This window comes from Isoptericola chiayiensis (genome assembly GCF_013149805.1).
GTDB lineage: Bacteria > Actinomycetota > Actinomycetes > Actinomycetales > Cellulomonadaceae > Isoptericola > Isoptericola chiayiensis.
In genome coordinates this window covers 24,420-81,831 of record NZ_JABEZT010000005.1, presented here as the reverse complement: position 1 = coordinate 81,831, position 57,412 = coordinate 24,420, and the positions used below count along the sequence as shown (strand labels likewise).

The window sequence follows — 57,412 nt, the reverse complement described above, 5'->3', positions numbered from 1 at the left end:
TCAGGGCTCGGCGAGGTCGGCTCGGGTGCGGGCTGCGACGGCGCCGTGGTCTCCGGTGCGGGCTCGGGCTCGGGTTCCGGCTCGGAGGTGGCGGTGGGTTCGGCCGGAGCCGACGTGGAGGGTGCGGGTGCCGACGACGTCGGTGCGGGCGCCGGCGTGCAGCGGCTGCCGCCGGACTCCTCGTCCCAGTCCCCGACGCCCGGCACGCGGACGTAGACCACGCAGTAGCCGTCCGGCATGGTCGACCATGCCGCGCTGAACCGCACGTTCCCGGACCGGCCGCGGGGCAGGGGCTCCTGGAGCCACTCGTAGTCCCAGCCCTCGAGGCTGCGGATCGAGTAGCCGACCGTGTCCCAGTCGCCGCGGTCGCGGTCCCGGTCGTGGTAGGAGACGCCGTCGACGGTGACGGTCAGGTCGTCGTCGTCCGCGGCGGCCGGCACCGCGGCCAGGGCGAGCCCCGTGCCCAGGGCACCGGCGAGCACGGCTCGGACGGCACGGGGTGCGGGCACGGGTGGGGCCTTCCGTCGTCGGGCGGCGCGCTCGGCAGGTCGGTGCACATGGTAGGCGAACCGGGCACGACGGCGGTGCGTGGTCCAGGAGTTCACCCGCGGTCGGGGCGGGGCCGGTTCAGAGGCCGTCGATCCAGGTGGCGACGGCGTCGGAGATCGCGTCGAGGTCCTTGACGTCGTGGGTCCCGGGCAGGGTGATGCGCGTGACCGGTCCGGGGATCGCCGCGGTGTGCGCGGCGAGCTCGTCGGGGCTGCCGAACGGGTCGCGGTCGCCGCTGACGAACAGCACGGGGACGTCCAGGGCCCCGAAGTGGTCGACGCGCAGCCTCTCGGGCTTGCCGGGCGGGTGCAGCGGGTAGCTGAGCAGGACGAGCCCGGCGGCGGGCAGTCCGTCGGCCACCGCCATCGAGCACATGCGTCCGCCGTAGGACCGGCCGCCGAGCAGGAGGCGGTCGGTCGTGACGCCGACGCGTCCGGCGAACGTCTCGGCCTCGGCGCGCACGTGGGGGACGGCGACGTTCGGGCGGTCGGGGGCGCGCTTGCCGGCGATGCGGTAGGGGAAGTCGACGCGGGTGACGGGCAGCGGCGGGTCGTGCCGGGCCAGGCGGTCCTCGACGGAGCGCAGCGTCGGGTGGTCGCGGTCGGCGCCGGCCCCGGGGGTCAGGAGGAGGCCTGCGGGCGCGGAGGTGATGGCCATGGTGCCAGTGTGGAGGGGTGTCGACGTCGCGCGCGAGAGCGGCGGCGCTGCCGGTGAGTTTCGTCACCGCGTGCATCGCTGCTGGTCAGTGATCTTTGTCTGTGGAAAGGATTGTTTTCAACGATGTATTACATCGTTTACCCTGTGGTGACGGGAGCGACCGACGGAGGGCCGCACCCGGCAGCCACCCCGAGGAGCACCGATGACGGACCACGCTCAGGTCGCGCCCAACCCGATCGTTCTGCAACGCGCCGACCCCCACGTCCTGCGCCACGACGGCCAGTACTACTTCACCGGCTCGTATCCCGCCTACGACCGCATCGTCCTGCGCCGCGCCGAGCGCCTCGAGGACCTCCAGGCCGCCGAGGAGGTCACGGTCTGGACCCGGCACGCCAGCGGTCCGCAGTCGCACCTGATCTGGGCCCCCGAGATCCACCGGGTCGACGACGCCTGGTACATCTACTACGCGGCCGCCCCGAACGACCACGGCACCGTCGACGCCCCGAGCGAGAACGAGACGTTCAACCACCGTGTGTTCGTCCTGGAGTGCACGGCCGCCGACCCGCTGACGGGCGAGTGGGTCGAGCGCGGTCAGGTCGACACCGGCTGGGAGTCCTTCGCGCTCGACGCCACGACGTTCGTCCACGGCGGCCACCAGTACCTGGTCTGGGCGCAGGAGGACCTCGAGGTCTACGGGCACTCCAACCTCTACATCGCGCGGATGGCGAACCCCTGGACGCTCGCCACTCCGGCCGTGGAGCTCACCCGACCGGAGTTCGACTGGGAGACCAAGGGCTTCTGGGTCAATGAGGGCCCGTCCGTCCTGATCCGCGGCGGCCGCGTCTTCCTCACCTACTCCGGCGCCGCCACCGGCATCGACTACGCCATGGGCGTGCTCACCGCCGACGCCGACACCGACCTGCTCGACCCGGCCTCCTGGACCAAGTCCGTCGAGCCGGTGTTCGTCTCCGACCCGTCCGTCGGCCAGTACGGCCCCGGCCACAACTCGTTCACCGAGACGCCCGACGGCGAGACCGTGCTGGTCTACCACGCCCGCACGTACACCGAGATCGTCGGCGACCCGCTGTGGGACCCGAACCGCCAGGCACGCGCCCAGCGCCTGCCGTTCGACGCCGACGGCAACCCCGTGTGGGGCACCCCGGTGCCCGACACCCGACCCACCCCCACGACGACCGAGGTCCTGCCGCCCTCCGGTCTCGCGCACGACCTCGAGGAGGCGGCACTGTGAGCACCACGACCCGGTCGGCGCCCGCCAAGCACGGCGCCCTGCAGTCCCTGAAGAAGCCGACGTTCTGGAACGTCGGCGGCCTGTTCTTCTTCTACTTCGCCATCTGGCAGCTCACGATGACGTTCCTCAGCCCCTGGCTCGAGGAGCACGCGGGGATGTCCAGCGGGAACATCGGCCTCATCTTCTCGGTGATCGCCGGCGTGTCGTTCTGCCTGCAGCCCTTCTACGGCTACATCCAGGACCGGCTCGGGTTCCGCAAGCACCTGTTCGCCTGGGTGGTGCTCTGCGCGGCCATGATCGGGCCGTTCTTCACCTTCGTGTTCCTGCCGGTGGTGGAGTCGAACCAGGTCCTCGCCGCGGTCCTCGCGGGCGTCTATCTCTCGCTGGTGCTCAACGGCGGCGTGGGCGTCGTCGAGGCCTTCAACGAGCGCAACGCGCGGGCCAACGGCTTCGAGTACGGGCACGTGCGCCTCTTCGGCTCGCTGGCGGGTGCCACGGCGTCGTTCGTGGGCGGCATCGTCTGGGCCGCCAACCCCGACAACATCTGGTGGGCCGGTACCTTCTCCGCCGTCGTCCTGGGCGTGCTGCTGTTCGTCATGCGGACCCCGAAGCCCGGTGAGCCCGGCTACGCCGCCATCGGCGGCGAGCAGGCGGGGCCGGCCGAGCCTCAGGTGGACAAGCAGGCGATCCGTGGACTGCTCCGGAACCGCTCGTTCCTCGGGTTCATGCTCCTGATGTTCGGTACGGCCGCGCTGTACGACGTGTTCGACCAGCAGTTCGCGATCTACTTCGCCCAGCACGCCACCGAGGTCGCCGACCCGCAGGTGCTGTTCTCGCAGGTTGTCACCGTGCAGATCCTGCTCGAGGCGGCCGTGATGGTGGCCATGCCGTTCCTCATCAACAAGATCGGCGCCAAGTGGGGTCTCATCGCGTTCGCCGGCGTGCTGGTGATTCGTGTGCTCGGCTCGGCATTCATCGTCGACACCGAGATGCTCATCCTGTGGCGGCTGCTCGCGGCCATCGAGATGCCGCTGATGCTCGTGTCGGTGATGAAGTACATCACCCGCATGTTCGACGTACGGATCTCGGCGACCGCCTACATGGTCGGCTTCAACATGGCCAAGTCCGCCGGCGTCTTCATCTTCTCGTGGGTGTTCGGCCTGTCGTACGACGCCATCGGCTTCAGCGCCTCGTACGTGATCATGGGCGTCGTGGTCGCCGCGGTCACCCTTGCCGCTGCCGTGCTCATGGGCAATGACCGTGGGCGTCGCGACCCGGGCAAGACCGAGGTCGAGGAGGCCGAGGAGACCGGCGCCGTCACGCCCTGACGACCGTGACCGGGCAGCCGGCGTGGTCCAGGACCTGCCGGCTGGTCGACCCCAGCACCAGTCGATCGAAACCGCCCAGGCCGCGGGTGCCGACCACCAACCGGTCGGCACCCACGGCCCGCGTGATGAGGACGCGGGCCGCCTGGCCGTGCACCACGTGGGCGAACACGCGGTCGGGACCCAACCCGGTGCCGGCCTCCTCGACGGCGGCGTCCAGGCGCTCGCGCGCGAAGCTCTCGTAGTCGTCGATGGGCGGCGCCCAGCCCCACGAGCCGGGTAGCGGGGCGAGCGTGGTGATCTGCCAGGCGAACACCGGCTCCAGCACGGCGCCCGTGCCCGCCGCGACCTGGGCGGCGTGGCGAAGCGCCGCCACCGAGTGCGGCGAGGTGTCGACGCCGACCACGATGCGCGGACGGTCCGCCGGCAGCCCGTCCGGGGTGCCGACGTCGTCCGACGGCGCTTCCCCCGTCCCGTCGTGGGCCCGCCGCACCACCGTGACGGGGACTCCCGCGTTCTCCACGACCGTGGTCGAGACCGAACCGAGGACGCGCCGCCCGAGCCGGGCCCGCCGTCGTCGGCCGAGGACCAGCATCTCCGCGCCCACGGACACCCGCAGCAGCGCCTCCGCCGCGGGACCGGGCACCACCACCTGGTCCAGGTCGAGCGGGCCGAGCCGCTGCTCGGCGTCGGTGACGAGCTCGGCCAGGGCTGCACGCCGCTCGCCCAGCACGGGGGCCAGTGCCGCGCCGTCCCGTTCGGGGGCGACCTGCACCACCGTCAGCGGCAGGGACCTCGCCCGCGCCTCGGCGACCGCCCAGTCCAGGGCCTCGGAGGCCTCCGCGCTGTCGTTGACCCCGACCACGATGCCGCTCATGACGGCAGGATAGGAGCGTGGGGACGCACCGGCAGCGCGAGCGGCTCAGCGGCGACCCTGCTGGTGCAGCAGCGACCTGATCGGCCGGGTGATCACCTCGACGCGCTCCACCAGGTCCGCCGGACCGGTGACCACGAGGGCCCGTCCGCCGGCGACGACGTGCACGGCGCACACGTCGCGGATCCGCACCCGCAGCGCGTCGCGCTCGGTGCCGTCCACGGCCAGGCGCGACTCCTCGAGGTCCACGGCGTCCACCTCGGTCACGATGGCGCGCATCGCGCTGCGGTAGTCGGCGTAGTCGTCGGCGAAGTCCCCGCGCGGCGGCGCCGGGTCGACGTCGGGCTCCACCGGCGAGGCGATGTCCGCGTGCAGCGGCGCGGCCAGGGCGCCGCTCGCCGCGGCCCGCACCACGTCCTCGACCGTGTCGTCCGTGACGGGGTGACGGAACGTCTCGACCTCGAACGCCTCGCCGGCGAACGTGCGGTACGAGCGCACGAACCGGTCCGACGTCGGGTCGGCGTCGTCCGTGCAGCCCGTCAGGGCCTCGTCCTCCAGGTCCAGGCCCCAGGTGAGCGGGTCGTGCACCTCGCCGACCACCCCCGAGAACTGCGCCAGACGCGGGTCCAGGTCGGCGGGCCGACCGGGGTCCGGGTCGGGGGCCGGCAGCCCGTGCCGCTCGGCCGGTCTAGGCAGGTGGTCCGCCGGTTCCGGCTCGCGTCCGGGCTCGCCCCGACCGGCGTTGCGTCCGACGTCGTCCATGGAGTCCTCCGGCGATCGAGCGGCGACCTCTTGGCACGACAATGCCCCCGACCGGGCGGGTGCGGCAACGGGGCGCGCCGTCACGCCCCTGGCGAACACGGGCATTCCGAGGCCGTTCGACGAGTTGGGAGCGAATAGAGTCGTAGCGGTCAGGCTGTAGCCGTCAATTCCGACGGGGTGCAGGAAACGCCGCTCGTGAGGGAGCAGCACATGTTCGAGAGATTTACGGACCGAGCCCGTCGGGTGGTCGTCCTCGCTCAGGAAGAGGCGAGGATGCTCAACCACAACTACATCGGCACGGAGCACATCCTCCTCGGCCTCATCCACGAGGGCGAGGGCGTGGCCGCGAAGGCGCTGGAGTCGTTGGGCATCTCGCTCGACGGCGTGCGCGCGCAGGTCACCGAGATCATCGGCGAGGGCCAGCAGGCGCCCAGCGGGCACATCCCGTTCACGCCCCGCGCCAAGAAGGTCCTGGAGCTGTCGCTGCGCGAGGCGCTGCAGCTCGGCCACAACTACATCGGCACCGAGCACATCCTCCTCGGCCTCATCCGCGAGGGTGAGGGCGTGGCGGCCCAGGTGCTGACCAAGATGGGCGCCGACCTGAACAAGGTCCGCCAGCAGGTCATCCAGCTGCTGTCCGGCTACCAGGGCAAGGAGCCCGTCTCCGCCGGCGGCCCCCAGGAGGGCCAGCCCTCCGGGTCGGCCGTGCTCGACCAGTTCGGGCGCAACCTGACGCAGGCGGCCCGCGAGGGCAAGCTCGACCCGGTCATCGGCCGCAAGCAGGAGGTCGAGCGGGTCATGCAGGTGCTGAGCCGCCGCACCAAGAACAACCCCGTGCTGATCGGCGAGCCCGGCGTCGGCAAGACCGCCGTCGTCGAGGGGCTCGCGCAGGACATCGTCCTCGGCGACGTCCCCGAGACGCTCAAGGACAAGCAGCTCTACACGCTCGACCTCGGCGCCCTGGTCGCCGGGTCGCGCTACCGCGGTGACTTCGAGGAGCGCCTCAAGAAGGTGCTCAAGGAGATCCGCACCCGCGGCGACATCGTCCTGTTCATCGACGAGATCCACACGCTCGTCGGGGCCGGTGCCGCCGAGGGCGCGATCGACGCCGCCAGCATCCTCAAGCCGATGCTGGCCCGCGGCGAGCTGCAGACCATCGGTGCCACCACGCTCGACGAGTACCGCAAGCACGTCGAGAAGGACCCGGCCCTGGAGCGCCGCTTCCAGCCGATCCAGGTCAACGAGCCCTCGATGGAGCACGCCATCGAGATCCTCAAGGGTCTGCGCGACCGCTACGAGGCCCACCACCGGGTGTCCATCACGGACTCCGCGCTGGTCTCGGCCGCGCAGCTCGCCGACCGGTACATCAACGACCGGTACCTGCCGGACAAGGCGATCGACCTCATCGACGAGGCGGGCGCGCGCCTGCGCATCCGCCGCATGACGGCCCCGCCGGAGCTCAAGGAGCTCGACGAGCAGATCGCCGAGGCGCGCCGCGAGAAGGAGTCGGCGATCGACGAGCAGGACTTCGAGAAGGCCGCCGGCCTGCGCGACACGGAGAAGCAGCTCACGCAGACCCGTGCCGACAAGGAGAAGGCCTGGAAGTCCGGCGACCTCGACACGGTCGCGGAGGTCGACGACGAGCTGATCGCCGAGGTCCTCGCGATGTCGACCGGCATCCCGGTCGTCAAGCTCACCGAGGAGGAGTCCAGCAAGCTCCTGCACATGGAGGACGAGCTGCACAAGCGCGTCGTCGGCCAGGAGGCCGCGATCAAGGCGCTGTCGCAGGCGATCCGCCGTACCCGTGCCGGGCTGAAGGACCCCAAGCGTCCCGGTGGCTCGTTCATCTTCGCCGGCCCCACCGGCGTCGGGAAGACGGAGCTGGCCAAGGCGCTCGCCGAGTTCCTGTTCGGGGACGAGGAAGCCCTCATCCAGCTCGACATGTCCGAGTTCTCGGAGAAGCACACCGTCTCGCGGCTGTTCGGCTCGCCCCCCGGCTACGTCGGGTACGACGAGGGCGGCCAGCTCACCGAGAAGGTCCGGCGCAAGCCGTTCTCCGTGGTCCTGTTCGACGAGGTGGAGAAGGCGCACGCCGACATCTTCAACTCGCTGCTGCAGGTGCTCGAGGACGGTCGCCTCACCGACTCCCAGGGTCGCGTGGTCGACTTCAAGAACACCGTGATCATCATGACCACGAACCTCGGTACGCGGGACATCGCCAAGGGCGTCCAGACCGGCTTCAACGCCGGCGGCGACCTGGTGACCGACTACCAGCGGATGAAGGCCAAGGTCAACGAGGAGCTCAAGCAGCACTTCCGGCCCGAGTTCCTCAACCGCGTCGACGACACCGTCGTGTTCCCGCAGCTCTCGCAGGACGAGATCATCGAGATCGTCGACCTGGAGATCGCCAAGCTGGACAAGCGTCTGCGCGACAAGGACATGGGCATCGAGCTCACGCCGACCGCCAAGTCGCTGCTCGCCGAGAAGGGTTACGACCCGGTGCTCGGCGCCCGGCCGCTCAAGCGGGCCATCCAGCGGGAGATCGAGGACCAGCTGTCCGAGAAGATCCTGTTCGGCGAGCTGTCGCAGGGCGAGATGGTGCTGGTCGACGGCCAGGGCGAGGGCATCCTCGGGGAGTTCACCTTCCGCGGGGTGCCGAAGTCCGAGCACGAGCGTGGCCCCGTCTCCGTGGGCGCCAACGCGGCGCTCGACGCCCCGACCGGCGTGTCGGTCAAGGACCTGCCGCCAACCGGGCAGATGCAGGCCGGCGCGGAGTGATCCGCGTGTGACGCGCTGAACGGGCTGCCGCGGCGGCCCGGGTCTCGAAGGCCCCGGAACCCTCCTCACAAGGGTTCCGGGGCCTTCGTCGTGCCCGGACCCGATCAGATTCGCGCGAGGACCGCCGCCCCGAGCGCGGCGACGTCGTCGACCGTCCCGACGGCACCTGCGGCCTCGAGCTCGCCCGGCCGCGCATACCCCCAGGCGACGCCCAGGCAGTCGATGCCGTGCGCTGCGGCGCCGTGCACGTCGTGCTCCCGGTCGCCGACCATCACCACGGGCCCGTCGTCCGCGGCGACCGGGGAGCGGCGACCGAGCGCGTCGAGGGCCGCGGCGATGACGTCGGCCTTGGTGGACCGTGCCTCGTCCGGCGGGGCGCCGTGCACGGCGTCGACCAGCCCGGTCAGGCCGAAGCGGTCGCAGATGGGCTTGGCGAACATCTCGGGCTTGGACGTCGCCACGACGAGCGCGCACCCGGCGTCGCGCAGCTCGGTCAGCACCTCCGGGACGCCGTCGAACACGGCGTTGTCGTACATGCCGCCGGCCGTGAACGCGGCCCGGTACGCGGTCACCGCCTCCATCACCCGCTCGGGCGGGACCCCGTGGGCGGGGAAGGAGTCCGTGATCGGCGGCCCGACGAACGACCGCAGGGTCCCGGCGTCGGGCACCGGGAGTCCCAGCGCGCGGAAGGCGTGGGCGGCCGACGCCGTGATGCCTGGCGCGGAGTCCATGAGGGTGCCGTCGAGGTCGAGCAGGACGAGGGGTGCGGTCACCGTGACAGCGTACGTGGCAGGGAGGTTTCGGCGTCCGACGGGCGCGACATGACGTGTTTCGAGTGCGTTTAAGTTTCATGACGTTGTGAAACTTCTGAGGGCAAACCCTTGTGGTGGGCACTTCCACCCCGTTGACTCCTCGGCACGGAGACGCGGCAGCCCGTCCGTCCACCACCGAGGAGGCTCGATGAGAACCCGGCGTACCAGACTCGCGACCATCACGATCGCCACCGCCCTCACCCTGTCCGCCTGCGGGTCCACGGACTCCGGCGAGACCGGCTCCGCCGAGACCGCGGCGCCCGAGGACGGCGGCGGGTCGTTCTCCATGGCCGTCACGGACCCCGACCTGCTGATCCCCGGCCGGCAGAGCGTGGCGTTCGACTTCGCGATGACCGTCTGGGCACCCCTGACCTTCCTCGAGCTGGACGGTGAGCTCACCTACGTGCAGGCCGAGTCGGTCGAGAGCGAGGACCAGCAGACCTGGACCGTCACGCTGCGGGACGGGTGGACGTTCCACGACGGCTCACCGGTCACGGCGCAGGACTACGTCGACACGTGGAACACCGTCGCCTACGGTCCCCACGCCTTCGAGAACTCCGGCCAGCTGGCCGCGATCCAGGGATACGACGACCTCAACCCCGCCGACGGAGAGCCCACCACCGAGGAGATGTCGGGGCTCACGGTCGTCGACGACCTGACCTTCGAGGTCGAGCTGGAGGGTCCGGACAGCCAGTTCCCGCTCCAGCTCAGCCAGGCGCAGACGGCGCTCTACCCGATGCCGTCGGAGTCGCTGGAGGATCTGGACGCCTACAACACCCACCCGATCGGCAACGGCCCGTTCGAGCTGGTCGACGACTACGTCGAGGACGAGCCGTTCGTCGTCACGGCCTACGGCGACTACGCCGGCGAGGCGCCGACGACGGACCAGATCACGTTCGTGCCGTACACGGACAACGTGACGGCCTACACCGACGCGCTCGCGGGCAACGTCGACGTCGCCTCGCTGCCCACCAGCCGCATGACCCAGGCCGCCGACGACTTCGGCGACCAGGTGTACGCGTTCGAGGCGCCGGGGATCTCGTTCCTCGGCCTGCCCCTGTGGGACGAGCGCTACGACGACGTGCGGGTGCGGCAGGCCATCTCGATGGCGATCGACCGCGAGACCATCAACGACGTCATCTACGGCGGCCAGTACGAGCCGGCGACGGCGTTCACCCCGGCGATCGAGCCGGGGACGCCCGAGGGCATCTGCGGCCAGTACTGCGAGTACCGCCCGGACGAGGCGGCGGCCCTGCTCGAGGAGGCCGGCGGCTTCGAGGGCACGATGGAGATCACCTACCCCGGCGGCGGCGGGCTCGACGAGTTCTACAACGCCATCGCCAACAACCTGCGCCAGAACCTCGGCGTGGACGCCGTCGCGACCCCCACCGCCGACTGGGCCGAGTTCCTCGAGGCGCGCACCGACGAGGGCATCGACGGCCCGTTCTTCTCCCGCTGGGGTGCGCTCTACCCGAGTCAGCAGGCCACGATGCGCGAGCTGTTCCTCGCCACGGGCGGCTGCACCAACTGCGTGCCCTCCTACCCGGAGGACGTCGCCGAGGCCATCGCCGCGGCCGACGCCGCGCCGGACGACGGCGGGGAGTCCTACGCCGCGGTCCAGGAGCTCATCGTCGAGGACTTCCCGTCCCCGCCCCTGTTCTTCGAGACCTACGGCTACGTCACCAGCGACAAGGTCGACGAGCTGGTCACCTCGCCGATCGGCAACCCGAGGCTGACGCACATCGTCCTCGCCGACTGACGACCCGCACCCACGGGGCCCGCGTCCGCACCGGGCGCGGGCCCCGCCGACAGGAAGAGCGCACGTGGCACCGATCGACACCACGAAGGACCGTCCCGCCGTCCCGGCCGCGGGGCCCGGCCGGGACCTGCACGACGTCCTGGACCACGTCCGAGGCTTCGCACCGCTGGACGGCTTCCCGGGCGTCGACGAGATCGTCGACCGCGCGGACCGGATCGCCGCCGCGTACCCGGGCGTCGTCGCACGACGCCGGATCGGCACGAGCCGGCTCGGCGAGCCGCTCCACGAGTATGTCGTCGGTGACGGGCCCGACGTGCTCGTCATCGGCGGCGTGCACCCCAACGAGCCCATCGGCTTCCACACCGCGCTGCAGCTCCTCGACGACCTGGCGGCGGGCGTCGGGCCCGCGGCCGCCGCCGGTGCCCGGTGGCACGTGGTGCCCTGCATCGACCCGGACGGCGCCCGGCTCAACGAGTCCTGGTTCGCCGACCCCGGCGACCGGGTCGACTACGCGCGCGGCTTCTACCGTCCCGCACCTGACGAGCAGGTGGAGTGGTCGTTCCCCCTCGACCACGGCACCGCCTACTTCGACCGGTCGATCCCCGAGGCCGTCGCCGTGGCCCGGCTGGTGGACCGGCTGCGACCGGCCATGGTCGTCGGGCTGCACAACGGCGAGCTCGGCGGCGTCTACTACTACCTGGACCGCGACGTCGACGGTGTCGTGCCCGCGTTGCAGGAGCTGCCCGCGCGGCTCGGCCTCCCCCTGGACCGCGGTGAGCCCGAGACCCCCGAGTCCGTCCCGCACGCACCCGGGGTGTTCCGGACGCTGAGCAGCGCCGGCACCCACGACTGGCTCGTCGAGCAGGGGATCGACCCGTCCGGCCACGTCAGCGGTGGAGGGCTCGCCGACTACGTGGCCCCGTACGGCAGCGTGACCTTCGTCGCCGAGCTGCCGTACTGGTCGCACGCCGACTCCGACGACGTCAGCGACGCCGGCGTGCCGTACGCCGACGTCCTGCGACGCAAGGCCGACGGCCTCACCGAGCTCGGCGCCGTGCTGACCGAGGCGCTGGACCGGGCCCGCCCGCACCTGCGGATCGACTCACCGCTGCGGAGGGCCAGCGAGGTCTTCGTGCCTCACATGGCCCTCGCCGGGCGGGCGGAGCGGGAACGCGCCGCCACGGTCGGGCCGGGGCGCTCCGCCACCGTCGCGGAGGTGTTCTCCAACGGCGACCTCGTGCGCTGCTTCCGGCTCCGCTACGGGTCGATGCTCCACCGGGCGCTCACCGCGGAGGTCGTGGCGGGGATCGCGGCCCCGCAGGTGCGCGCCGCGCGCGACGAGCTCGGCCGCCACCTCGAGGCCTGGTACGCCGAGGCGCGCTCGGTCACGGGCCTGACGACCTGGCCCGTCGAGCGGCTGGTGGCCGTGCAGTACGCGAGCACGGTTCTCGTGGCCGCGGCCACCGTGCGCGAGCGGGGCCGGGCATGACCCGGTTCCTGTCGCGACGGCTCGTCGAGCTGGTCGTCGTCTTCCTGGGCGTCACCTTCATCGTGTACGCGATGGTGTTCACCCTGCCCGGCGACCCGATCGCCGCGCTCGGCGGCGACCGGCCGCTGCCCGAGAACGTCGTGGCGCAGCTGCGGGCCGAGTACCACCTGGACCTGCCGCTGTGGCAGCAGTACCTGCACTACCTCGGCGGCGTGCTCACCGGCGACCTCGGCACCACGTTCACCGGCCGGCCCGTGTCCGAGGCGATGGCGTCCCGCTGGCCGGTGACGATCACCCTGGCGCTCAGCGCGTGGGCGCTCGAGATGATCGTCGGCGTCCTGCTCGGGCTGGCCGCGGGCCTGCGGCGCGGGAGCATCCTCGACCGCGGCGTCCTCCTGGGCACGGTGCTGGCGACCTCGATCCCGGTGTTCGTGCTCGGGGTCTCCGCCCAGCTCGTGTTCGGCCTCGAGCTCGGGTGGTTCCCGATCGCGGGTACCTCCGAGGGATGGCCGGCCTCCTACGTGCTGCCCGCGGCGATCGTCGCCCTGTACGGGCTGTCGAGCGTGTCGCGGCTCATGCGGGGCAGCGTCGCCGACACGATGCGCAGCGACTTCGTGCGGACGCTCGTCGCCAAGGGCATGCCCCGGCACGACATCGTCGGCGTGCACGTCATGCGCAACTCGGCCGCGCCCGTGCTGACGTTCCTCGCGATCGAGCTCGGCTACCTCCTCGGCGGCACCGTGGTGATCGAGGGCATCTTCAACCTGCCCGGGATCGGCCAGCTGCTCTTCGAGTCCATCCGTACCCACGAGGGCCCCACCGTCGTCGGCGTCACCACCGCGCTGATCGTCGTCTTCCTCGTCACCAGCGTGCTGGTCGACGTGCTGTCCTCCCTGATCGACCCGAGGATCCGTCATGAGTGAGCACATCGTCGCCACCGAAGCCCCCGCCGTCGCCGCCCGAGGCGTCTGGGCGACCGTCCGCCGTCGTCCGCTGTTCTGGACCTCGCTGGCCGCGCTCGGGGTGCTGCTCGTCGTCGCCGCGTTCCCCGGCCCGATCGCCGCGTTGCTCGGCCAGCCGGACCCCCGGGCCTGCGACCTGTCCCTGTCCGGGCAGCCACCCGGGGACGGCCACCCGTTCGGCACCGACATCCAGGGCTGCGACGTCCTGGCCAACGTGCTCTTCGGCACACGGACGTCCCTGTTCATCGGGCTGACGACGACGGCGCTCTGCCTCCTCGTCGCCCTGGTGCTCGGCACCGTGGCCGGCTACTTCGGCGGCCCGGCGGACCGGGTGATCGCCCGCCTGACCGACGTGTTCCTCGGCTTCCCGTTCCTGCTCGGCGCCATCGTGGTGCTGAACAGCGCCCCCGAGCGCACCCCGCTGCTGGTCGCCGTCGTCCTCGCCTTCTTCTCCTGGCCCACGCTCGCACGGCTCGTGCGCGGGTCCGTCCGGTCGGTGCGGGAGGCGGAGTTCGTCCAGGCCGCGCACGCGCTGGGCTTCTCCCACGGCCGCATCGTGCTGGGGCACGTGCTGCCGAACTCGCTCGGCCCGGTCCTGGCGATCGCCACCACCATGGTCGGCGGCGTGATCGTCGCCGAGTCGACCCTGACCTTCCTGGGGGTCGGGCTGGTCCAGCCGACCATCTCCTGGGGTCTGCAGCTGTCCACGGCGCAGACGTACTTCCAGACCGCCCCCCACACGCTGATCTTCCCCAGCCTGTTCCTCACCGTCACGGTCGTCAGCCTCATCATGCTCGGCGACATCCTGCGTGACGCCCTCGACCCGAAGGGACGTTCATGAGTGCCGCACCCGACGCCGTCCTGCGCAGCATCGCGCCCTACCTCGCCGAGTGGGCGACCTTCCACGCCGACTACCGCGGAGCGCCGGGCCTCCAGCTCGCGGTGGCGTACCGCGGCGAGGTCCTGCTCGACGTCGCGTGGGGGCGGGCGAGCACGGAGACCGACGAACCGCTGACCACCGAGCACCTGTTCCGCGTCGCCTCGCACTCCAAGACGTTCACCGCGGTGATGGTCATGCGGCTCGTGGAGGCGGACCTGCTGCGCCTCGACGACCGGCTCGGCGAGCTCGTCGCCGACCTCGCCGGCACGGAGACCGCCGAGCTCACCGTCCGCGAGCTGCTCGGCCACCAGGGTGGCGTGATCCGCGACTCGTCCGACGGCGACTTCTGGCAGCGGCACCGGCCGTTCCTCGACCGTGACGAGCTGATCGAGGTGGTGGGCCGCGAGGGGATCGTCTACGCGCCGAACCACACGTTCAAATACTCGAACGTGGCCTACGGGCTCCTCGGACTCGTCGTCGAGCGCGTGACCGGCCTGTCGTACGCCAAGGTCGCGGACGAGATGATCGTCGGCCCGCTCGGCCTGCGCCGCAGCGGCCCCGAGTACGCCGCCGACCGCGCCGCCGAGTACGCCGCCGGGCACACCGGACGTACGGCGCACGACGACGGACGGCGGGTCGTCCCGCACGTCGACACCCGGGCGCTCGCGGCGGCCACCGGCTGGTACTCCACGGCGCGGGAGATGGTGGTCTTCGGCTCGGCGCACGTGCTCGGCGACGAGACCCTGCTGGCCGACTCCAGCAAGCGGCTGATGCAGCGCGCGGAGTCCGTCGTCGAGGTGCGGGGCCGGGAGATCGGCCGCTACGGGCTCGGGCTGGACCGCCGTCGGATCGGCGAGCGTGAGCTGGTCGGGCACTCCGGCGGCTACCCGGGCCACATCACGCGGACTTGGATCGACCCCGTCGACGGGCTGGTGGTCAGCGCCCTGACCAACGCCATCGACGGGCCCGCCGACCCGATCGCCACCGGCGTCGTCCAGATCGTCGACCTGGCGCTGCGGGCCATGGCCGAGGACGCGGACCCGGTGCCGCCGGACGCACCGGTCGGCCGGTACGCCAACCTGTGGGGGGTGAACGACGTCGTCGACCTCGGCGGGATCCTGCACGTGATCGAACCGCGCCTGCCCGAGCCGGCCACGGCCCACCAGCGCCTGGTGGCCGGGCAGGACGGGCTCCGGCTCGAGCCGGTGCCCGGGTTCGGCGCCACCGGCGAGGCCGTGTCCGTCGAGCGGGACGACGACGGCGCGGTCACGGCCGTGCGGCTCGGCGCCATGACGGCGTGGCCCGTGGAGACCTACCGTGCGGCGATGGCTTCCGAGGATCCCGGCGCGCGGCTCGGGAGAATGTCGCTATGACGACCGACGACGTGCGTTCCCCCGACCAGCCCGACGACGGCGCGGTGCCGCCTGCGCCGGAGGCCCTCGACGCCGAGCGGCTCGAGTTCATCGAGAACTTCGCCTCCGCCTGGGAGGCGCAGAACGGCGCCCGGATGGACGGGCGGGTCCTGGGCCTGCTGCTGATCTCCGACGAGCCGTTCATGTCGTCGACCCGGATCGCCCGGCTGCTGCACGCCAGCGCGGGCGCCATCTCGATGTCGACGCGCGCCCTGGTGACGGTCGGCTTCATCGTCCGTCACACCGTGCCGGGGGAGCGGCGCCACTACTTCCGGGTGGAGGACGACGTCTGGGGTGCGTTCCTGGCCGGCGAGCGCGAGTACCTGCGCCGCATGGCGGCCGTGATCCGCTCGGGGCTGCAGATGGAGGTGGGCCGCCGCGAGGGGCCGCACACCCGACTGACCAACGCGAACCGCTACATGACCTGGCTGGAGGGGTACCACCGCAAGATGCTGGAGGACTGGTACGCCTACCGCGACCAGGTCGAGGCGGGGACCGACACCGAGGAGCTGCCATGACCCCGCCCGTGCTCTCGATCGACGGGCTGACCGTCGACTTCCGCACGTCCGACGGCACCGTGGTGCCTGCGGTGCGCGACGTCTCGCTGGACGTGGGTGCAGGGGAGATCGTCGCCGTCGTCGGCGAGTCCGGGTCCGGCAAGTCCGTGACCGCGATGAGCGTGCTCGGTCTGCTGCCGCCGAACGCCCGCACGGCGGGCAGCATCCGGCTCGCGGGCACCGAGCTGGTCGGCGCCGACGCGGCGCGGCTGGCCTCGGTGCGGGGACGCCGGGTGGCCATGGTCTTCCAGGACCCCTTCGGGTCGCTGGACCCCGTCTTCACGGTCGGTTTCCAGATCCGCGAGGTGCTGCGCCGGCACCGGCCCGAGATGTCGGCCGCGCAGCGGCGGTCCCGGGCCGTGGACCTGCTGCGCCTGGTCGACGTCCCCGAACCGGAGTCCCGCGTGCGTGCCTACCCGCACCAGCTGTCCGGCGGCCAGGCCCAGCGGGTGGTGATCGCCATGGCGCTGGCCTGCGACCCCGAGGTCCTCATCGCCGACGAGCCCACCACCGCGCTCGACGTCACCGTGCAGCGCGAGATCCTCGACGTGCTGCTGCGCCTGCGCGACACGGCCGGCGTCGCGGTCCTGCTCATCACGCACGACATGGGCGTCGTCGCCGACGTCGCCGACCGCGTCGTGGTCATGCGGCACGGTGCCGTCGTCGAGACCCAGGACGTCGGCCCCCTGTTCGCCACGCCGCGAGCCACCTACACGCGTGAGCTCCTCGCCGCGGTCCCGCGGCTGGAGGCCGCCCACCGCCCCGACCCGGAGGCCGCGGAGGCCGTGCTGACCGTGGAGGGGCTGGTCGTGGAGTACCAGCGCCGACGGCGGACCACCCGCGCCGTGGACGGGGTCGACCTGCACATCGCCTCCGGCAGCGTGCTCGCGCTGGTCGGGGAGTCGGGGTCCGGCAAGTCGACGATCGGCAAGGCCGTCACAGGACTGGCCCCGGTGCACTCCGGGTCCGTCGTCGTCGACGGCGTGGACGCGGTCGACTCGCCCCGCCGGACGCTGCGTGCGTTGCGCCGGCGCATCGGCGTGGTGTTCCAGAACCCGCTCGGCGCGCTCGACCCCCGGCACACGATCGGCGAGGCCGTCGGCGAGCCGCTGCGCGTGCACCGACGGATGCGCGGCACGGCGCTGGACCGTCGGGTCGGCGAGCTGCTCGATGCCGTCGAGCTGCCGGGCCCCTGGGCGGGACGGTTCCCGCACGAGCTCTCGGGAGGTCAGCGCCAGCGCGTCGCGATCGCCCGGGCCATCGCCCTGGACCCCGTGCTGCTCGTCGCCGACGAACCCACCAGCGCGCTCGACGTGTCGGTCCAGGCGACCGTGCTCGACCTGTTCCGCCACATCCAGCGCGAGCTGCGCTTCGCCTGCCTGTTCATCAGCCACGACCTCGCCGTGGTCGACGAGCTCGCCGACCGGGTCGCCGTCCTGCACCGGGGGCGACTGGTCGAGACCGGACCCCGGGTCGACGTGCTGACCCGACCGGCCGAGGACTACACGCGGCGTCTGCTGGAGGCCGCCCCGGTGCCCGACCCCGCCCGCTCCCGCCGCGCCGCCGCGCGGCTGGCGGGCTGACCGCGAAGGAAGAGCATGCGACACACCCCGCACTACGTCCTGGACGACGTCGAGGAGGTCCGCCGCCTGGTCCGCGACAACCCGTGGGCGACCTTCGTGTCGGCGACCTCGCAGGGCCTGGTGGCCTCGCACTACCCGATCCTGCTGGACGAGCAGGCCGACGAGCTCACCGTCCTCAGCCACGTGGGCCGGCCCGACGACGAGCTGCTCGAGCTCGGCTCGCACGAGATGCTGATCGTCGTCCAGGGGCCCCACGGATACGTCTCGCCGAGCTGGTACGGCGACGCGTCGCTGATCCCGACGTGGAACCACGTCACCGCCCACCTGTACGGCGTGCCGGAGATCCTCGACGCCGAGGAGAACTACGCCACGCTGTCGCGGCTGGTCGACACGTTCGAGCAGCACGTGGCCCACCCGCGCAGCCTCTCGACCGACCCCGCCTTCGCCCGCGGGGCGGCCCGCGGCACCGTCGGGCTGCGGATGCGGGTGACCCGGTTCGACGCCCGGCTCAAGCTCAGCCAGAACAAGGCCCCCGAGGTCCGCGGACGCATCCAGGACGCCCTGCACGACGACGGCCCCTACGCGAACCCGGCGCTCGCGGCGGAGATGGCGCGGGTGCCGGCCCTGCCGCGCGACGCCGAGGGGGCCGAGTGAGCCTCGCGGGGCGGCCGGCCGCCGAGCGGCTCGTCCTGGCCGGGGTCCGGGTGCACGGGCGCGGCGACGCGGTGCGCGACGTCGTCCTCGCCGACGGCCGGATCGAGCGGTTCACCGCTCCGGGTCGGGTGCGCGACGCCGAGCGGGTCGACTGCGACGGCGCCACCCTGCTGCCCGGGCTGTGGGACCACCACGTCCACATGGAGCAGTGGGCCCTGGCACGGCGCAGGCTCGACCTGTCCGGGACGGGCAGCGCCGCCGAGGCTGCCGCCGTCGTGCGTGCCGCGCTGGCCGACCCGCCCGCCGGGCTGGGCGCCGGGGAGCTGCTGGTGGGCTACGGGTTCCGGGACGGGCTCTGGCCGGACGTCCCGCGGGCCGCGCTGATCGACGCCGCCCGGCCGGTGGTGCTGATCAGCGGTGACCTGCACTGCGCGTGGATGAACCGCGTCGCGATGTCGGTCCTGGGGGTCGAGGGGTGCCCCACGGGGGTGCTGCGCGAGGACGAGGCGTTCGCCGTCAACCGGGTCGTGTCGCGGGTGGACACCGCGACCATGGACCGCTGGGTCCTCGACGCGGCGCGGGCGGCCGCCGCGCGCGGCGTGGTCGGGGTCGTCGACCTCGAGATGGACGGTGCCGTGCCCGCCTGGGAACGTCGGTCGACGGCTGGGAGCCCGCCGGTGCGGGTCCGCGCGGGCGTCTACCCGGACCGGCTCGACGTCGAGACGGCGCGCGGGCTGCGGACGGGCCTCCCGCTCGACGCGGCCGGCCGCGTCGAGGTCGGGCCGCTGAAGATCGTGGCCGACGGGTCGTTGAACACGCGCACGGCCTGGTGCCACGACCCCTACCCGGGCACCGACGGTTTCGGCCGGCCCTCGCTGGCCCCGGAGGAGCTCGAGAAGCTGCTGGTGCGGGGCAGCGAGGCGGGGTTCGTCCCGGCGATCCACGCCATCGGCGACCGTGCCCTGACGGTGGCGCTCGACGCCGTCGAGGCCGTCGGCTGCCGCGGCTCGATCGAGCACGCCCAGCTCGTCACCGCGGCCGACGTGACGCGGATGGCCCGGCTGGGGATGGTCGCGAGCATCCAGCCCGAGCACGCGATGGACGACCGCGACGTCGCCGAACGGCACTGGGCGGGACGTGAGCACCGGGCCTTCGTCGTCGGGTCGCTGGCCCGCGCGGGGGTGCGGCTCGCGCTCGGGTCGGACGCCCCGGTGGCGCCGCTCGACCCGTGGGTGTCGATGGCGGCCGCCGTCGACCGTCACCGTGACGGGCGCGAGGCGTGGCAGGCCCAGGAGGCGATCTCGGTCGAGGCGGCGCTGGCCGCCTCGACGTCCACCGGCGGGGTGGTGGCGGTCGGGGACGCGGCCGACCTGGTGGTGGTGCCGCACGACCCGACCCGGCGGGCCGGCGCGGCGTTGCGCTCGACGCCGGTGCTGCTCACCCTGTGCGGCGGTGAGGTGACCGCGGACCTGCGGTGACCGTCGGGCTGTCCGCCCCGCGCGTCACACCGACCGCGCGTGCTCGACGAGCCGGTCGGACGCCTCGTCCCACGCGACGTCGCGGGACTGCTGGTCGGGGTGCGCGTCGTACCAGGCGATCTGCGCGTGGGCGGCGTCGTCGTAGGTGACGGTGGTGGCGAACTCGGGCACGAGCGCCTGCAGGCGTGCGCAGTCGAACACCATGGAGTGCGCCTTGTCGCCGAGCAGGCCGTCGCCGACGGCGGGCAGGACCCGGGCGACGGTGTCGGAGGCGACGTGCACGATCTCGGGGTCGGGCACGCCGGCCGCGGCTCCGAGCCAGGTGTAGATCTGGTCCCAGGTGGGCGCGTGGGTGCCCATGATCTGGAACGCGTCGCCGATGGCGAGCGGGTGGCCGAGGAGGCCGACGAACCCGACGGCGAAGTCGTCGGTGTGGGTCAGGGTCCACTGCGTGGTGCCGTCACCGTGCACGACGACGGGCTGGCCGGCGCGCATCCGCGCGACGTCGGTCCACTGCCCGATGGTGGGGATCAGGGTGTGGTCGTAGGTGTGGCTGGGTCGCACGATCGTGGCGGGGAAGGCGTTCTCGCGGTGGGCGCGCACCAGCAGGTCCTCGCCGGCGATCTTGTCGCGGGAGTACTGCCAGTAGGGGTTGCGCAGCGGCGTGGCCTCGGTGACGGGCACGCGTGCGGGCGGCGTCTGGTAGGCCGACGCCGAGGAGATGAACACGTACTGGCCCGTGCGGCCGGTGAAGCGGGCGACGTCGCGGGCGACGTGGTCGGGGGAGAAGGCGCGGAACTGGGCGACGACGTCGAAGTCGCGTCCGGCGAGCACGGCGTCCACGGCGGCGTCGTCGGTGACGTCGGCGGTGAGCCGTTCGACGTCGTCGGGCAGCTCGCGGTGGGTGGAGTGCCCGCGGTTGAGCACGGTGACGCGGTGGCCCTGGGCGACGGCGCGCCGCACGGAGGCGGAGCTGATGACGCCGGAGCCGCCGAGGAACAGGATGTCGAGCGGGGTGCGTGGCATACCCGTCATGCTGCCCGACGGCGGTGGGTCGCGCCGGGTGGGGCGCTTCAGCGGGCCGTGGGTCGGGCGACCGTGAGGCCCGGCGGCAGGTGCCGGGGGAGCACCTCGGTCAGGGCCGTGGTCCGGGCGTCGTGGGCGGGGCCGGTCATCCGTTCGACGGGTGCCGTGATGGACACGGCGGCGACGGGGCGTCCGGCACGCAGCACAGCGACGGCGGCGCACGCGATGCCCGGCTCGTTCTCCTCGGTCTCGGTGGCGATCCCGGTGCGGTGCGCCGCGGCGAGCGCCTCGCGGAGCCGGTCGGCGGTGGTGGTCTCGACCAGGTACGCGGCGAACGCCTCGTGCGGTACGTCCGTGCCGTCGTCGGACCGGAGCGGCCCGGCGGCCAGCAGGGCCCGGCCGAGCGCGGTGGTGGAGGCGGGGCGTCGCCGTCCGACGGCGGACCACACGCGCACGGGGCGCTGCGGTTCGATCTTGTCGAGGTAGACGACCTCGCGGCCGGCGAGCACGCCGAGGTGGACGAGCTCGTCGACCTCGGAGCGCAGCGCCTCGAGGGCGGGGCGCAGCAGGGCGGGCAGGTTCTCCTCGGCGAGGTAGCTGCTGCCCAGGGCGAGGATCGCGGGGCCGAGCCGGTAGACGCCGTCGTCGGTCTGCTCGGCGTACCCGCGGTGGCGCAGGGCCGCGAGGGTGCGGTGCAGGGTCGACTTGTTGGCGCCGACCTCGGCGGCGAGCTCGGCGAGCGAGGCGCCGGTGGCACCGGCGTGCCCGAGGGCGTCGAGCGTGAGCAGGGCCTTGTCGACGCTGCCGAGGGGGCTGGGATCCACGGGGTCCGTCCTGTAGAGTGCGTTTCGCGGTGAACAACAGGCGTTCACCATAGCGAAACGGAGTGAGCGTGTCATCCCCCACCGTCCTGGACACCCTGGCGCAGCACCGGCTCGTACCCGTCGTCGTCGTCGACGGCGCCGATCAGGGCCTCGGGCTCGCCGACGCCCTGATCGCCGGCGGCCTGCCCGTCGCCGAGATCACCCTGCGCACCGCCGGCGGCCTCGACGCCATCCGCGCCGTCGCCGCCGAACGGCCCGACGTCGTCGTCGGCGCCGGCACCGTCACCACCGCCGCGCAGGTCGACGACGTCGTCGGCGCCGGAGCCCGCTACATCGTCTCGCCCGGCCTCTCCCGCGCCGTCGTCGAACGCGCCCAGGAGCACGGCGTGCCCGTGCTGCCCGGCGTCGCCACCGCCACCGACGTCATGACCGCGCTCGACCTCGGCGTCGAGACCGTCAAGCTCTTCCCCGCCTCCGTCGTCGGCGGACCCGCCGCCCTCAAGGCCCTCGCCGCGCCGTTCCCCGGCGTGCGGTTCGTGCCCACCGGCGGCGTCAGCGCCGACAACCTGCCCGACTACCTCGCCCTCAAGCCTGTGCTCGCCGTCGGCGGCTCCTGGATGGTCGCCAAGGGCCTCGTCGACGCCGGCGACTGGGCCGAGATCACCCGCCGCACCACCGAAGCCGTCGACCTCACCAAGGAGAGCTGACATGGCCAACGCCTCCCTGACCACCCGCCCCGCCGCCGAGTCCCGCTACGACGTCGTCGCCCTCGGCGAGGTCATGCTGCGGTTCGACCCGCGCGACCGCCGCGTGCGCACCACCCGCACCTTCGACGTCTGGGAGGGCGGCGGCGAGTACAACGTCGCCCGCGGGCTGCGCCGCTGCTTCGGTCTCCGCGGCGCCATCGTCACCGCGCTCGCGGACAACGAGGTCGGCCGGCTCGTCGAGGACTGCATGCTCACCGGCGGCCTCGACACCTCGTGGGTGCAGTGGCGCGACTACGACGGCATCGGCCGCGAGGTGCGCAACGGTCTGAACTTCACCGAGCGTGGCTTCGGCGTCCGCGGCGCGATCGGCACCAGCGACCGCGGGCACACCGCCATCTCCCAGATGCGGCCCGACGACGTCGACTGGGACGCGTTGTTCTCCTCCGGCGTGCGGTGGCTGCACACCGGCGGCATCTTCGCCGCGCTGTCCGAGTCCGCCGCCGAGGTCGCCGAGGCCGCGATGTCCGCCGCCCGTCGCCACGGCGTCGTCGTCTCCTACGACCTCAACTACCGGCCCTCCCTGTGGAAGGGCATCGGCGGCGTCGAGCGCGCCCGAGAGGTCAACCGCCGCCTCGCCCAGCACGTCGACGTCATGATCGGCAACGAGGAGGACTTCACCGCCTCCCTCGGGTTCGAGGTCGAGGGCGTCGACGAGGACCTCACCGACCTGGACACCGCCGCCTTCCGGACCATGATCAAGACCGCCGCGGCCGAGTACCCCAACTTCCAGGTCATCGCCACCACCCTGCGCGGCGTGAAGTCCGCGTCGGTGAACGACTGGGGCGCCATCGCGTGGTCGCGCGAGGAGGGCTTCGTCGAGGCCACCCACCGTGCCGACCTCGAGATCTACGACCGCGTCGGCGGCGGCGACTCGTTCGCCTCGGGGCTGGCCTACGGGCTCATGGAGCTCGGCTCGCTGCAGGAGGCCGTGGAGTACGGTGCCGCGCACGGCGCCCTGGCCATGACGACGCCCGGCGACACGACGACCGCCTCGCTGGCCGAGGTCGCCAAGCTCGCCTCGGGCGGCAGCGCCCGCGTCCAGCGCTGAGGTAGGCAACCTTCCCGCGAGGTAGGCGACCCGGCCGCGCGACGTCGTCGGCCGTTCGCCTACCTCGCGTTGGGTTGGCCCACCTCGCGGGGACGTCGCCTTCCCTCGCGGTAGGTGGGGCCGCGACGTCGGTACGGTGGGCCCCGTGACCACACCAGACCGTCCCGCCGCGCATCCCGACGACACCGCGCCCGCCGTACGGCTGCTCGTCGTCGGGGTGCTCCTCGCGCTCACCGTGTCGCCCAGCGTGCTCCTGGCCGGGTTCCTCGGGACCGGTGCGGCCGCGGCGGCGCTGTCCGTGCTGGGGCTGGTCTTCGTCGGCCCGGCGTTCGCCGCGGCGTCGTGGGCGCTGGGCGACAAGGCCCGCGACGACGGTCTCGGCCCGGTCGCGGCGTTCGGTCGGGGATACCGGCTGAACGTCGCCGACGTCCTGAAGCTCTGGGTCCCCGGGCTGCTCCTGCTCGCGGTGCTGACCTTCACGATCGTCGACGCCGCGGGCCGGGCGCCGGCGTGGGTGGTCGGCTTCGCGATCGGCGCTGCCGTGCTCGTGCTGCTCTGGCTGGTCCAGGCCACGGTGATCGCGTCGTTCTTCACGTTCCGCGGTCGGGACACGGCCAAGCTCGGCCTGTACTTCCTCGGGAGGCTGCCGCGGTCGACGCTGGTGGTGCTGGTCGCGATCATCGTGGCGGCAGCCGTGGGGTGGCTGATGTCGCCGGCGCTGCTCGCCCTGCTCGGCGTGCTGTGGGTCGCCGTGGTGCTGCGGGCGGACCGTCCCGTGCTGGCCGAGGTGCGCCAGCGCTTCGTCGAGTCGGACTGAGCCCTCCGCCCGTTCTGCCGACGTCGGTAGTTCGCCCCGAGGTCGGCAGTCCGAACTGCCGATCCCACGACGAACTACCGACGTCGGCAGAACGATGGCGGTGCTACGGCTTCGGGTAGGACTCCAGCGCCGACCGGTAGGCGAGGTCGCCGGCGACCTCGACGGCCTCGTCGAGCTCCAGGCGGTGCTCGGCCACCAGGCGGGCCAGGTAGCCCGCGTCGATGCGGCGCGCGAGGTCGTGCCGGGCCGGGATGGAGCAGAACGCCCGGGTGTCGTCCACGAACCCGCTCATGTTGGAGAACCCGGCCGTCTCCGTGGCCGCCTCGCGGAACCGGCGCATCGCGTCGGGAGCGTCGAGGAACCACCACGGCGCACCGAGCTTCATCGCCGGGTACACGCCGGCCAGCGGGGCGAGCTCGCGGGAGTAGACGTCCTCGTCGACGGTGAACACGATGAACCGGAAGTCCGGGTCGTGGCCGAACGCGTCGAGCACGGGCTGCAGCGACCGCGTGAACTCGGTGACCGCGGGGATGTCGTACCCCTTGTCGGGCCCGAACGCGGCGAACGGCGCCGACGCGTGGTTGCGCAGCACGCCCGGGTGCAGCTGCATGACGAGCCCGTCCTCGGTCGACATGCGCGCCATCTCGAACAGCATGTGGCCGCTGAACGCCTGGGCCTCGGCCGCGGTGACCGTGCCCGCCAGCGCGGCGTCGAAGATCCGCCGGGCCTCGCCGTCGTCCAGGGGTGTGGTGTCCGCCCACAGGTGTCCGTGGTCGGTGGCGCGGGCACCCGCTTCGACGAAGCGCCGTCGCTGGACGCGCAGCGCCTCGAGGTAGCTCGCGTAGGAGTCGACGTCGACGTCCGCGGCGCGGGCGAGCAGGGCGATCTCGTCCCGCCAGGTGTCGCGGTCGACGTGCAGCAGCGGGTCGGGACGGAAGGTCGGCAGGACGCGTTCGCCGAAGCCGTCCTTGGCGAGGCGGGTGTGGTCCTCCAGCGACGCCCAGGCGGGGTCGGTGGTGGCGATGACCTCGATGTCGAACGTGTCGAGCAGCGCGCGCGGCCGGAAGGCCGGGTCGGCGATCCGTGCGGCGACCTGGTCGTAGATCGCGTCGGCGGTCTCGGCGGACGGCTTGGCGGTGACGCCGAAGATCTCGACGAACGCGTGCTCGAGCCAGTAGCGGGTCGGGGTCCCTCGGAAGTGCTTCCATCCGGCGCAGAACCGGCGCCAGATCTCGCGCGGGTCGGTCTCCACCGCCTCGTCGGGCGTGGACCCGACGCCGAGCCGCGGCAGGGTCTCGCCCTGGGAGACGAGCATGCGGGTCAGGTAGTGGTCGGGGACCACGAAGAGCTGTGCGGGGTCCCCGAACGAGGAGTCCTGAGCGAACCACTCGACGGGGACGTGCCCGTGCATGGAGACGATCGGCAGGCTCCGGGTGGCGCCGTAGATCTCGCGGGCGATCTCCCGGGTGGTCGGGTCGGCCGGCAGTGCCCGGTCGGGGTGCAGGGTCCAGGGCTCGCTCACCGCGGCCTCCTCGTCGTGGTGTGGATGACAACGTTTGCAGCATAGTGTCACGCGGTGAGAGAGCGCCACCCGATCGAGGCGTTAGGCTTGGCTTGCGTCATCCTGCAAACGTTCCCAAAGGTGGAGTGCAATGGTCACGGTGCACGACGTCGCCCGCGCGGCCGGCGTCTCCATCTCGACGGTCTCGCGCGCCCTGGCTGCGCCCGACCGTGTCGCCCCGCACACGCGAGAACGGGTGCGTGCCGCCGCCGACGAGCTCGGCTACCGTCCCAACCGCGCCGCGTCGGTGCTGCGGGCCGGCCGGACCGGCGCCTACGGGCTCGTCGTCCCGGACCTCGCCAACCCCTACTTCGCGGCGGTCGCCAAGGGAGCCCAGGCGCGCGCCCGCGAGCGCGGCGCCGGGTTGTTCGTCGTGGACACCGAGGAGAACCCCGACCTCGAGGCCGAGGTCCTGACCTCGCTCGCCCCGCAGACCGACGGGGTCGTGCTCTGCTCGCCGCGCGCCGTCGACCGGGCGCTCGCCGTGCTGGGCGAGCGGCCCGTCGTGCTGGTCAATCACGAGGCCGACGGCGTCCCCGCCGTCGAGACCGACCACGCGGCGGGCATGCGACGCGCGCTGGAGCACCTGCGTGCCCTCGGTCACCGCCGGATCGCCTACGTCGGCGGGCCGGAGAGCTCGTGGAGCGACCGCCGTCGTCGTGCCGGCCTCGCCGCCGCCGCGTACGACGACGTCGACGTGGTCGCGCTGGGTGCCTTCCGCCCGCAGGTCGAGGGCGGGCAGGCCGCCGCGGACCTCGTCGTCGCCAGCGGTGCGACCGCCGTCATCACCTTCAACGACCTCGTCGCCGTCGGTCTCGTCGGGCGGTTGCGCGCCCGCGGGCTCGACGTGCCCGGCGACCTGTCCGTCGTCGGCTGCGACGACTCCTACGTCGCCTCGCTCGTCACTCCCGCGCTCACCACGCTGCGGGTCGACCTGCGCGCCATGGGTCGTGCCGCCGTCGACCTGCTCGTGGCCGACGACGGCGTCACCGCGGCGCCGCTGGACGTCGACCTGGTCGTGCGCTCGTCCACCGCGCCGCCCACCCCTGCTCCCGCGGCGGCCGCGACCGCCGCCCCGACCGAGACGCTCGTCCCTGGAGGAACCCCGTGACCGACCGCCTGCACCGCGACCATCTGCCCACGAGCGTCGACGCGCCCGTCACCCCGGAGTCCGTCGGGATCGTCCATCTCGGCATCGGTGCGTTCCACCGGGCGCACCAGGCCGTCTACACCGAGCAGGCCGCACGGGCCACGGGAGACCGCCGGTGGGGGATCCTCGGGGTGACCCAGCGCTCGGCGTCGGTCCGGGACCAGCTCCGGCCGCAGGGCGGCGTCTACTCGGTGCTCACCGCCGGGGCCCGGGACAGCTCGGTGGACCTGGTCGGAGCCGTGCTCGACGTCGCCTGGCCGGCCGAGGAGACGGAGCGCGTCCTCGCGACGATCGCGGCGCCGACCACGCACCTGGTCACCCTCACCGTCACGGAGAAGGGCTACTGCCGTACCGGCTCCGGCGAGCTCGACCTCGACCGGGTGCGCCCGGACCTCGACGCGCTCGCGGCCGAGCAGGGGACCGGGGCTCCCGGCGAGACGGTCGCCGCAGGCAGTGCGATCGGGGTCCTCGTGCGCGGGCTCGCGGCCCGGTACCGGGCCGCCTGCGAGGCGGGTGAAGCGTTGCCGTTGACGGTTCTGACCTGCGACAACATGGTCGACAACGGCCACGTCCTGGAGGGTCTGGTGCGGTCCGCGCTGGACGCGGCGCTGCCGCAGGACACCGCGCTGCGGGCCTGGCTCGACGCGCACGTCACGTTCCCCTGTTCGATGGTGGACCGCATCGTCCCGGCCACGACACCGGAGCAGCGCGACGCCGTCGAAGGCGAGCTGGGCGTGCGGGACGAAGGGCTCGTCGTCGGAGAGCCGTTCTCCCAGTGGGTGATCGAGGACCGGTTCGCCGGACCCCGACCGGCCTGGGAGCAGGCGGGTGCGACGCTCACCGACGACGTGTCCGTGTGGGAGCGTGCCAAGCTCCGGCTGCTCAACGGCACCCACTCGCTGCTGGCCTATGCGGGCCGGTTGGCCGGTCACGTGACGATGGCCGAGGCCGTCGAGGACCCGGCGATCCGCGCGCGCGCCCGCCGGCTGCTGTTCGACGACGCGCTGCCGACGCTCACGCCGCCCGACGGCGCCGACCTCGACGCGTACGGGGAGTCGCTGCTCGAGAGGTTCGCCAACCCGGCGACGGGACACACCACGCTGCAGGTGTCGATGGACGGCACCCAGAAGATCCCGTACCGCTGGGGTGACACGATCGCCGAGCGGCTGGCGGCGGGATCGGTGCCGCATGGTGCCGCGTACGCCCTGGCATGCTGGTCCGAGGTCGTGCGCCGGGAGGCGGTGGCCGGGCGCGCCGTCGACGACCCGCGCGGGGACGAGCTGCAGCGGGTCGTGGCCACGGTGGGCGGCGGGTCGGCGGAGGCCGCGGCGCCGGCCGACGTCGCTCGTGCCCTGACCGCCCTGCCGGGACTGCTGCCGAAGGGCGTCGGGATGGATCCGGCCCTGCTCGACGCCGTCGCTGCGGAGGTCGCTGAGCTGGCGGGGGTGCCGGCCGCCGGCTGACGCTCCCCGGTGTGGGCCGTCGCCGGATGACTTCTGGTCAGCCGGCGGTGCCTGCCGCCGACACCCCCGCCGACCCGCCCGCCGACACCCCGGCCGATACCCCCGCTGACCTCCGCCGACCCGCCCGCCGCCGACACCCCCCGCCGCCGACACCCCCCGCCGCGAGGTCGTACCTCCCGTCGCGCGGTCGTACCCGGGGAGTACGACCGCGCGACGGGAGGTACGACCTCGCGATGTCTTGGTGCCGGTCCGGGTGCGGCAGCGGGGCAGCGTGGCGGGGCACTCGGGGGATACCCGGGGTGCCCCGGCGACTGTGAATGCGCCCGGGAGGTCACGAACCGGTATCGATGCGGTGGGCGGTGGCGACCTCGACGGCGCCCGGGTATGACGCGGCTCACGTAGTCTCTGACCGTTGTGAACGCTCACAGCCGCCACCCGGGTCCGAGGGTGCCGTGAGCAGCGATGTTGCCGGATCGTGATGAAGCGCTTTCCAAGGGGGCTTGACCGCTCACCGGAGACCTGTATTGTATCGTTTCAAGTCGACGACACCTGAGGCTGCCACAGGGGGCACCTCCGTCGACAGACCGAGCAAGGAGGCTCCGATGAGGATCACGCGCAAGGCCGCAGGTGCGGCTGCCGCGACCGCTGCTGTCGCTCTCGTGCTGACCGCGTGCAGCGGCGGCGGCGACGACTCCGCCGAGGGTGGCGAGGAGGGTGGCGACGTCACCCTGACCGTCGCCTGGTGGGGCAACGACGACCGTGCCGCCCGGTACGAGGAGTCGATCGACCTCTTCGAGGAGGCGAACCCCGGCATCACCGTCCAGACCCAGTTCCAGGACTGGGAGAACTACTGGACGGCCCGCAACACGGAGGCGGCCGGCCAGTCGCTGCCCGACGTGTTCCAGATGGACCTGTCCTACCTGCGCCAGTACGGCGGGACCGGCCAGCTCGCCGACCTGTCCGAGTACACCGGCAGCCAGATCGACACCTCCGGGTTCGAGGAGGCGCTGCTGTCCTCCGGCACCATCGAGGGCGCGCAGTACGGCATCCCGACCTCGCAGAACACGCTCGCGCTGTTCTACAACCAGGACGTGCTCGACACGATCGGCGTCGACCCGCTCGAGCCGGGGTACACCTGGGACGACTTCAACGCCTTCATCGCCGAGGCCTCCGAGGCCGGCGCCGGCGAGGACCCGGCCATCTACGGCTCGGGTGACTACACCGGCACCTTCTGGTTCTTCCTGCAGTGGTACCTGCAGCAGGGTGAGCAGCCCTTCACCGAGGACGGCCAGCTCAACTTCGACGAGGCCGCCGTCACCGAGTTCCTCAACCTGGCCTCCGAGCTGCGCGAGGCCGGTCAGCTCTACCCGACCGAGCGCGCCGTGCAACTCGCTCCGCTGGGCGGGTTCACCTCGAACGAGGCCGCGGCGGAGGCGAGCTGGGACAACTTCCTGGCCGGCTACATCTCCGACTCCGGCACCGAGAACATCCACATGCTGCCGATGCCGTCGGGCGACAACGGCCCGCAGCAGTTCTGGAAGCCGTCGATGCTGCTCTCGTCGAGCGCCAACTCCGAGCACCCGGAGGAGGCTGCCGAGCTGATCAGCTTCCTGGTCAACGACCCGCAGGTCGGCGAGATCTTCGGTACCTCGAAGGGCGTGCCCGCCGTGGCCGCCCAGCGTGACGCCATGAACGTCGAGGAGGGATCGGTCGACGCCACCGTGCTCGAGTACGAGGAGTCCGTCGCCGCGGACGTCACCGAGTCGGCACCGCTGCCGGTCGAGGGCTTCGGTTCCATCGAGGCCGAGTGGATGCGCCTGGCCGAGGAGCTCGGCTACGGCAACATCACGGTCGACGAGTTCGTCGAGCAGTGGTTCGCCTTCGCCAACGACGCCGTCGGCCAGTCCTGACGCTCCCCACGTAGCGTGCGGCCCCGTGAGGCATCGCGGGGCCGCACGCACCGGAGGTTCCCCCCATGGCTTCAATCGATCCCGGCGCACCAGTCGCCGTACCCGGGCAGCCGGCACCCGCGCAGCACCTGCAGCGGACCGACGCCGAGACTCCGCTCCCCTCGCCGCGGCCGGCGAAGAGGAAGTACAAGCGCGAGGACATCCGCTCGGGCTACCTGTTCCTGTCCCCGTGGATCATCGGGTTCGTCGGCCTAACGGCCTTCCCGATGATCGCCTCGCTCTACCTGGCGTTCACGGACTACGACCTGTTCACCTCGCCGCAGTGGGTGGGGTTCGACAACTTCGTCGACCTGTTCAACGACCCGCGGTTCATCCAGTCGGCCCAGGTCACGGCCGGCTACGTCCTGCTCGGTACGCCGATCAAGCTCGGTGCGGCGCTCGCCGTGGCGATGCTGCTGAACATGAAGCACCGTGGGCAGGGTGCCTACCGGTCGATCTTCTACGCGCCGTCGCTGATCGGCGCCTCGGTGTCCATCGCCATCGTGTGGAAGGCGATGTTCATCGACGACGGCATCGTCGACCGCGTCCAGCAGTCGGTCGGCATCGACATCGGCGGCTGGGTGGGTAACCCGGCGTTCTCGCTGCCGATGCTGATCCTGCTCGGGGTGTGGGGCTTCGGTGCCCCGATGGTGATCTTCCTGGCCGGCCTGAAGCAGATCCCGGCCGAGCTGTACGAGGCCGCCGAGTGCGACGGCGCCGGCCCGGTGCGCAAGTTCTGGAACATCACGCTCCCGATGCTGAGCCCGGTGCTGTTCTTCAACCTGCTCCTCGAGACGATCGCCGCCTTCCAGGTCTTCAGCTCCGCCTACATCATCTCCGGCGGGACCGGTGGTCCGGCGGGCTCGACCATGTTCTACACGCTGTACCTGTACCTGCGCGGATTCCAGGACTTCCAGATGGGTTACGCCTCGGCGATGGCCTGGGTCCTGGTCTCCGTCATCGCGGTGATCACCGTGATCCTGTTCCGCTCGTCCAAGGGATGGGTCCACTACACGGGAGACGAACGATGACGACTCTCACCGAATCTCCGGCCCCCCAGACGCCTCCCGTCGATCACGAGGCCCTGGCCCGCCGCGCCGCGGCCCGCAACAAGCGCCGCGTCAAGTCGGTGATCTTCCATGCGGTGGCCGTGGGCGCGACGATCGTGGTGCTCTACCCGGCCGCGTGGATGCTGTTCGCCTCGATGAAGCCGAACTCCGACATCATCGGCAACACGCAGCTCATCCCCGACGTGTGGACCGCCGAGCACTACACCACCGCCCTGAGCGGCATCGGCGGAGTGTCCTTCTGGACGTTCTTCAACAACTCGCTGCTGCTGGCGGTTCTGTCCGTCGTCGGCACGGTGCTGTCCTCGACGGTCGCGGCGTACGCGTTCGCCCGGATCGACTTCCCCGGACGTGGGCCGCTCTTCGCGGTCATGATCGGCACGCTGCTGCTGCCGTTCCACGTCACGATCATCCCGCAGTACATCTTGTTCAACAATCTCGGCATGGTGAACACGTACTACCCGCTGCTGCTGCCGAAGTTCCTGGCGGCCGAGGCGTTCTTCGTGTTCCTCATGATCCAGTTCATCCGTGGTATCCCGCGGTCGCTGGACGAGGCCGCCCGCATCGACGGGTGCGGTCACGGACGCATCTTCTTCCGTATCATCCTGCCGCTGATGCGTCCGGCGATCGTGACCAGCTCGATCTTCACGTTCATCTGGTCGTGGAACGACTTCCTCGGCCCGCTGCTCTACCTGAAGGACCCGGCCCTGTACACGATGCCGATCGCGCTGCGCCAGTACGTCGACCAGACGTCCGTCTCGGACTACGGTGCACAGATGGCCATGGCCGTCCTCGCGCTGCTGCCCGTGATGATCTTCTTCGTCGTGTTCCAGCGCTTCCTCATCAACGGCGTCGCCACGCAGGGCATCAAGGGCTGACATGGCACGCCGCGACGCTCGGGCCCCCCGGTCATCCGGCCGTGGGGGCCCGAGCTCCTTCTACCGCACCGTCCAGCTCTTCGGCGAGGTGGCGCTGATCGGCGTCTACGTCGCGGTGGGCAGCCTGCTGCTGGTCACTCTCGTGCCGTCGCTCGCCGCGGGCGTCGCCGCACTGCGCCGTGACGTCGTCGGGGGTGACACCCGGTCCTCGCGCTTCTGGCGCGAGTGGGTCGCCGCGACCCGGTCGCTGTGGCCGCTCGGGCTGGCGGTCGTCGCCCTCGCGCTGCTCCTGCTCGGTGACTGGCAGCTCGCCACGTCGGGTGTGCTGCCCGGCGGCGAGATCGTCGCGATCGTCGTGGCGCTCTTCGCCGCCGTGGCGATCGTCGTCGTGCTGCGGGCCGCCGGCGCCTGGTCCGACGACGACGGCGAGCCCGTCCGGGCCGTCACCACACGGTCGGCGCTGTCGCGCGGCAGCGACCTCGCGGCCGAGGACCTGTACGGGTCCGGCCTTCTTCTGGGTGCCGTCCTGATGACGGCCGTCCTGGTGTGGATGCTGGTTCCGCTGGTCATCGTCGTCGGCGGGCTGCTCGTCCTGGCCGTGGTGGGCGTCGAGATCCGCCGCCGCACCGTCTGACACACGAAAGCGAGTTCCATGAAGGTCGCCATCCTGGGCACCGGGGCGATCGCCCACCATCACGCCGACGCCGTGCACGCCCTGGCGCAGCAGCCGGGCCTCGAGCAGGTCGAGCTCGTCGCCGCCGTCGACATCGACGCCGCGCGCGCGGAGGAGTTCGCCACCCGGCACTCCGCGCCCCGCCACGGCACCGACCTGCAGGCACTGCTGGACGACGGCGACGTCGACGTCCTGCACATCTGCACCCCGCCGTCGCTGCACCTGGAGCAGGCCCGCGCCGCGCTGGCCGCCGGGGTGCACGTCGTCGTCGAGAAGCCGGCCGTGCTGTCGCTGGAGCAGATCGACGCCCTGGCCGAGGCCGAGCGCGCCTCGACCGCGACGGTCACCCAGATCGTGCAGCACCGGTTCGGCCCCGGGGCGCTGCGCCTGCGCCGGATGCTTGCCGACGGCACGCTGGGACGTCCGCTCGTGGCGACCTGCGACACGATGTGGTTCCGGCCCCCGGAGTACTTCGAGGTGCCGTGGCGCGGCCGGTTCGACACCGAGGGCGGCGGGCCCACGATGGGGCACGGCATCCACCAGTTCGACCTGATGCTGTCGATCCTGGGCGACTGGTCCGAGGTGCGGGCGATGGCGGGCCGGCTGGCCCGCCACGTCGACACCGAGGACGTCTCGATGGCGATGGTGCGCCTCCAGTCCGGGGCGATGGCCAGCATCACGAACTCGCTGCTGTCCCCGCGCCAGACCTCGTCGCTACGGTTCGACACCGAGCGCGCCACCGTCGAGCTGCACCACCTGTACGGCTACGACGACGAGCACTGGACGGTGACACCGGCCCCCGGGCACGAGGACGTCACCCGGCTCTGGGCCGACGACGTCGTCGCCACCCGCGGCACCGCCGTCGATGAGGGCCGGTCGGGTCACCTGGGCCAGCTCGTGCCCACCTACCGGGCGCTGGTGGCCGGGGAGGCCCCGCCCGCGGCGATCGCCGACGTCCGCGGATCTCTCGAGCTGGCGGCCGCGATCTACCGCTCGGCGTTCACGGGATCTCCGGTGTCCCGCGGGGAGATCTGTCCCGGAGACCCGTTCTACGCCAGTATGGGCGGTACGGGGGCACCGTGGCCCCCGGTCAAGGACACCGGCGAAGGGTTATGAACATGGCGGTCACGTTGAACTCCGACGGCGCGGCGATGACAGGGCAGCGCGACGGGGTCGACCTGTTCACCTATGTCTACCGTCCCGCCGATGTCCCCTACGAGAGCCCGCGCCCGTACCTGCACCCGCTGCGGACCCGCAGCGGTGCGGTCGTCAGCGAGTACCGGCCGTGGGACCACGTGTGGCACAAGGGCATCGCCTGGTCCCTGCCGCACGTGGGTCCGTGGAACTTCTGGGGCGGGCCCAACTACGTGCACGCCGAGGGCGGGTATGTCGACCTGCACAACGACGGATCGATGGAGCACGAGCAGTTCACGGCGCTGGGGCCGTGCGGCTTCGTGGAGGACCTGGCCTGGCGGACGCCTCCGGCCGACGACGGCACGCCGGGTGACGTCGTCGTGCGCGAGGAGCGCACGGTGCAGGTCGTGGTGCCCGACGACGACGCGACGTCCTGGGTGCTGACGTTCCGGTCGGTCATGACCAACGTGTCGGACCGCCCGCTCGACCTGGGCAGCCCGACCACGAACGGCCGGGAGAACGCCGGCTACGGGGGTCTGTTCTGGCGCGGTCCGCGCTCGTTCACCGGCGGCCAGGTGCTGGTGGCGGGCGACGACGGGTCCGCCGCGCCCGCCGATGCCGAGGACGTCCGCGGGGTGCGCGCGCCGTGGCTCGGGTTCGTCGGGCGGCACGACGGCGCCGCGCCCGGGCCGGAGGGCGGCTCGCGCGAGTCGACGGTCCTCATGGTCGACCCGGGCACCAACCCCGGGGGCGTCCCGCAGTGGTTCGTGCGGTCGGTGCCGTTCGCGTGCCTGTGCCCGGCACCGTTCTTCAGCGAGGAGGTCGGGTTCGCCCCGGGGCAGACCCTGACCTTCGAGTACGGCGTGGTGGTGGCGGACGGCGCCTCGGACGGCGACCGCGCGGCGCGGCTGGCGGCGACGGGTCGCCGGGTGCTGGCCGGCGAGAGCGTGGTCGAGGCGGGGCACGTGGAACCGGTCGCCGGTCGATGACGGGTCCGCTGTTCCCGGGCGGGACCTCCGTCAGCCACCTGCGGGTCTACGACTGGCCGGCCGACGACGCGCCCCATGGCAGCGGCTCGCCGCACCTGCACACCACGTCCACCGAGGCGTACGTGACGCTCGGCGGGCGCGGTCGCGTCGAGACGGTGGGACCGGACGGGTTTGCGGTGCACGAGCTCGAGCCCGGCCGGATCGTCTGGTTCACTCCCGGCGTCGTCCACCGCGCGGTGAACCTCGGCGGCCTCGAGGTGCTGGTCGTCATGTCCAACGCGGGGCTGCCGGAGGCCGGGGACGCCGTGCTGACCTACCCACCCGACGTGCTCGCCGACGTCGAGCGCTACGCGGCCGCGACCACGCTGCCGCGGCTCGACGACGGTGCCACCGACGCCGAGGTCGCCGCGGCCGCGAGAGATCGCCGGGACCTGGCGCTGGAGGGTTACGCCGCGCTGCGGACCGCCGTCGAGCAGCACGGTCCGGACGCCCTGGACGGGCTGCACGACGCCGCGGCCCGGCTGGTCGCGCCCCGGACCGCGGGCTGGCGGGAGACCTGGGAGTCGTCGGTGGTGCAGGCCGCAGGTCAGACGGACGCGGCGCTGGAGGCGCTGGCGGACGCGTCCGCGGTGACGCTCGGCGACGGCGCGGTCGCGACGGCGGACGCCCACGTCGGACCGCGCCGCTACGGGATGTGCGGGCGGCTGCAGACCTGGCCGCTCTAGGCCTTCACTGAGCGCTCCGATCATGCCCACAGCGGTCAGGGGTGGGGGTGCGGCCGGGTCAGCACGGCGACCCCGCGAGGAGCCAGCTCCAGCACGTCCCCGGCACCGAACCCGCGACCGGTCAGCAGGTCGGTCCCGTCGGCGTCGAGCGTGACCGACCGTGCCGCCGCCGCATGGTTGAGCAGGAACCGGTACCGCAGCCCGGACACCACCCTCTCGGTCACCTCGACCCCGTTCGGCGCGTCCGCCACGGGCCGGACACCGGCGTCGTCCACGAACCGCCCGACCAGGTGGTCCAAGGCGGCCTCGTCGAGCCGGGTGCCCAGGTAGACGGCCCGGCCGGCGCCCCGCACGTGGGAGACGACGGCAGGACTCCCGGCCAGGTCGCCGTCGGCGTAGGTCGCCTCGGCGGTGCCGCCCTCGAGCACGAGGTCGTCCTGCCACCGCGCGGCCGACGCCCCGCCTGGGGCGCCGTCGAGCAGACCGCCGGGCGCGACGTCCAGGCCGAGCGTGACGCCGTCGGGCAGCGCGGACAGGTCGCGCACGTGCGCGCCGACGACCGGTCGCAGGCCGGGTGCGTACCCCGGCAGATGGACGCGGTCGTGGGCGTCGACGATCCCGGAGAAGCACCCCACCAGCAGGTGCCCGCCGCCGTCCACGAACGCCGCGAGGGCGGCGGCCTGCGCGTCGGACAGCACGTACTGGTGCGGGACGGCGACGGCGCGGTAGCCGGTCAGGTCGTCGTCGAGGGAGACGACGTCCACCGCGACGTTCCGGCGCCACAGCGCCGTGTAGTGCTCCAGGACCGTGGCCTGGTACTCGTCCCGGTTCACGGGCAGCGCGGGACCGCGCAACGCCCACCAGCTCTCCCAGTCGAAGGCGATCGCCACCTCGGCGTCGGTCCGCCCGCCGACGACCGGCCGGGCACGGCCGAGCTCCTGCCCCAGCTCCCGCACCTCGCGCCAGCCGCGCGTCGCGGTCCCGCCGTGCGGGAGCATCGCCGAGTGGAAGCGCTCGTGGCCGGCCCGGGCCGCGCGCCACTGGAAGAACATGACCGCGTCCGCGCCGTGACCCACCGCCTGCCACGAGTCGAGACGCATCCGCCCCGGCGGCTTGGTCACGTTGACCTCCCACTGGCTCACCGCACCGGCGGCCTGCTCCAGCAGCAGCCACGGGGCGCCGTCGCCGAGGGAACGCATCAGGTCGCCGTGGAACGCGGCGGTCACGTGCGAGCCGTCGCGGGCCGGGTCCGGGTAGGAGTCGAAGGCGACGACGTCGACCTCGCGGGCCCAGCGGCGGTAGTCGTGCAGCGGGACCAGCCCGAAGAAGTTCGTCGTGACCGGGACCTGCGGCGTCACGGCCCGCAGCAGGTCGCGCTCGGCGGTGAACAGGTCCAGCTGGGTGTCGGAGGTGAACCGCGCGAAGTCGAGCTCGCGCGCCGGGTTCACCGGGTTCGTGCCCAAGCGGGTCGGCCGCGGGAGGTGCACCTGCGACCAAGCGGAGTACCCCTGGCTCCACACCGCCGTCTGCCACGCCTCGTTCAACGCGTCCAGGCTCCCGTACCGGGTCCGCAGCCACGTCACGAACGCGGCGTCGCAGCCGTCGCAGAAGCACTGGGCGTGGTACTCGTTGCCGACGTGCCACATCGCCAGCGCCGGGTGGCCGCCGTACCGCTCCGCGAGGCGCTGCGCGAGGCGCCGGCTGCGGTCGACGTACGCGGGCGCCGTCGGGCAGAAGTGGCCGCGCAGGCCGACTCCCGCGCGCATCCCGTCCCGGTGCGTCATGAGCGTGGCGGGGTGGTCCTCGGCGAGCCACGGCGGGGGCGAGGCGTTGGGCGTGGCCAGGTCGACGGCGATCCCCGCCTCGGCGAGCAGGTCCATGACCTCGTCCAGCCAGCCGAACCGGAAGTCGCCGTCCGCGGGCTCCAGCGAGGACCACGAGAACACCCCGACGCTGACGAGGTTCACCCCCGCCTCGCGCATCAGCGCGACGTCCTCGCGCCACACCTGACGCGGCCACTGCTCCGGGTTGTAGTCCCCGCCGAACACCAGGTGCGGCAGGCGCTCGCGGAACGACTCGTACGGTGTCATCGGTGCTCCCTCATCGGTGGTGCCGGGGCCGCAGGGTGACCGGCCCGATCAGCCCCGACGGGCTGCCGGCACCCTCGTAGTAGTTCGCCGCGCTGTTGCTGACCAGCACCTCGAGCCGGTGCTCGCCGGCGTCGAGCACCGGCAGGTCGACCTCGTACGGTGCCGAGAGCGCGTGGCCCACGACGACGCCGTCGACCAGCACCGTCGCGGCCCCGCCGACGTCCCCCAGGTCGATCGTGCGTGCGGCAGCGGTCGGCGTGAACGTCGTCGCGTAGCGGTAGGTGCCCGCGAACCGGCGCAGCACCGGATGCTGCGTCCAGTCGCCGAGCCCCAGCACGGGTGCCTCCGCGGCAGCGTCGCCGGGTGCGTCCTGGATCTCGTCCAGGTCGCAGATCGCTCGCTCCAGGACCCCGGTCCAGCCCGACAGCTCGACGGGATCGCCCCCGGCGCGCGGACCGTCCGGCGGGTGCCCGTCCTCGACGGGGCCGCTGCGTGTCACCAGCGCCAGGGTCTGCCGGGGCCGCAGACGCAGGTCGACCCGGCCGTCGCTCGCGACCGACACCGGGTGCCGCCGGTCCGTGAACGGGTCCCACCAGCACGGTTCGGCCGGGACGTGCGGGACCCGGACCCTCGTGGCCACCGGCTCCTCGCCCTCGTGGAAGAACACCGTGCCCCGGTCGTCCCCCAGCACCACGGCGCGGAGGTCAGGCGCCGCCGGGACGCAGTTTACCGCCGGCCGACCCAGCTCCTCCAGACGATGCCGGACCGCCGCGGCGTCCGGCACGCCGTCGGCCGGATCCACCACCACGTCGTACCCCGCGCCGTCGACCGTGTACCCGAAGTCCACCTGGCCCTGGAGCAACGCCCGCACCACACCGCCCGACGGCGCCGCGTCCGGCGGGCACAGCACCCCCACCGACCAGACCGGCGGGTGCGCCGCCATCAGCTCGGCCACCCGGCGCACGTACGCCACCAGCGGCGGCAGGTGCGGCCACCACGAGTTGTGCACGCCCAGGTCCGGCTCGCTCTCGAACGCCCGGCCGCCGCGCACCGAGGCGAAGAACGCGTGGAACACCGGCACCGTCACCCCGCGCGACAGGTACCAGTCCAGCAGCCAGCGTGCCTCGTCCAGGTCCAGCCGCCACCCGTACGCCCCCAGCACCTCCGTCAGCGCGGGTGCGCCGCGCCGCCGTGCCGCGCTCGCCGCCACCTTCGCGGCCGTGGACTCGGGGCCCTCCAGGGCCGTCGGACCGGGCAGCACCCACCGCCAGACCGTGTCCTGGCCCGGCCAGTCCAGCAGACCGGTCGTGGCGAGGTCGTCCGGTTCGGCCGGGTGCCCGGTCAGCGCGATGCCGTGGCGTGCGCACCAGGCGGCGAGCGCACCGTAGTAGACGCGGGCGAGCCGGTCGCGGACCACGTCGGCCCACGTCCGCGCGAACCCGCTGGCGGCCGGGTCGGTGCCGCCCGGGCGCGTGCCGTCGTCGTCCCACAGGGTCGGCAGACGGCGCAGCACGTCGTCGCGGTCGGTGCCCAGGGCGCTCGCGGCCTCGTCCTCCAGCCCTCGCGTGTACGGGCGGGCGTGCGGGCGGTGCCCGCGGCCGAGCAGGAACGGCTCGTCGGTGAACATCGCCACGACGGTGGAGCCGAGGTGGTCGTCGAGCGCCGCGGCGTAGGCGTCGTGGGTGAGCTCGACGAACGCCGCCACCGCGGCCGGGTCCAGCAGGTCCGCGGCGGGCGGGGCGAGGGCCGAACCGTCGTCCTCCTCGGCGTGCGCGCCGCGGATCGTGCCGCCGCTGGCCGCGTCGTACACCGCGGTCACCTGCCAGGTGCCGGGTGCCAGGTCGAGGAGCACGACGCCGGGGGCGCGCACCGGCAGCAGGCGGGCGCCGTCGTCGGCCGGGACGCCGTCGTGCACACGGCGGGCGACGACCGCCAGCAGCCGGGCGTCCAGGTCCCGGCCCAGTGCGGGGCGCCAGTACCCGGGCACGGCCGCGGCGCCGTCGTCGTTCCCGGGTACGACGACGTCACGCACCACGGGCACGAGGCACCGGGCCGCGTGGCCCGGGTCGCGGGCGACGACGGCGCCGTTCGCCGAGCCGGACGGGTAGGACGCCTCGTCGTAGAGCATCACCGCCAGGCCGAGGCGCGCGCACTCGTCCACGGCGACGCGCACCAGCCGCAGGTACTCGTCCGTGAGGTAGCCGACCCGGCGGCTCAGGCCGACGCGGGCGCTGAGCGTCACCCCGACGAACCCGGCGCCCGCCAGCTCGCGGAGCCGGTCCACCACCGCCGCGTCGTCAAGGTCGTCGTTCCAGAAGACGAAGGCGTACGGCCCGACCGGGCCGCTCACGACGTCGTGAGCATGCACGGGATCCTCCGGGATCAGGCGGTGGTGCGCAGCACCCGGACGGCTCCGGCGGGGACGTCGAGCCACCCGTCGACGGCGCTCCCCGTGAGCAGCTCGGTGCCCGGCGGCGTGTCCAGAGCGGCAGCCTCGTCGGTGTGGTTGATCGCGAACAGCCAGCTCGTCGCGCCGTCGTCGGCGTGGCGCCGGACGACCTCGACGCCTGCCGGGGCCACGACCTCGGGCACCACGCCGGACTCCTCGACCAGACGACCCACGAGCGCGTCCAGCCCGTCGCGTCGCAACCGGGTGCCCACGTACCAGGCGGCGCCCGAGCCGACGTAGCGGCGGGTGACCGCCGGACGCCCGGCCAGCGGACCGTCGTCGTACGTGGCGGTGACCTCGGTGCCGTCGGCGACGTGCGTCTTCTCGCCCCACAGGTCGGCGCTCGCCTCGCCGTCGACGGCCTTGCCGACCACGCGCACGGACTCGCCCTCCTGCAGCGGGGTGAACTCCTCGGTCCGCACGCCCAGCAGGTCGCGGAAAGCGCCGGGGTAGCCGCCGAGGCGTACCTGGTCGTTCTCGTCGACGATGCCGGAGAAGAACGTCACCACGACCGTGGCCCCGCGCTCGGCCGCGGCCGCGACGTTCTCCGCACCCTCGTCGTCGACCAGGTACAGGGTGGGCACGACGATCAGGTCGTAGCCGTCGAGGTCGGCGCGCGGGGTGACCGTGTCGACCGTGACGCCGCGGCTCCACAGCGCGGCGTACCAGGCCCGGACCTCGTCCATGTAGCGCAGGTCCTGCGTGGGGTGGGAGTCCAGCTCGGCCGCCCACCACGCCGGGTAGTCCACCAGGAGCGCGGCGCGGGAGGTGACGCGGGAGCCGCGGACCTCGCCGAGCCGGCGCAGCGCGTCGCCGAGCTCGACCGTGTTCCGCCAGACGTCGGTGTCGGTGCCGGCGTGCGGCAGCATCGCCGAGTGGTACTTCTCGGCGCCCGCCTTCGACTGGCGCCACTGGAAGTACATGACGGCGTCGGCCCCGCGGGCGACGTGCTGGAGCGAGTTGCGCAGCATCTCGCCGGGGAGCTTGGCGCGGTTGCGGGGCTGCCAGTTCACGGCCGACGTCGAGTGCTCCATGAGCATCCACGGCTCGCCGCCTGCGACACCGCGCGACAGGTCTGCCGACAGGGCGAGCTCGACGTGCCGGTCGGGGTCGGCGGCAATCGTGTAGTGGTCGTTGGCGACGACGTCGAGGTCGTCCGCCCACGAGAAGTAGTCCATGCCCTTGGTGGTCGACGTGGTCATGAGGTTCGTCGTCGTGGGCACGTGCGGCGTGAGCTCGCGCAGGGTGTCGCGCAGGTCCCGGTAGTAGTCGAGGAGCGCGTCCGAGCTGAACCGGTCGAAGTCGAGCTGCTGGGTGGGGTTGGAGAACATGGGGGCGACCAGCGGTGGCAGCACGTCCTCGAACGTGGCGTACCGCTGGGACCAGAAGGCGGTGCCCCAGGCCTCGTTGAGCCGCTCGATCGTGCCGTAGCGCTCGGCGAGCCAGACGCGGAACGCGGCCGCCGCGGCGTCGGAGTAGTCGCGCGGGACGTGGCAGCCGATCTCGTTGTCCACGTGCCACAGCGCCAGCGCCGGGTGGTCGCCGTAGCGCTCGGCCATGCGGGCGGTCATGCGCAGCGCGTACTCGCGGTGCAGCGGGTGCGTGACCGAGTACGACTGGCGGGCGCCCTGATGCAGCACCGTGCCGTCCGCCAGACGGGGCAGGATCTCCGGGTGCTTGCGGGTCAGCCACGGCGGCGGCGACGCGGTCGCGGTGGCCAGGGCGACCTGGATGCCGGCGGCGTGGAGGCGGTCCATGGTCTCGTCGAGCCAGGTCCAGTCCAGCTCGCCCTCACGGGGCTCGATCGTGGCCCAGGCGAAGATCGCGACCGACAGCACGTTGACCCCGGCCTCGCGCAGGAGGCGCAGGTCCTCGACACGGACCTCGTCGGGCCACTGCTCGGGGTTGTAGTCCCCGCCGTAGCCGAGACCGTCGATCTGCGCGTTCCAGGGGCGGACGGCGGTCGGGTCGAAGAGGGGCGGGGTGGTGCGTCGTCGCATGCGGAACAGTGTCGCATGAACCGATTCAAAACCGGAAACGTGGTTGTTGCGACGGGTGAAATTCGATCACGTTTGCATCACGGTGTCCGTGATGTCTCTGATCGACCTGCGTGCACGATCGTTGACCTGATGCCGTTCTCGCTAGCACGGTTGCCCGTGGCTCGCATCCTGAGGGTGAAATCTGGTCGCCACCTGGACCGACGACTCCTCTAGGCTTCCCGCGGCCACCCGAATCCTTCCGTGTGAGAGCGAGTCCGCACCCATGACCCTCACCCGCCTCCGAGCCCCGCTGGCGATGCTCGCCGCGCTCGCGCTCCTGATGCTCGGTGCCGTCGTCGGCGTGCCCGGAGCCGTCGCGCAGCCCGGCGCGATGGCGGTCCCTACCGGCAACGGCCAACAGGTCTGCCCGGAAGGCAACGACAACGACTCCGGCGGCGTGTGGCGCAAGATCGACAGCGACGAGATCGGCGACCACGCGACGTCGACCGACGGCGACGGCGAGGCCCTCCAGGTCGAGGTCGACGCCTTGGCCGGGCAGTACATCGTGCAGTTCTGCGTCAAGGCCGGCCAGACGGTCGAGATCGTGGACGTCGACCCGGGCGTGACGACCCTGAGCATCGACGCCCCGGACGACGAGTCGGGCAAGGTCCACGCGATCAGCCACGTCTCGGTCCGCGAGGTTCCCTACCTCGCCCCGACGTGCGAAGGGCTGGAGCACCCGGACGGCGGTCTGTCCGCCGGGGAGCACGTGAACATCGAGGTCCAGAACCTTCTCGACGGCACGACGCAAAAGTTCAACTTCCACGCGGACTCCGACGAGGAGTACGCCGGAGTCACGCACTTCGATCCGACCGATCACCCGGACTGGCCGGGTTGGACGGACTACGCGATCGTCTGGATCCAGGTCAACGCGCTGAACTATCACTGGAAGGGCTTCGTCGAGTGCGGCGAGCTCCCGGCAGAGGTCTCGCCGGTGGTCGAGGTGACCCAGGCGCAGTGCGAGGCGCAGCCCGGCGTCGTCCTCGGGCAGACGATCGTGAGCACCGCGGGCATCGCGGTCCACGGGGCGGTCGGCGCCGAGGTCGTGGTGAAGGACGCCGCGGGCGAGGTGGTCGTCGGCGATGACCTGCTCGATCTGGACGCCGGTGCCTACACCGTGACCGTGACTCTCGGTGCGGACCAGGAGTTCGGCGAGCTGGGCGACGGCTGGACCGCGGAAGGGGGCGTCGCGACGTTCACCGCCGTGATCGACGAGCTCGAGGACTGCTGGGAACTCGTGGTGGTCGAGCCGGCCGTCTCGGTGACCGACGTGTGTGGCCTGACCGACGACACCGTCACGGGCGTGCCCACGGTCGGTGTGAGCTACTCCGTGCCGGAGCTCGAGACTCCTGAGACGTGGACCATCGTCGCGACCGCGGTCGAGGGTTACGTCTTCGATGACGAGAAGACCACCCGGACCTTCACCGGCACGTTCGAGGACCAGCAGTGCCCGGAACCGAGTCCGTCGCCGTCGGTGGAGCCGAGCCCGTCTCCGTCTCCGTCGGAGGACCCGACGCCGGAGCCCAGCCCGTCCCCGTCCGACGAGCCCACGGAGGAGCCGTCGCCGGAGCCCTCGGAGGACCCGACCCCGACCCCGACGCCGTCCCCGTCCGACGAGCCCTCGCTGGAGCCGAGCCCGTCTCCGTCTCCGTCGGAGGACCCGACGCCGGGGCCCAGCCCGTCCCCGTCCGACGAGCCCACGGAGGAGCCGTCGCCGGAGCCCTCGGAGGACCCGACCCCGACGCCGACCGAGACCCCCGAGCCGACGAAGGCCTCCCTCGACGGCTCCGTCGCGGTGGGCGAGTGCGTGGCCGACGCCCCGTGGATCGCCTACGAGATCGAGCTCGAGGACCCGGACGGCCAGGCCGTCCCCGACGAGAACGGCCAGTACCCGGCCTACCTGGTGCTGACCGACGGGACGAACGAGGCGACGATCTCCCTCGGTGTGCTCGGCGAGGACGGCACGTTGTCCGGCCGGGCGCTCTGGCCGGGTGCCTCGGTGGCCGACGACGGTGTGACGGCGACGGGGTGGCCGGGCTGGACCCAGGACGCCGAGGGGCGCTGGGTCGAGACCGACGAGAACTACGCCTGGACGCGCGGCGACGTCGACGCGACGCTCGTGGTCAACCCGGACATCGCGGTCGCCCTCGACTACCCGGACGCGACGCCGGAGTGCGCGAACCCGCCGGCCGAGCCGGAGCCCGGCCAGGGCGGCGTGGACCCGATCGTCGACGACGAGCCGACGCCCGCGGCCCAGCCGACCTCGCCGGCGCTGCCGCAGACGGGTTCGGACGTCGCGCTGTTCGCGATCGGTGCGCTGCTGCTCATCGGTGCCGGTGGAGCGTTCCTCTGGCTGCGTCGTCGGGCCTGACCGGCTGACGAACGAGAAGGGGCCCGCCCGGAGAGATCCGGGCGGGCTCCTTCGTCGTCGGCGGGCCGTGGTGCCGGTGGGGGGGGGGGGCTGCCTCAGTGCGGCAGCCGCGTGCGGATCTCCCCGCGGTGGCACTCGAGCAGACCGTCCCGTACCCGCAGCTCGGCGACGAGCACGCTGGACCTGCGGGCCGCGGCGGACTCGGCGGGCGCGGTGTCCCGCTCGGGGTGCGTGAAGTAGACGATCCACGCGACGGCGTCGCCGGCGTCCGGGTCGGGTGACAGCACCTCGACGTGCGCGTGGTGACCGGGTGCGACGTCGTCGGGACGGTCCGCGGAGGAGTCGAGTACCAGGCCCTGCGGGTCCCAGGTGTCCAGGTCGCTCGACCGGTACACCATCTGGCCGCGCCACTCGTCGACCACCATCCAGTACCAGCCGGACAGCCGGAAGACCTTCGCGCCCTCGTGCGGTCGCCCGCCGATCACCTGCCCGCGGACGATCCAGGTCCACAGGTCGGCGGAGTCGGCCGCCCACGTGGTGGACCCGTCGGCCTCGTCCTTGTACCAGAGCCGCCATCCGCCGTCGGGCAGCGCGTGCACGCACGCGTCGATGGCGCGCCCGGAGCTCAGGGGCAGGGGGCCGTGGTCGGTCCAGCGGTCCAGGTCGGTGCTGGTCAGGTGGTGGATCCACCGGGGATGCCCGGGCCACCCGTCCGGCACGCCGGGCACCACGGTCAGGAACATGTGGAACGTGCCGTCGACCTCGATGATCTCCGGCGCCCAGTAGGTGTCCCGCGGCGCGGTCCCGGTCACGGGCAGGCCGTCCTCGGCGCCCAGGGTGCCGAGGTAGCGCCACGTGGCTCCGCCGTCGTCGGACTCGGCCACGCCCAGGTCGGTGCCGTGCACCCAGGTCACGCCCGGTCCGACGGCGGACGGCCGGCGCTGCGTCCACAGCATGCGCCAGGTGCCGCTCGGGTGGCGGACGACGATCGGGTCGGTGGCGCCGTCGTGCACGGGGTCGCGCCACAGCGGTGTCGGCAGCGGAACGTGCGCCGTGGCGGGGGTCGCGGGGTCCGTGGGGCGCGTCGGCATCACTTCAGCCCGTCCCGGTGGTGGACTCGCGCACCACGAGCTCGGGCTGGAAGACGACCTGCTCGGGTGCCTCGGACTCGGCCAGGAGCAGGTCGGCGGCGCGGTGGCCGAGTCGGTGCATGGGCTGGCGCACCGACGTCAGCGGCGTGGCGAGCTCGCCCGCGAAGGTGACGTCGTCGTACCCCACCACGGCCATCCCCGACGGGACGGGGACCTCGGCGGCGCGCAGGGTGCGCAGCGCCCCGAGGGCGGTGAGGTCGTTGACGCACATCGTGGCCGTGGGGCGGGCGTCCATGGCGAGGATCTGCTCGGTGCCGGCCTGGCCGCCGTCGGCGTTGAGCGCGGTGATCGTGATCTCCTCGAGCGCCTCGTCGACGTCGAGCCCGGCCTCGGACAGGGCGTCCCGGAGCCCCGCGGAGCGGTCGGCGCACTGGCGGATGGTGTGCGGGCCATTGAGGAACGCGAGGTGCTCGTGGCCGAGGTCCAGCAGGTGGCGGGCCGCAGCGGCGGCGCCCGCGCGGTCGTCGACGGCGACCGAGGAGACGCTCGGGTCGGGGGAGGGGCGGTCCAGCAGGACGATCCGCAGCCCGCGCTCGCGCAGGGTCAGCAGGTGCTCGATCTCCGGGCCGGACGGCACCACCATGACGCCCTGGACGCCGTGCTCCTCGAAGAGGCGTAGGTAGCGGGCCTCACGCTCCGGGTCCTCGTCGGAGCTGGCGAGCATGAGCGTGTACCCGGCCTCGTCGAGGCGGTCCTCGATGCCGCGGGCCACGTCGGTGAAGAACGGGTTGGCGATGTCGAGGACGATGGCGCCGGCGGTGGTGATGGTGCCGGCACGGAGCTGGCGGGCGGAGCCGTTGCGCACGAACGACAGCTCCGCGATGGCGGACTCGACGCGCTCGCGAGTGGCGGGGGAGACCCGGTCGGGGCGGTTCAGGACGTTGGAGACCGTGCCGACCGAGACCTCGGCGAGCTTCGCGACGTCGGCGATCGACGTCCTGCGCTTGGTGCGCGGCGGCATGGTTCCTCTCCTCGTCGACAGGCCCGGGGCGGGGTGGCCGCGGGACGCGCGGCGGTGCAGGGATCGTATCGGTTCGTCGGCCGGGGTGCGGGCTGCCGCGCCGCCCGGGTGGAAACCGCTTCCCGCCGTCGGGCAGGATGGACCTTGCGCACCACGGCGCCTCCCGGGTACCTTGGTAACGTTGAAACGATTCATCGCGCGCGTCGATGACGATGCGAGGAGGACGAGTGCACGACGACGGCAAGCGTCGGGTCATGTTCCAGTTCCGGGTCCACCCCGACCGGCTGGAGGAGTACGGCCGCCGCCACGGCGAGGTGTGGCCCGAGATGCTGCGCGCCCTGCGTGACGCAGGGTGGGAGAACTACTCGATCTTCACCTCCCCCGACGGGCAGGTCGTCGGCTACTTCGAGAGCGACGACCCCGACGCCGCCCGCGCCCGGATGGGCCTGACCGAGGTCAACGCCCGCTGGCAGGCGGAGATGGCCGAGTTCTTCGACGGCGACGGCCCCGACGAGACCATGACCGAGCTCACCCAGGTCTTCCACCTGGAGTCGCAGCTCGCCGCGGCCGACGCCGCGGAGAACCAGGACTGAGAGAAGGAACCATGCCCAGCTTCGACGACATCACCGGAGTCCTGGACCGCCTCGCCATCGAGGTGCCGTCCTGGGCCTACGGCAACTCCGGCACCCGCTTCAAGGTGTTCTCCACGCCGGGCACGCCCCGCGACCCCGAGGAGAAGATCGCCGACGCCGCCCAGGTGCACCGCCTGACCGGCCTGGCGCCCACCGTCGCGCTGCACATCCCGTGGGACAAGGTCGACGACTACGCCGCGCTGCGCCGCTACGCCAACGACCAGGGCGTCGACCTCGGCACCATCAACTCCAACACGTTCCAGGACGACGCCTACAAGTTCGGCTCCCTGACGCACACCGACCCCGCCGTGCGCCGCCAGGCGATCGACCACCACCTCGAGTGCCTCGAGATCATGGACGCCACCGGGTCCAAGGACCTCAAGATCTGGCTCGCCGACGGGTCCAACTACCCGGGCCAGGCCGACCTCCGCACCCGCCAGGACCTGCTGCACGAGTCCCTCGCCGAGATCTACGCCCGGCTCGGCGACGAGCAGCGGATGGTGCTGGAGTACAAGTTCTTCGAGCCGGCGTTCTACCACACGGACGTCCCGGACTGGGGCACCTCCTACGCCCAGGTCGCCGCCCTCGGCGAGAAGGCCTTCGTCTGCCTGGACACCGGCCACCACGCGCCGGGCACGAACATCGAGTTCATCGTCGCCCAGCTGCTGCGCCTGGGGAAGCTCGGCTCGTTCGACTTCAACTCGCGCTTCTACGCCGACGACGACCTCATCGTCGGCGCCGCCGACCCGTTCCAGCTCTTCCGCATCATGGCCGAGGTGATCCGCGGTGGCGGTCTCGACGAGGGCTCCGAGGTCGCGCTGATGCTCGACCAGTGCCACAACATCGAGGACAAGGTGCCCGGCCAGATCCGCTCGGTGCTCAACGTCCAGGAGATGACGGCCCGCGCGCTGCTGCTCGACCGTGACGCCCTGACGAAGGCCCAGGAGAACGGCGACGTGCTCGAGGCCAACGCGATCTACATGGACGCCTTCTACACCGACGTGCGCCCGATGCTCGCCGCCTACCGCGAGCAGCGCGGGCTGCCCGCCGACCCGATGGCCGCGTTCGCCGAGTCCGGCTACCTGCCGAAGATCGCCGCCGAGCGCGTCGGCGGCCAGCAGGCCGGCTGGGGAGCCTGAGCCCATGACCGTCACCTCCGACGCCGTGCGGACCGTCGAGCACGTGCTCGACGGTCCGCACGGGGACCTGCGGGTCCGCGTCTACGACGTCCCGGCCGGCACGACGCCGGTCGCCGGGCTCGTGTGGGCGCACGGCGGGGCCTTCATGCACGGCGACCTCGACATGCCCGAGGCGGACCACGTGGCCCGCACGCTGGCCGGCCGCCGCGTCGTGGTCGTCAGCGTCGACTACACGTTGGTGCCCGCCGTCGACTACCGCGAGGCGCTCGCCGCCGGCGACCTGACCGGCGGGCTCTCCGCCGTCCTGGCCGCCGACGGCACCCGCTTCCCGGTCGCCTCCCGCGAGGTCGCCTTCGCCTTCGCCTGGGCGACCGGCGCCGACCTCGGCGTCCCGGCACGGCGCTGGTCGCTCGGCGGTGCCAGCGCCGGGGGCAACCTCGCCGCCGGTGCGGCGCTGCGGCTGCGCGACGCGGCGGGCGGGCAGGACGACGCGGCGCCTGTCCCGCCGTCGTGCACCGTGCGCCCGACCCCGCGCAGCGTGGTGCTCGCCTACCCCGTGGCGCACTACGAGCTGCCCACGCCGTGGCCGGAGCTGGCCGCCAAGATCTCCGCGCTGCCGCCGGACCGGAACTTTCCTCCGGCGGCAGTGCGGGCCATGAACGACAACTACCTGGGGCACGACGGCGGACCGGAGGTGCCGTACGCGTTCCCCGGCGGGCAGGACCTGCGCGGGCTGCCCCCGCACCTGGTGGTCAACTCCGACCACGACGCGCTGCGGTCCTCCGGGGAGACGTACGCCGCCGAGCTGGCCGCGGCCGGCACCGACGTCATGGTCGTGCGCGAGGACGGCACCACCCACGGTCACCTCAACCAGCCGGACGACCCCGGGTGCGCGCGCAGCCTCGCGCGCGTCGCCGCCTGGCTCACGTCCGACGCGCTGGTCGGCACCACCCACGAACTACCTGCCTGATCCACCGACACACCACCTTGTGGAGCAACCGATGACGAACGAGACCGTTGCCGCTCTGGTCGAGCGGTCCAACCGCCTGGGCGCCGACCCGAAGAACACCAACTACGCCGGTGGCAACACCTCGGCCAAGGGCGTCGAGACCGACCCGGTCACCGGCCAGGACGTCGAGCTGCTGTGGGTCAAGGGCTCCGGCGGCGACCTGGGCACCCTGACCGAGAAGGGCCTGGCCACCCTGCGGCTCGACCGCATGCGCGCGCTGGTCGACGTCTACCCGGGCGTCGAGCGCGAGGACGAGATGGTCGCCGCGTTCGACTACTGCCTGCACGGCAAGGGCGGCGCCGCCCCCAGCATCGATACCGCCATGCACGGGCTCGTCGATGCCAAGCACGTCGACCACCTGCACCCCGACTCCGGCATCGCGATCGCGACCGCCGTCGACGGTCCGGACCTGACCGCGAAGATCTTCGGCGGCAAGGTCGTCTGGGTGCCGTGGCGCCGTCCCGGCTTCCAGCTCGGGCTCGACATCGCCGAGATCAAGAAGGCCAACCCGGACGCCATCGGCACGGTCCTGGGCGGCCACGGCATCACCGCCTGGGGCGACACCGCCGAGGAGGCCGAGGCCAACTCGCTGTGGATCATCGACACCGCCGCCGAGTACATCGCCGCCAACGGCAAGGCCGAGCCCTTCGGCCCGGCCCTCGACGGCTACGGAGCCCTGCCCGAGGCCGAGCGCCGCGCCAAGGCCGCCGCCCTGGCCCCGCACCTGCGCGCGATCGCCTCCCACGACAAGCCGCAGGTCGGCCACTTCACCGACTCCGAGGTCGTCCTCGAGTTCCTTGCCTCAGAGAAGCACCCGGAGCTCGCCGCCCTGGGCACCTCGTGCCCCGACCACTTCCTGCGCACCAAGGTCAAGCCGCTCGTGATCGACCTGCCGGCCACCGCGAGCGTCGAGCAGATCGCCGAGCGGCTCGACACCCTCCACGAGGCCTACCGCGCCGACTACACCGCCTACTACGAGCGCGGCGCCGCCGAGGCGCGCGAGCGTGGCGAGGAGCCGCCCGCGATCCGCGGCGCCGACCCGCTGATCGTCCTCGTGCCGGGCGTCGGCATGTTCTCCTACGGCGGCGACAAGCAGACCGCCCGCGTGGCCGGCGAGTTCTACGTCAACGCCATCAACGTGATGCGCGGCGCCGAGGCCTTGTCCACCTACGCCCCGATCGACGAGTCGGAGAAGTTCCGCATCGAGTACTGGGCGCTGGAGGAGGCCAAGCTGCAGCGCAAGCCGAAGCCGAAGCCCCTCGCCACCCGCATCGCCTTCGTCACCGGCGCGGCCTCCGGCATCGGCAAGGCCATCGCCGAGCGTCTGGCCGCCGAGGGTGCCTGCGTCGTCGTCGCGGACCTCGACGCCGAGAAGGCGCAGGCCGTGGCGAGCGAGATCGGCTCGACCGACGTCGCCGTCGGGCTCGCCGCGAACGTCGCCGACGAGGCCGCGGTGCAGGCCGCGCTGAACGAGGCCGTGCTCGCATTCGGCGGCGTCGACATCGTCGTGAACAATGCGGGTCTGTCGCTGTCCAAAACGCTGTTCGAGACCACCGAGGCCGACTGGGACCTGCAGCACGACGTCATGGCCAAGGGCTCGTTCCTCGTGTCCAAGAACGCCGCGCGGATCCTCGTCGACCAGAAGCTCGGCGGCGACGTCATCTACATCTCCTCGAAGAACTCGGTGTTCGCCGGCCCGAACAACATCGCCTACTCGGCCACCAAGGCCGACCAGGCCCACCAGGTGCGCCTGCTGGCCGCCGAGCTCGGCGAGCACGGCATCAAGGTCAACGGCATCAACCCCGACGGCGTGGTGCGCGGCTCGGGCATCTTCGCCTCCGGGTGGGGCGCGAACCGCGCCAAGACCTACGGCATCGAGGAGCAGGACCTGGGCAAGTTCTACGCCCAGCGCACCTTGCTCAAGCGTGAGGTGCTGCCGGAGAACATCGCCAACGTCGCGTTCTCGCTGTGCACCGCGGACTTCTCGCACACCACCGGCCTGCACGTTCCCGTCGACGCGGGTGTGGCGCAGGCGTTCCTGCGATGAGCGGGTTCGTCGCCGTCGACCTCGGGGCCACCAGCGGCCGCGTCATGCTCGGCGTCGTCACCGGGGGCGCCGGGGACGAGCGCGTCGAGCTCACCGAGGTGGGCCGGTTCACCAACGGTCCCGTCGAGGTGCCCGAGGCGCACGGCACCGCGCTGCACTGGGACCTGCTGCACCTGTGGCGAGGCGCCCTCGACGGCCTGCGGGCCGCCGGGGACCTCGCCCGGCAGCGCGGCGTGCCCGTCGCGGCGATCGGCATCGACTCCTGGGCGGTGGACTACGCGTCCGTCGCCGCCGACGGGTCGCTGCTCGGCAACCCCCGCCACCACCGCGACCCGCGGCTGACCGGCGTCGCGGACGACGTCCTGGACCGGCTCGGTCACAGCGAGCACTACGGCGTCAACGGGCTGCAGACCCTGCCGTTCAACACCGAGTTCCAGCTCGTCGCAGGCCGGCACGACGCCACCTGGCCCCTGGTGGACTCGATCCGACTCATCCCGGACCTCCTCGGGTCCTGGCTCACCGGCGTGACGGTCGCCGAGGTCACGAACGCCTCCACCACCGGGCTGCTCGACGCCACCACCCGCCGGTGGTCCGACCCGGTGATCGAGGCGCTGCAGGCCGAGTACCCCGAGCTGGGCGACCTGCGCGCCCGGCTGGCCGACCCCGTCGAGCCGGGGACCGTCGTCGGACACCTGACCGGCACCGTGCAGGCCGCCACCGGCCTCGGCGCCGTCCCCGTCGTCGCCGTCGGCTCGCACGACACCGCCTCCGCCGTCGTCGGCGTGCCCGCCGAGGACGAACGGTTCGCCTACGTCTCGTCCGGCACCTGGTCCCTCGTGGGCGTCGAGCTCGACGCCCCCGTGCTCACCGAGGAGAGCCGGCTCGCGAACGTCACCAACGAGCTCGGCGTCGACGGCACCGTCCGCTACCTCAAGAACGTCATGGGGCTTTGGGTGCTGTCCGAGACCCTGCGCACCTGGCGCGAGGCCGGGACCGAGGTGGCGCTCGCGGACGCCCTCGCGGCGGCCGCGGAGGCCGAACCGGGGCGGACCGTCGTCGACGTGGACGCCCCCGAGTTCCTGCAGCCCGGCGACATGCCGGCCCGCCTCGCCGACGCCGCGCGGGCGAGCGGCCAGCCTGTGCCCGACGGCGTGGGGCCGGTGGTGCGGTGCATCCTCGACTCCCTCGCCGACGCCTACCGGCGGGTGCTCGCCGAGGTGACGCACCTGTCCGGCCGCGAGGTGGACGTGCTGCACGTGGTGGGCGGCGGCTCGCAGAACGAGCTGCTGTGCCGCCTCACCGCCGACGTGACCGGTCTGCCGGTGGTCGCCGGGCCGGTGGAGGGTGCGGCGCTCGGCAACGTCGTCGTGCAGGCCCGTGCCGTGGGCGTGCTGGCCGGAGACCTGCCGGCGCTGCGCGGCGTCGTGCGCCGCTCGGCGCGACCCGTGCGGTACGAGCCGCAGACCGCGCCGGCGGGCTGAGTCAGGCGATCGCGGGCGGCTCGGCACGGCGGTGGTGCCGGGCCGTCGCGACGTGCCGGACGGGCCGGTCCGCCCCGGCCGGCTTGAAGCGGGCCCAGACGTGCTTCGCGTCGCCCGCGGTGCGGTACCAGCCGACGTCGTCCGCGATGCGCAGCGCGAGCTGGAGCCCGAACCCGCCCTTCCCGAGGTCACGGTCCACGGAGAGCACGGGCGGGGCGTCGGGGCGGTGGTCCATGACGGAGACCACCAGGCCGCGCTCGTCGCACCACAGCTCCACGAGTGCCGACGAGCCGGCGTGCCGCAGGGCGTTGGTCGCGAGCTCGCTGGCGATGAGCACGATGTCGGGCAGCTGCTCGGCCGCCATGCGGCAGCACCCCTCGGCGGGCATCCCGTCCAGGGCGGTGTTCACCTGGTCGCGGACGTGACCGAGGGACTCGGCGTCGTCCACGCGCCAGGTGCCGAGCAGGCGGGCAGCGTTCACCGCGTCACCGCAGGTGTTGCGCGCTGCACGACGAGCATCGTCACTCCTCCGCTGGGGGCTCGAGGTCCGGATCGACGCTACCCGGGGGAGCGGTGGCGCGCTCGTTGGGCGCCCCAGGCACTCACCGGAATCGTTGGACCGCCAGGGGAGCGGCCTCGGCCAGGTCACGGACGGCCGGGTGCTCGGCGCGGCCCAGCACGGCGGACAGCTCTCCGGAGTCCACGAACGTGCCGTCGGCCAGGACGTGCACGGTGGGGCAGAGGCGCTCCACGAGCTCCAGGTCGTGGGTGACGAGCAGCACGGCGGTGCCCTGCGCGGCCGTGGACTCGCCGAGTCGCCGCACGACCTCGCCGCGCATGGCCGGGTCGACGGCGGTGAGCGGCTCGTCCAGCAGCAGGGCGCCCGGGCGGGTCGCCAGCGCGACCGCCAGGGCGACACGCTGCTTCTCCCCGCCGGCCAGCGTGCCGACCTGCCGGGCCGCGAAGCGGGCCTCCAGCGCGACGTCGTCGAGCAGCTCGGCCACGGTGCTCCCGGAGGCGTTGCCGGCCTTGCGGGCATCGCTCAGGGCCTTGCCGAGCACGCGGTCGACGGTCCAGCGCGGGTCGACGTCGGCGATGCCCTCCTGCGCGACGCGTCGCACCTGGGTGCGGAACGCCTTCTTGTCCCGCAGGCCGATGCGGCTGACGGTGCGGCCGTGCCAGGTCACCCGCCCCTGCGTGGGCTTCACCTGACCGACCAGCGCCCGCACGATGGTGGACTTGCCCGCTCCGGAGGGGCCGACGATCCCGACGGGCGCGGCGCCGGGCGAGAGCTCGAGGTCGATGCCGCGGACGACGTCGGCGCCGCCGTAGCCGGCCGCCATGCCGTCGGCGCGCAGGATCGGGGCGGGGGCGGTTGTGCTCATCGTGACCTTCGGTGCGGGGGAGTGGTGGCCCGCCGGAGGAAAGGGGTTCCGGCGGGCCACACGGTACGACGAACGGGCGCCCCGTGCGGTTCCCGACCTTCCCTACCGGACGGCACTCGTGCGTCCGGGGCTGCCGCCCCTCTGCTCCTCACTCCTCGGCCCGCTCACGCTGGTAGTAGCGGACCAGCCGCAGCACGCGGGCGAACGACTCGACGACGAGGAAGCCCAGCATGGCGGCGATGACGGCGCGGAAGACGCCGCCGTCGGGCAGGAGGTCCTGCTCGGCGACGACCTTGATCACGACGAGGAGCCCGAGCGCCACGAACGACTCGACGTTGTACCGCAGCACCAGCCCGCGGTGCTGCGGTACCGAGGACACGTACGTCGTGCGCGCCCGGTAGACGCCGAACGCGTAGCCCAGTGCGCCGCCGACGACCACCAGGACGAGGTGCACGGGGTGGTGCTGCAGATCGGCCGCCAACAGGGCACCGACGACGACGAGAGCCACCAGCGGCTCGAGCAGCTGCATCCGCAGGGTCCGGAAGCGTTCGTTGGAGCGTAGATCGAGGCTCGGGTCGGACCGCACCACCTGTCGCGCGATCCGCAGCTCGCGGACGAGCAGCACCAGGATCAGCAGCAGTGCGATGTTCGACGCGTGTTCCACGACGGTCCTCGCTGACTGGGTCGGCATGTCGCCCCGGGCGGACTCCGGTGGTCCTGGAGCCTAGCCGTGGCGGCGCGCTGCCGCTGGCCAGGATTCAGGACGGCGCCGTGGGTGGGGTCGCTCGCCGGTGGCTGCGAGCGACCCCACCCGCGCGGGGCGCGCCGGTCAGTCGCGGACGTCGGCCTCGCGCTCCGTGCGGGGGGCGTCGGTGCCGGCGGACTCGGTGGCGGGTGCGTCGTGCGGGACCAGCTTCAGGCCGACGACGGCTCCGACGATCCCGAGGAGGAACACCACCTTGAGGGTGGAGAGGGTCTCCTCTCCGGTGGCCATCGCGTAGGACACGGTCAGGGCGGCGCCGAGGCCAACCCACACCGCGTAGGCGGTGCCCAGCGGGATGCGGCGCACGGCCCAGCCGAGGCCGGCCATGGAGAGGGCGAGGAACACGAAGAACACGACCGTGGGGCCGAGGACGGAGAAGCCCTCGGACGCGCCGAGCGCGGTGGCCCACACAGCCTCGGCGACGGCACTGAGCAGCAGGATCAGCCAAGCCATGGTCAGCTCACCGCCTTGAGGCCCACGACGGAGCCGACGAGAAGGACCAGCAGGAGGATGCGCGCGACGTTGACGCGGTCCTGTCCGGTGACGAAACCCCACACGACGGTCAGGGTGGCGCCGATCCCCACCCAGACGGCGTAGGCGGTGCCGGTGGGGAGGTCGGTCATCGCCCATGCGAGGCCGGCCATGCTGGCGGCGAGCGCGACGACGAACAGGAAGGTGGGTTTCGGCTTGCGGAAGCCGTCGGAGGCGGAGAGCGCGGTGGCCCATACGGCCTCCAGCACACCCGAGACGACGAGAACGATCCAGGCCATGACGAGACGTACCTCTTTCGCGGCAGTCTTGTCGTGTGGCGGGTACTGCTCCCTCGTCCGCGAACCCACTGTCGGGTTCCGATGAAAACGGTACACAACCGGTGCGCCGAAGTCGATGTCAGACGCATCACCACGACCGGTCGGACGGGACCGCCCGTGCCGCGCAGGGCCCGCGACGCGGTGCGTCGCGGGCCCTGACGGTGGGTGGGGAGCGGGATCAGAGGTGCGGCGCCACGTGCTCCGCGTACCGCTCCGCGACGGTCCGGGCGGTCTCGACCGGCGGTGCCGCCCAGATCCCCTCGTTGAAGATCTCGGTCTCGACGTCGCCGGTGTACCCGGCGTCGCGCACCCAGGACGAGACCGTCGCGAAGTCGATGTACCCGTCACCGACGTGCCCGCGCGAGTTCAGCGCCGTCGTCGCGAACGGCAGGTTCCAGTCGCACACCTGGTACCCGGCGATCCGGCCCTCCCGGCCGGCCCGAGCGATCGAGTCCTGCAGCGCCGGGTCCCACCACACGTGGTAGGTGTCCACGACGACGCCGACCGTGCTCGGGTCGAACGGCGCGGCCAGGTCGAGCGCCTGCCCCAGCGTGGAGACCACCGCGCGGTCCGCGGCGAACATCGGGTGCAGGGGCTCGAGCACGATGCGCACGTCGTGCTGCGCGGCGATCGGTGCGAGGTCGGCCAGGCGGTCCGCCACCCGCGCACGGGTGGCGACGACGTCGCGGTCCGTACCGGGCGACGGCGGTGCCTCCGGCGACGAGCCGGGCAGCCCGCCGACGACGAACACCACCTCGCGCGTCCCGACGCCGGCGGCCTCCTCGAACGCGCGGGTGTTCTCCGCGATCGCGTCCCGGACGCCCTCGTCGGTCGACGCCGTGAGGAACCCGCCGCGGCACAGGGAGGTCACGTGCAGCCCGGCGTCCTCGACGATCTTGCGGGCCGTCTCGGCACCGTGCTCCTGGACCTGGTGGCGCCACAGCCCGACGCCGCCCATCCCGGCGGCCGCGGCCGCCTCGACGGCCTCGGTCAACGAGGCGTGCTTGACCGTGGCGGTGTTCAGCGAGCAGCGCGACAGGTCCGCGCTCGGCGCGCTCATGCGATTGCCTCCTTGCGTGACCGCTGCGGTGCCTCGCTGCGGTACACCTCGTTCCTCGGCGTCCCTCCGCGGGGGCTCCTCGCGCTCATGCGATTGCCTCCTTGCGTGACCGCTGCGGTGCCTCGCTGCGGTACACCTCGTTCCTCGGCGTCCCTCCGCGGGGGCTCCTCGCGCT

General features: G+C 72.7%; 49 protein-coding genes and 1 riboswitch (1 of these 50 running past the window's edge). Of the genes, 30 read left to right on the top strand and 19 right to left on the bottom strand.

Annotated elements, in window-relative coordinates; genetic code table 11:
* Positions 1–509 carry the 5' portion of a hypothetical protein gene (locus HDG68_RS10905; protein ID WP_172152003.1) on the bottom strand. It extends 289 nt beyond the left edge of the window, so only the first 509 of its 798 coding nucleotides appear in the window; the start codon lies at positions 507–509; its stop codon lies off the left edge, out of view.
* 118 nt (positions 510–627) lie between these two features.
* Entirely contained in the window at positions 628–1,206 is a 579-nt protein-coding gene (locus HDG68_RS10900) for an alpha/beta hydrolase family protein (protein ID WP_172152001.1), read from the bottom strand.
* A 202-nt stretch (positions 1,207–1,408) separates the two neighbouring features.
* Between HDG68_RS10900 and HDG68_RS10895 the strand changes: the two genes are divergently transcribed.
* Both HDG68_RS10895 and HDG68_RS10890 read left to right on the top strand, forming a co-directional pair.
* Positions 1,409–2,455: a glycoside hydrolase family 43 protein gene (locus HDG68_RS10895; protein ID WP_172151999.1), complete on the top strand. Its 1,047-nt coding sequence runs from the start codon at positions 1,409–1,411 to the stop codon at positions 2,453–2,455.
* Positions 2,452–3,783 carry an oligosaccharide MFS transporter gene (locus tag HDG68_RS10890; RefSeq protein WP_343037538.1) on the top strand — a complete coding sequence of 444 codons (1,332 nt, stop codon included), beginning with the start codon at positions 2,452–2,454 and terminating at the stop codon, positions 3,781–3,783. The genes HDG68_RS10895 and HDG68_RS10890 overlap by 4 nt, the downstream gene beginning before the upstream one ends.
* Here HDG68_RS10890 and HDG68_RS10885 read toward each other — a convergent pair.
* Positions 3,773–4,657, bottom strand: a complete 885-nt coding sequence (locus HDG68_RS10885; RefSeq protein ID WP_172151997.1) for a universal stress protein — start codon at positions 4,655–4,657, stop codon at positions 3,773–3,775. The two genes, HDG68_RS10890 and HDG68_RS10885, sit on opposite strands and share 11 nt — an antisense overlap.
* A gap of 45 nt (positions 4,658–4,702) precedes the next feature.
* On the bottom strand, positions 4,703–5,416 hold the full coding sequence (locus HDG68_RS10880; RefSeq protein ID WP_172151995.1) for a hypothetical protein: 714 nt from the start codon (positions 5,414–5,416) through the stop codon (positions 4,703–4,705).
* 210 nt (positions 5,417–5,626) lie between these two features.
* Between HDG68_RS10880 and HDG68_RS10875 the strand changes: the two genes are divergently transcribed.
* A complete protein-coding gene (locus HDG68_RS10875) occupies positions 5,627–8,194 on the top strand; it encodes an ATP-dependent Clp protease ATP-binding subunit (RefSeq protein WP_172151993.1) in 2,568 nt (855 codons plus the stop codon).
* Between the two features lie 104 nt (positions 8,195–8,298).
* Here the strand turns inward: HDG68_RS10875 and HDG68_RS10870 are convergent, their stop codons facing one another.
* A complete protein-coding gene (locus HDG68_RS10870; protein ID WP_172151991.1) occupies positions 8,299–8,967 on the bottom strand; it encodes an HAD hydrolase-like protein in 669 nt (222 codons plus the stop codon).
* A 187-nt stretch (positions 8,968–9,154) separates the two neighbouring features.
* Here HDG68_RS10870 and HDG68_RS10865 point away from each other — a divergent pair, with 187 nt between their 5' ends.
* The 9 genes from HDG68_RS10865 (at position 9,155) to HDG68_RS10825 (ending at position 19,780) form a co-directional block, all read left to right on the top strand.
* Entirely contained in the window at positions 9,155–10,765 is a 1,611-nt protein-coding gene (locus HDG68_RS10865) for a peptide ABC transporter substrate-binding protein (protein ID WP_172151989.1), read from the top strand.
* Positions 10,766–10,829: 64 nt separating this feature from the next.
* Complete coding sequence (locus tag HDG68_RS10860; RefSeq protein ID WP_343037537.1) at positions 10,830–12,254, top strand: M14 family zinc carboxypeptidase; 1,425 nt, start codon at positions 10,830–10,832, stop codon at positions 12,252–12,254.
* Positions 12,251–13,177: an ABC transporter permease gene (locus tag HDG68_RS10855; protein ID WP_172151987.1), complete on the top strand. Its 927-nt coding sequence runs from the start codon at positions 12,251–12,253 to the stop codon at positions 13,175–13,177. The genes HDG68_RS10860 and HDG68_RS10855 overlap by 4 nt, the downstream gene beginning before the upstream one ends.
* A complete protein-coding gene (locus HDG68_RS10850) occupies positions 13,170–14,057 on the top strand; it encodes an ABC transporter permease (RefSeq protein WP_172151985.1) in 888 nt (295 codons plus the stop codon). Before HDG68_RS10855 ends, HDG68_RS10850 begins: the two co-directional genes overlap by 8 nt.
* Positions 14,054–15,469 carry a serine hydrolase domain-containing protein gene (locus tag HDG68_RS10845; RefSeq protein ID WP_172151983.1) on the top strand — a complete coding sequence of 472 codons (1,416 nt, stop codon included), beginning with the start codon at positions 14,054–14,056 and terminating at the stop codon, positions 15,467–15,469. The genes HDG68_RS10850 and HDG68_RS10845 overlap by 4 nt, the downstream gene beginning before the upstream one ends.
* Entirely contained in the window at positions 15,466–16,026 is a 561-nt protein-coding gene (locus tag HDG68_RS10840) for a GbsR/MarR family transcriptional regulator (RefSeq protein ID WP_172151981.1), read from the top strand. Before HDG68_RS10845 ends, HDG68_RS10840 begins: the two co-directional genes overlap by 4 nt.
* Entirely contained in the window at positions 16,023–17,648 is a 1,626-nt protein-coding gene (locus tag HDG68_RS10835; RefSeq protein ID WP_172151979.1) for a dipeptide ABC transporter ATP-binding protein, read from the top strand. The genes HDG68_RS10840 and HDG68_RS10835 overlap by 4 nt, the downstream gene beginning before the upstream one ends.
* A 15-nt stretch (positions 17,649–17,663) precedes the next feature.
* Positions 17,664–18,302, top strand: a complete 639-nt coding sequence (locus HDG68_RS10830; RefSeq protein ID WP_172151977.1) for an FMN-binding negative transcriptional regulator — start codon at positions 17,664–17,666, stop codon at positions 18,300–18,302.
* Positions 18,299–19,780 (top strand): amidohydrolase family protein, encoded by a 1,482-nt coding sequence (locus HDG68_RS10825; RefSeq protein WP_172151975.1) that lies wholly within the window; start codon positions 18,299–18,301, stop codon positions 19,778–19,780. The genes HDG68_RS10830 and HDG68_RS10825 overlap by 4 nt, the downstream gene beginning before the upstream one ends.
* Before the next feature lie 24 nt (positions 19,781–19,804).
* Here the strand turns inward: HDG68_RS10825 and HDG68_RS10820 are convergent, their stop codons facing one another.
* On the bottom strand, positions 19,805–20,806 hold the full coding sequence (locus tag HDG68_RS10820) for an NAD-dependent epimerase/dehydratase family protein (protein ID WP_425483761.1): 1,002 nt from the start codon (positions 20,804–20,806) through the stop codon (positions 19,805–19,807).
* Between the two features lie 47 nt (positions 20,807–20,853).
* Positions 20,854–21,630 (bottom strand): IclR family transcriptional regulator, encoded by a 777-nt coding sequence (locus tag HDG68_RS10815; protein WP_343037536.1) that lies wholly within the window; start codon positions 21,628–21,630, stop codon positions 20,854–20,856.
* A 68-nt stretch (positions 21,631–21,698) separates the two neighbouring features.
* Here HDG68_RS10815 and eda point away from each other — a divergent pair, with 68 nt between their 5' ends.
* The 3 genes from eda to HDG68_RS10800 all read left to right on the top strand — a co-directional run bounded on the left by eda (position 21,699) and on the right by HDG68_RS10800 (position 24,262).
* Positions 21,699–22,337 carry a bifunctional 4-hydroxy-2-oxoglutarate aldolase/2-dehydro-3-deoxy-phosphogluconate aldolase gene (gene eda, locus HDG68_RS10810; RefSeq protein WP_172151969.1) on the top strand — a complete coding sequence of 213 codons (639 nt, stop codon included), beginning with the start codon at positions 21,699–21,701 and terminating at the stop codon, positions 22,335–22,337.
* Position 22,338: 1 nt separating this feature from the next.
* Positions 22,339–23,445: a sugar kinase gene (locus HDG68_RS10805; protein ID WP_172151967.1), complete on the top strand. Its 1,107-nt coding sequence runs from the start codon at positions 22,339–22,341 to the stop codon at positions 23,443–23,445.
* Positions 23,446–23,590: 145 nt separating this feature from the next.
* Complete coding sequence (locus HDG68_RS10800) at positions 23,591–24,262, top strand: glycosyltransferase (RefSeq protein WP_172151966.1); 672 nt, start codon at positions 23,591–23,593, stop codon at positions 24,260–24,262.
* A 103-nt stretch (positions 24,263–24,365) separates the two neighbouring features.
* Here the strand turns inward: HDG68_RS10800 and uxaC are convergent, their stop codons facing one another.
* A complete protein-coding gene (gene uxaC / locus HDG68_RS10795; protein ID WP_172151965.1) occupies positions 24,366–25,784 on the bottom strand; it encodes a glucuronate isomerase in 1,419 nt (472 codons plus the stop codon).
* A gap of 130 nt (positions 25,785–25,914) precedes the next feature.
* Between uxaC and HDG68_RS10790 the strand changes: the two genes are divergently transcribed.
* The 9 genes from HDG68_RS10790 (at position 25,915) to HDG68_RS10750 (ending at position 35,851) form a co-directional block, all read left to right on the top strand.
* Complete coding sequence (locus HDG68_RS10790; RefSeq protein WP_172151964.1) at positions 25,915–26,934, top strand: LacI family DNA-binding transcriptional regulator; 1,020 nt, start codon at positions 25,915–25,917, stop codon at positions 26,932–26,934.
* Positions 26,931–28,436 (top strand): mannitol dehydrogenase family protein, encoded by a 1,506-nt coding sequence (locus HDG68_RS10785; RefSeq protein ID WP_172151963.1) that lies wholly within the window; start codon positions 26,931–26,933, stop codon positions 28,434–28,436. Before HDG68_RS10790 ends, HDG68_RS10785 begins: the two co-directional genes overlap by 4 nt.
* A 602-nt stretch (positions 28,437–29,038) precedes the next feature.
* A complete protein-coding gene (locus HDG68_RS10780; RefSeq protein ID WP_172151962.1) occupies positions 29,039–30,346 on the top strand; it encodes an ABC transporter substrate-binding protein in 1,308 nt (435 codons plus the stop codon).
* Between the two features lie 65 nt (positions 30,347–30,411).
* Complete coding sequence (locus tag HDG68_RS10775; RefSeq protein WP_172151961.1) at positions 30,412–31,416, top strand: carbohydrate ABC transporter permease; 1,005 nt, start codon at positions 30,412–30,414, stop codon at positions 31,414–31,416.
* Positions 31,413–32,330 carry a carbohydrate ABC transporter permease gene (locus tag HDG68_RS10770; RefSeq protein WP_172151960.1) on the top strand — a complete coding sequence of 306 codons (918 nt, stop codon included), beginning with the start codon at positions 31,413–31,415 and terminating at the stop codon, positions 32,328–32,330. Before HDG68_RS10775 ends, HDG68_RS10770 begins: the two co-directional genes overlap by 4 nt.
* A 1-nt stretch (position 32,331) precedes the next feature.
* Positions 32,332–32,964 carry a Poxvirus protein I5 gene (locus tag HDG68_RS10765; RefSeq protein WP_172151958.1) on the top strand — a complete coding sequence of 211 codons (633 nt, stop codon included), beginning with the start codon at positions 32,332–32,334 and terminating at the stop codon, positions 32,962–32,964.
* Between the two features lie 18 nt (positions 32,965–32,982).
* Entirely contained in the window at positions 32,983–34,119 is a 1,137-nt protein-coding gene (locus tag HDG68_RS10760) for a Gfo/Idh/MocA family protein (protein ID WP_172151956.1), read from the top strand.
* A gap of 2 nt (positions 34,120–34,121) precedes the next feature.
* The gene (locus tag HDG68_RS10755) at positions 34,122–35,126 is read left to right on the top strand and encodes a DUF6807 domain-containing protein (protein WP_172151953.1); all 1,005 of its coding nucleotides are present in this window, start codon (positions 34,122–34,124) and stop codon (positions 35,124–35,126) included.
* A complete protein-coding gene (locus HDG68_RS10750; protein WP_172151951.1) occupies positions 35,123–35,851 on the top strand; it encodes a cupin domain-containing protein in 729 nt (242 codons plus the stop codon). The genes HDG68_RS10755 and HDG68_RS10750 overlap by 4 nt, the downstream gene beginning before the upstream one ends.
* Before the next feature lie 35 nt (positions 35,852–35,886).
* On the opposite strand, the gene HDG68_RS10745 is transcribed toward HDG68_RS10750, so the two are convergent.
* Genes HDG68_RS10745 through HDG68_RS10735 form a run of 3 tightly spaced genes read right to left on the bottom strand, consistent with a single transcriptional unit; the run spans position 35,887 to position 42,390 of the window.
* The gene (locus tag HDG68_RS10745; protein WP_172151948.1) at positions 35,887–37,941 is read right to left on the bottom strand and encodes a beta-galactosidase; all 2,055 of its coding nucleotides are present in this window, start codon (positions 37,939–37,941) and stop codon (positions 35,887–35,889) included.
* A gap of 10 nt (positions 37,942–37,951) precedes the next feature.
* Complete coding sequence (locus HDG68_RS10740; protein ID WP_216648324.1) at positions 37,952–40,291, bottom strand: hypothetical protein; 2,340 nt, start codon at positions 40,289–40,291, stop codon at positions 37,952–37,954.
* Positions 40,292–40,323: 32 nt separating this feature from the next.
* Positions 40,324–42,390, bottom strand: a complete 2,067-nt coding sequence (locus tag HDG68_RS10735; protein ID WP_172151944.1) for a beta-galactosidase — start codon at positions 42,388–42,390, stop codon at positions 40,324–40,326.
* Positions 42,391–42,652: 262 nt separating this feature from the next.
* On the opposite strand from HDG68_RS10735, the gene HDG68_RS10730 reads away from it, so the two are divergent.
* Positions 42,653–44,800 carry an LPXTG cell wall anchor domain-containing protein gene (locus HDG68_RS10730; RefSeq protein ID WP_172151942.1) on the top strand — a complete coding sequence of 716 codons (2,148 nt, stop codon included), beginning with the start codon at positions 42,653–42,655 and terminating at the stop codon, positions 44,798–44,800.
* Positions 44,801–44,895: 95 nt separating this feature from the next.
* On the opposite strand, the gene HDG68_RS10725 is transcribed toward HDG68_RS10730, so the two are convergent.
* Both HDG68_RS10725 and HDG68_RS10720 read right to left on the bottom strand, forming a co-directional pair.
* On the bottom strand, positions 44,896–45,891 hold the full coding sequence (locus HDG68_RS10725; RefSeq protein ID WP_172151940.1) for a family 43 glycosylhydrolase: 996 nt from the start codon (positions 45,889–45,891) through the stop codon (positions 44,896–44,898).
* A gap of 4 nt (positions 45,892–45,895) precedes the next feature.
* Positions 45,896–46,912, bottom strand: a complete 1,017-nt coding sequence (locus HDG68_RS10720) for a LacI family DNA-binding transcriptional regulator (RefSeq protein ID WP_172151938.1) — start codon at positions 46,910–46,912, stop codon at positions 45,896–45,898.
* A gap of 227 nt (positions 46,913–47,139) precedes the next feature.
* On the opposite strand from HDG68_RS10720, the gene HDG68_RS10715 reads away from it, so the two are divergent.
* From HDG68_RS10715 to HDG68_RS10695, 5 genes are read left to right on the top strand one after another with little or no spacing between them, the layout of a single operon-like run.
* Complete coding sequence (locus HDG68_RS10715) at positions 47,140–47,505, top strand: L-rhamnose mutarotase (RefSeq protein WP_343037535.1); 366 nt, start codon at positions 47,140–47,142, stop codon at positions 47,503–47,505.
* Positions 47,506–47,516: 11 nt separating this feature from the next.
* Entirely contained in the window at positions 47,517–48,683 is a 1,167-nt protein-coding gene (gene rhaI, locus HDG68_RS10710) for an L-rhamnose isomerase (protein ID WP_172151936.1), read from the top strand.
* Positions 48,684–48,687: 4 nt separating this feature from the next.
* On the top strand, positions 48,688–49,653 hold the full coding sequence (locus HDG68_RS10705) for an alpha/beta hydrolase fold domain-containing protein (RefSeq protein ID WP_172151933.1): 966 nt from the start codon (positions 48,688–48,690) through the stop codon (positions 49,651–49,653).
* A gap of 31 nt (positions 49,654–49,684) precedes the next feature.
* A complete protein-coding gene (locus tag HDG68_RS10700; protein WP_172151931.1) occupies positions 49,685–51,739 on the top strand; it encodes a bifunctional aldolase/short-chain dehydrogenase in 2,055 nt (684 codons plus the stop codon).
* A complete protein-coding gene (locus HDG68_RS10695; RefSeq protein WP_172151928.1) occupies positions 51,736–53,220 on the top strand; it encodes a rhamnulokinase in 1,485 nt (494 codons plus the stop codon). The genes HDG68_RS10700 and HDG68_RS10695 overlap by 4 nt, the downstream gene beginning before the upstream one ends.
* 1 nt (position 53,221) lies before the next feature.
* On the opposite strand, the gene HDG68_RS10690 is transcribed toward HDG68_RS10695, so the two are convergent.
* The 6 genes from HDG68_RS10690 to HDG68_RS10665 all read right to left on the bottom strand — a co-directional run bounded on the left by HDG68_RS10690 (position 53,222) and on the right by HDG68_RS10665 (position 57,237).
* Positions 53,222–53,701 (bottom strand): ATP-binding protein, encoded by a 480-nt coding sequence (locus HDG68_RS10690; RefSeq protein WP_172151926.1) that lies wholly within the window; start codon positions 53,699–53,701, stop codon positions 53,222–53,224.
* A 121-nt stretch (positions 53,702–53,822) separates the two neighbouring features.
* Positions 53,823–54,605 (bottom strand): ABC transporter ATP-binding protein, encoded by a 783-nt coding sequence (locus HDG68_RS10685; protein WP_172151923.1) that lies wholly within the window; start codon positions 54,603–54,605, stop codon positions 53,823–53,825.
* A gap of 148 nt (positions 54,606–54,753) precedes the next feature.
* Positions 54,754–55,269 (bottom strand): hypothetical protein, encoded by a 516-nt coding sequence (locus tag HDG68_RS10680; protein WP_172151921.1) that lies wholly within the window; start codon positions 55,267–55,269, stop codon positions 54,754–54,756.
* Positions 55,270–55,434: 165 nt separating this feature from the next.
* Positions 55,435–55,821 (bottom strand): DMT family transporter, encoded by a 387-nt coding sequence (locus tag HDG68_RS10675; RefSeq protein WP_172151919.1) that lies wholly within the window; start codon positions 55,819–55,821, stop codon positions 55,435–55,437.
* 2 nt (positions 55,822–55,823) lie between these two features.
* Complete coding sequence (locus HDG68_RS10670; protein WP_172151917.1) at positions 55,824–56,138, bottom strand: DMT family transporter; 315 nt, start codon at positions 56,136–56,138, stop codon at positions 55,824–55,826.
* Positions 56,139–56,154: 16 nt separating this feature from the next.
* Positions 56,155–56,220: riboswitch (guanidine-III (ykkC-III) riboswitch) on the bottom strand.
* 135 nt (positions 56,221–56,355) lie between these two features.
* On the bottom strand, positions 56,356–57,237 hold the full coding sequence (locus HDG68_RS10665) for a sugar phosphate isomerase/epimerase family protein (protein ID WP_172151915.1): 882 nt from the start codon (positions 57,235–57,237) through the stop codon (positions 56,356–56,358).
* Positions 57,238–57,412 lie beyond the last annotated feature (175 nt).

Excerpts from the sequence above, each read along its gene's own strand:
- HDG68_RS10900 (WP_172152001.1), bottom strand. The coding sequence starts at position 1,206 with ATGGCCATCACCTCCGCGCCCGCAGGCCTCCTCCTGACCCCCGGGGCC.
- HDG68_RS10895 (WP_172151999.1), top strand. The coding sequence starts at position 1,409 with ATGACGGACCACGCTCAGGTCGCGCCCAACCCGATCGTTCTGCAACGC.
- HDG68_RS10885 (WP_172151997.1), bottom strand. The coding sequence starts at position 4,657 with ATGAGCGGCATCGTGGTCGGGGTCAACGACAGCGCGGAGGCCTCCGAG.
- HDG68_RS10880 (WP_172151995.1), bottom strand. The coding sequence starts at position 5,416 with ATGGACGACGTCGGACGCAACGCCGGTCGGGGCGAGCCCGGACGCGAG.
- HDG68_RS10875 (WP_172151993.1), top strand. The coding sequence starts at position 5,627 with ATGTTCGAGAGATTTACGGACCGAGCCCGTCGGGTGGTCGTCCTCGCT.
- HDG68_RS10865 (WP_172151989.1), top strand. The coding sequence starts at position 9,155 with ATGAGAACCCGGCGTACCAGACTCGCGACCATCACGATCGCCACCGCC.
- HDG68_RS10855 (WP_172151987.1), top strand. The coding sequence starts at position 12,251 with ATGACCCGGTTCCTGTCGCGACGGCTCGTCGAGCTGGTCGTCGTCTTC.
- HDG68_RS10850 (WP_172151985.1), top strand. The coding sequence starts at position 13,170 with ATGAGTGAGCACATCGTCGCCACCGAAGCCCCCGCCGTCGCCGCCCGA.
- HDG68_RS10845 (WP_172151983.1), top strand. The coding sequence starts at position 14,054 with ATGAGTGCCGCACCCGACGCCGTCCTGCGCAGCATCGCGCCCTACCTC.
- HDG68_RS10840 (WP_172151981.1), top strand. The coding sequence starts at position 15,466 with ATGACGACCGACGACGTGCGTTCCCCCGACCAGCCCGACGACGGCGCG.
- HDG68_RS10835 (WP_172151979.1), top strand. The coding sequence starts at position 16,023 with ATGACCCCGCCCGTGCTCTCGATCGACGGGCTGACCGTCGACTTCCGC.
- HDG68_RS10830 (WP_172151977.1), top strand. The coding sequence starts at position 17,664 with ATGCGACACACCCCGCACTACGTCCTGGACGACGTCGAGGAGGTCCGC.
- HDG68_RS10820 (WP_425483761.1), bottom strand. The coding sequence starts at position 20,806 with ATGCCACGCACCCCGCTCGACATCCTGTTCCTCGGCGGCTCCGGCGTC.
- HDG68_RS10805 (WP_172151967.1), top strand. The coding sequence starts at position 22,339 with ATGGCCAACGCCTCCCTGACCACCCGCCCCGCCGCCGAGTCCCGCTAC.
- HDG68_RS10790 (WP_172151964.1), top strand. The coding sequence starts at position 25,915 with ATGGTCACGGTGCACGACGTCGCCCGCGCGGCCGGCGTCTCCATCTCG.
- HDG68_RS10780 (WP_172151962.1), top strand. The coding sequence starts at position 29,039 with ATGAGGATCACGCGCAAGGCCGCAGGTGCGGCTGCCGCGACCGCTGCT.
- HDG68_RS10775 (WP_172151961.1), top strand. The coding sequence starts at position 30,412 with ATGGCTTCAATCGATCCCGGCGCACCAGTCGCCGTACCCGGGCAGCCG.
- HDG68_RS10770 (WP_172151960.1), top strand. The coding sequence starts at position 31,413 with ATGACGACTCTCACCGAATCTCCGGCCCCCCAGACGCCTCCCGTCGAT.
- HDG68_RS10765 (WP_172151958.1), top strand. The coding sequence starts at position 32,332 with ATGGCACGCCGCGACGCTCGGGCCCCCCGGTCATCCGGCCGTGGGGGC.
- HDG68_RS10760 (WP_172151956.1), top strand. The coding sequence starts at position 32,983 with ATGAAGGTCGCCATCCTGGGCACCGGGGCGATCGCCCACCATCACGCC.
- HDG68_RS10755 (WP_172151953.1), top strand. The coding sequence starts at position 34,122 with ATGGCGGTCACGTTGAACTCCGACGGCGCGGCGATGACAGGGCAGCGC.
- HDG68_RS10750 (WP_172151951.1), top strand. The coding sequence starts at position 35,123 with ATGACGGGTCCGCTGTTCCCGGGCGGGACCTCCGTCAGCCACCTGCGG.
- HDG68_RS10745 (WP_172151948.1), bottom strand. The coding sequence starts at position 37,941 with ATGACACCGTACGAGTCGTTCCGCGAGCGCCTGCCGCACCTGGTGTTC.
- HDG68_RS10735 (WP_172151944.1), bottom strand. The coding sequence starts at position 42,390 with ATGCGACGACGCACCACCCCGCCCCTCTTCGACCCGACCGCCGTCCGC.
- HDG68_RS10730 (WP_172151942.1), top strand. The coding sequence starts at position 42,653 with ATGACCCTCACCCGCCTCCGAGCCCCGCTGGCGATGCTCGCCGCGCTC.
- HDG68_RS10725 (WP_172151940.1), bottom strand. The coding sequence starts at position 45,891 with ATGCCGACGCGCCCCACGGACCCCGCGACCCCCGCCACGGCGCACGTT.
- HDG68_RS10720 (WP_172151938.1), bottom strand. The coding sequence starts at position 46,912 with ATGCCGCCGCGCACCAAGCGCAGGACGTCGATCGCCGACGTCGCGAAG.
- rhaI (WP_172151936.1), top strand. The coding sequence starts at position 47,517 with ATGCCCAGCTTCGACGACATCACCGGAGTCCTGGACCGCCTCGCCATC.
- HDG68_RS10705 (WP_172151933.1), top strand. The coding sequence starts at position 48,688 with ATGACCGTCACCTCCGACGCCGTGCGGACCGTCGAGCACGTGCTCGAC.
- HDG68_RS10700 (WP_172151931.1), top strand. The coding sequence starts at position 49,685 with ATGACGAACGAGACCGTTGCCGCTCTGGTCGAGCGGTCCAACCGCCTG.
- HDG68_RS10695 (WP_172151928.1), top strand. The coding sequence starts at position 51,736 with ATGAGCGGGTTCGTCGCCGTCGACCTCGGGGCCACCAGCGGCCGCGTC.
- HDG68_RS10685 (WP_172151923.1), bottom strand. The coding sequence starts at position 54,605 with ATGAGCACAACCGCCCCCGCCCCGATCCTGCGCGCCGACGGCATGGCG.
- HDG68_RS10675 (WP_172151919.1), bottom strand. The coding sequence starts at position 55,821 with ATGGCTTGGCTGATCCTGCTGCTCAGTGCCGTCGCCGAGGCTGTGTGG.
- HDG68_RS10670 (WP_172151917.1), bottom strand. The coding sequence starts at position 56,138 with ATGGCCTGGATCGTTCTCGTCGTCTCGGGTGTGCTGGAGGCCGTATGG.
- HDG68_RS10665 (WP_172151915.1), bottom strand. The coding sequence starts at position 57,237 with ATGAGCGCGCCGAGCGCGGACCTGTCGCGCTGCTCGCTGAACACCGCC.